Origin of the sequence: uncultured Roseobacter sp. (assembly GCF_947501835.1) — a bacterium.
Taxonomy (GTDB): Bacteria; Pseudomonadota; Alphaproteobacteria; order Rhodobacterales; family Rhodobacteraceae; genus Roseobacter.
In genome coordinates this window covers 1-56,900 of sequence record NZ_CANMXR010000009.1, presented here as the reverse complement: position 1 = coordinate 56,900, position 56,900 = coordinate 1, and the positions used below count along the sequence as shown (strand labels likewise).

The following is a 56,900-nucleotide window of genomic DNA, read 5'->3' as shown; positions in this document are numbered from 1 at the left end:
CCGTTCGACGATGACTGGATGACGAAGAACCTCAATGTGAACCCGCGTGCGGTCATCGAAATCATCACGATGGTACGCTGTGGGAATGGCCCCGCGCTGGAAGTGTTCCAGTATACCTCGCCGGACCAAGACGCCAATCCGCCCAAGAACAGCGATATCGGGGGCTATCACATCGCCTTCTATGTCGACGACATCAACGTCGCGACAGACTACCTGATCGAAAATGGTGTGCAGGTCCTGGAACGACCACACCCGCTGACCGGCACCGGCCTTGAAGGCATGGAGTGGGTCTATTTCCTCGCACCCTGGGGCATGCAGATGGAAATCGTCAGCGCGCCGGACGGCATCATCGACGAAAGGGAAAACAACCGCAGCTTCTGGGATCCGAAGTCGGATTCCTGAAACGGCGCTTCTGCCCGGCTCTCCCTGGCCGGGCGGAGCACTCAGAGAGGCGAGCCATGAGTAGTCTAAACAGATCTGCTTGCGCGCTGCTGGCCATTGTTTTGGCCGCGTGCCTTCAAGCAATTCCAGACCGTGCTGCGGCGCATTTCAGCTACTCCGATCCCCGCGTCGTCCATATCATCGAGACCGAGGCGGGCGAGGTGGCGATCCTAGTGCGGATGCCTGCGCCTCTCGCGCTCTTGCCCGGAGATTGGCAAGGCGCCGCGGATACCCGGATGCCGCCCTTCGGCGCGCGCGTCGGAGATGAGATTGTGCTCGACCCGCAGACGTTGCGCGACGAGGAAGCAGCCTTTCATCAGCTTTTATCTGAGGGGCTGACTGTCTGGAGTGACGGATCCCCCCAAAACACCACGATTGGTCGGACCAAACTCTGGCATGATGCGGACCGTCCGACCTTCGGCACCGCAAAATCCGCGTCGAAGACCTTGGACAGAGAGGCGCCGCAGACACCACTGCCCTATTTCGATACGACCCTTGATGTCGAGTTCCTCATCGCCGACGGCAGCCTGACATCACCGCTCCGCATCACTTCCGATCTGGGGCAGAACTTTCAGGCGATGGAGCAGTTCGGCACAATCGTGAAGCTGCACTGGGACGGGGGAACGGAAACCCGTGCCATGATCGGCGTCTTGGATGCCGAATTCGAGGGCGTGGTGGCCCCCCTGCAACGTCTTGTTTTGATCGCCTGGATCGGAGCAGAGCATATTTATCTGGGCTTTGATCACTTTGCGATGATCCTTCTGATCGCCATTGCCGCGATCAGCTGGCGGCAAGCGCTGCTCTGGGCCTCCGCCTTCACAATCGGCCATGTGGTGACACTCGCCGCGGGCCTCTATGGCTACGCGCCGCAAGCATCGTGGTTCATCCCATCCGTGGAATTGCTGATCGTCTTGTCGATTGTCGCGGCCGGCTTGGCCATCGTGCTGAAACTGCCCCATGTCATGAACTGGCCAGCGCTTTTTGTGGTCGGCCTGATCCATGGGTATGGCTTTGCGGCGGCGGCCTCGGTGGCGCTCTTTGCAGGCGAGGTAGACGCCACCGCCCTTGTGGCTTTCGCCCTTGGGCTCGAACTTTGCCAGCTTGCTGTCTATCTCGCAATCCTGCCGATCATCATTCTGCTCGACCGCATGGTCACATCAAACGGGCTGCGCTGGCGCATGCCTGTGGCCCTTGTTCTCGCAGGTGCCGCCAGCGTTTCGGTCCTTCAACAACTCATGCAGGTTACCGGCTTCTCGGTCGCCTGACGTAACAAGGAGCATCTCATGTCCGACCAGAACTACGATATGATCGTCATCGGGGCCGGGCCCGGCGGCTATGTTGCCGCCATACGGGGCGCGCAACTGGGCCTGAATGTCGCCTGTATCGAGCGGGAGCACCTTGGCGGCATCTGCCTCAATTGGGGCTGTATTCCGACCAAAGCCATGCTGCGCTCTGCCGAGGTGCTGCATCTTGCCCAGAGGGGCAAGGACTTTGGGGTGAACATCGACGCCCCGACGCCTGATCTGGAGGCCATCGTCAAACGCTCCCGCGCTGTGGCGAAACAACTCTCCAATGGCGTGGGGTATCTATTTCGCAAGAACAAGGTGACCAGTATTATGGGCCAGGCCCGTCTGGCCGGGAAAGGCAAAGTCGTTGTGACTACGGACGATGGGGAGCAGGTGCTGCACTCAGCCAGCATCATTGTGGCCACCGGAGCGCGCGCCCGGCAACTGCCCGGTCTGGAGAGCGACGGGAAACGCGTTTGGGCCTACAAGCACGCGCTGCAGCCGCCCCATGAACCCAAAAAACTTCTGGTCATCGGATCAGGGGCCATCGGGATCGAGTTCGCCAGTTTCTAGAATGGCATCGGCGCCGACGTGACGGTGGTTGAGGTGATGGAGCGCCTCCTTCCGGTTGAGGACGCCGAGATCGCGGCGTTTGCCAAGAAGGCGTTTGAGAGGCGGGGGATGACGATATTGGAAGGCGCCAAGGTTGCCCGGCTAGACCGCCACGACGATAAGGTCGTAGTCCACATCGAGACACCAGACGGTATCACCGCAGAGGAATTCGATACTGTCATCTCTGCCGTGGGGATCGTCGGCAATGTCGAGGGGCTGGGTCTGAGCGGAGCGGGTGTGAAGGTAGACCGCAGCCACATCATGACCGATCCCTATTGCCGGACCGGCGTGGAGGGTCTCTATGCCATCGGGGATGTCGTGGCCGGCCCCTGGCTGGCCCATAAGGCGAGCCATGAAGGTGTGATGGTGGCCGAAATGATTGCCGGTCGAGAAGGTCATCCCGTGAAACCAGAGACCATCGCCAGCTGCACCTATTGCAACCCTCAGATTGCCAGCGTGGGCCTGACGGAGGCGCAAGCAAAAGCAGCCGGATATGAGGTCCGTGTGGGCCGCTTCCCTTTTCAGGCCAATGGCAAGGCCATCGCGCTCGGCGACTCTCAAGGCCTGATCAAGACCGTGTTCGATGCTCAAACCGACGCGCTTCTGGGCGCACATATGGTCGGCGCAGAGGTTACGGAACTCATTCAAGGGTATGTCATCGGGCAAAAGCTTGAGACGACTGGCCAGGATCTGATGGAGACCGTCTTTCCCCATCCCACCTTGAGCGAGATGATGCATGAAAGCGTGCTCGATGCCTATGACCGGGTGATCCACTACTGATCGGGATCAATGCAGGACCGGGGCGGCCTGTCATAAACGCTCCCAAACACCAAGTACGACCACTTTCCAAAGCAAATCTAAGCAGCAACGAAAGGAGCGACTGATGAAAGCAGCACGTTGGCATGGTGCGAAGGACATTCGCGTCGAAGAGGTCCCCGAACCCGAACCGCAAAAAGGCCAGGTCAAGATCAAGGTGGCCTGGGCCGGGATTTGCGGCAGCGATCTTCATGAATACCTGGCCGGTCCGATCTTTATTCCGATTGAGGCGGAGCACCCGCTCAGCCACGATAAGGCACCAATCATCATGGGGCATGAATACTGCGGCGAGGTCGTCAGTCTTGGTGAAGGCATCGAAGGTTTCTCCGTGGGCGACAGGGTCGCCATTGAGCCGATCTATCGCTGCGAGGAGTGCCCGGGCAGTTGTGATGGGAAATATAATCTGTGTGAAAAGCTCGGGTTCATGGGGCTCTCTGGCGGGGTTGCGGGCTTCTCCTCCTATTCCGTCGTACCTGCCAACATGGCGCATAAGATGCCCGATAGCCTTTCCATCGAACAAGGCGCGCTGGTGGAGCCCGCAGCGGTTGCGCTGCACGCCATTCGGCAGAGCAGTATTCAGGCGGGTGACAAGGCCGCTGTCTTCGGCGCCGGGCCCATTGGGCTTTTGGTGATCGAAGCACTGCGCATCGCCGGTGCGTCTGAGATTTATGTGGTTGAGCCGTCGGAGACCCGGCGGCAGAAGGCCCTCGAACTTGGTGCGAAGGAAGCCTTCGATCCAACGGCGGTGGATCCGGTCGAGCGCATTCAGGCGCACACGAAAGGTGGTGTGCATGTGGCCTTTGAGGTGACCGGGGTTCCGTCGGTGCTGCCGCAAGCCATCAATTCCACCAGAGTGGCGGGCCAGACCTTGGTGGTGTCCATCTGGGAAACCGAAGCCAGCTTCCACCCCAATACGGTCGTCATACAAGAACGAGAGATCAAAGGCACTCTTGCCTATCGGAACATCTATCCCGCGGTAATGTCTCTGATGGAGCAAGGTCATTTCTCGGCAGAGAAGCTGGTGACGAAACGCATCGGTCTTGATGACATCGTCTCAGAGGGTTTCGAGACGCTTGTCGCGGAAAAGTCCCAGATCAAGATCCTGGTCGAGGCGCCCTGAGGGGCTACTGGTGCTGCGGTCCTTACCCAAGACCGCAGTGCCATCTCGCCCCGCATTGAGCCGTCAGGCTAACATCAAGGCGATCAGTCGATGTTGTCTGTCAGATCAGGCCCTACCTCAGGCCGTTCATCGACGCGTTGGAGATCTGCAGATCGACTTGTGAGCGAGGCAGCACGAACGGACGCCTGGACTGCCTCACACCTGTCCGAAGATTAGGTAGCAGCACTCGGCAAATGGGTCACCGTCTCGAGCCTGGCAGGGGCCCACGGCGGTTACCAAGTCTTCGGGGTGCTTACATGGAGCTTGATCCAAAGGGTTGACGCCAGTGTTTCAGCTGGCGCTGAGACTAGTTCGGGCGCGCTATCCCGTGCTGCTTGATTTTGCGATTGAGTGTTGCACGTCCAATGCCCAAAACGCGGGCCGCCTTGGACACATTCCAATGGGTGCTGTTCAACGCATCCAAGAGCATAGATCTTTCGTCGTATGCTGGTCGGATAGGTCGACGAAATTCGTCATTAGCGCATTGCTGTCTTGGTGACCGCTTTGCAATCCTTGATTGGAATGGCTGGAGTTCCACCGGCGAAATACGAGTCCCGGTGCCTTCGAGAAGGGCTTGCTGTAAGACGTTACGCAATTCGCGGACATTGCCCGGCCAATCGTAGGTGGCGAGCATCTCTTGGGCTTCTTGTGTAATCTGGATTTCAGCCCCGGCGATCTGCGATCCTACATGGAGCGCGAGTTCGGGCAAACCCTCACGTTCTCGTAGCGGCGGAAGTTCGATAACCGTTCCGGCCAGAAGATAGTAGAGGTCTTCGCGAAACCGCCCTTGCTCAACGACATCCGAAAGGCTGTTTCGGCTCAGCGCCACGATACGCAGCCCCGGTTCCGCCTGCTGCCGGTCCCAAAGCACGATGTCACGTTCGAGTTCATCGAGAAGTGTACGCAACCCCGCTTGCGCAAACGACGGCAGTTCGCTGACGTTGTCGAGCACCAAGACGGTGGTTCCCTGTTCTTCACACCCCAAGGCCTGGATCACGCGCGCCTGGCCGAAGAAGTTCTTCACAAGCTCCCGACTGTCTTGCGCGTCCCACATCGAAGCGCAGTCGAGCGTGACGATTTGCTCTTCCCCGAACCCAAGCGACCGACCGACCGCAGCCGTCAATGCAGACTTTCCAGTCCCTGACTCGCCTTCAATCAGAATGGGTGTTGCCCGCCAGATTTGAGATTGGATCCTTTCGCAGTTGGTCGCCATCGCACGACTGCCGCGGGACAAGTCATCCAGGGTCGGACCCATCTGGACCCGTAGATTGCTGACAGGTTGCTTCGCCAACCCGGGGCGCCAGCCAGGTATGGCCCCAGAAACTTCATGCGGGCCGCGGACGGTAAAGCTCAGCCCTGGTTGTCGATCAGCGGTGACGCTCTGCACCTGACGCGGCACAGACATTGCTGCCTCGGAGACGGCCCCAAACACGCCGTCGAACTGCCGTCCACGCAGATCCGTCTCAATATGTATCCCGGCCAGTTCATGCGCGCGGGCCGTACAGCCGAGGATGACACCCTTCTCGTCGATCGCTACCAAACCATTTTGTCTCAGAAGATCGCCAGAGCCCGCCGCGGCAACGGTCACAATTGTATGCCGGTCGTATTTGTCTTCAAATAATTTGCTCTGGATCTTTCCAACGGCGGACAGCAGCAGCTTCTTTGCAATCAAGTAGTCGGTCGGACTGCCCCTGTCGAAAGCCGACAGGCTGACAGCCCCAATCGTTTTGTTGTCGGCGTTGAGCATTGGGACGGCAGTGCAGGCAAAAGGGGTCAGGCTGTTATGGTAATGCTGAGACCCGCGAACGGTCACAGCATCACCCGCACCCATCGCAATAGATACACCGTTGGTGCCGGCGACACGCTCGTCCCAACACGATCCCAGGCCGATGCCATTGGTCTCAAAGGCCTCGCGGGTTGAAGAGGGACTTTCAAACCGGACGACAATGCCATCGGCGTCAGTGATGACGAGACAATGACCAGAATCCATGCCGAGCCTGGACAACTCACCAAAGATCTCAAGTTCTCCACCGCTCCGCTCGAGCAGTTCGTCCAGTCTCGGCGTTACTTCAGACGCCTGTAACCGCAATACTGGTTTCGCCGTTGTTCTCACCAACCCGTGTTTGAGCTCGCATCTTTCCCAAGATGCTTTGATGATATCCTCAAAGCACTCACCTTGTGCAGGCTCACCCATGGTTTCATCCTCCCACTGCAGGTTAACGCAATTAGAGGGGCGCGTCATCCACGGAGCAAGCGCTGCTCAGCGATCTGCGCAAGCGCCGACATGAATTCGCCGACGTGTCTTGGGTTGGTTGCTGCTGCATCTACCGTCGCGAACCGTCCGCTATCATTGTCGAAGTAGCGGCCAGAGGCATCTGCGAAATCCGGGCCCGTCGCAGCGCGGACCAGGACATCCGCTCCAATGCTCAGGTCATTGCCCGCAACGCCGAAGCCCTCCTTGACCATTTTGGATGCCAAGAGCGAACCGGGGTTCACGGCGACGAACACGGGGCCTTGTTGCATCTGCTTTGCCATCTCGGCAGTCCAGAGTGTAATCCCCAGCTTGCTTTGAGCATAGGCCTCCATATCCCCCATCGGGCGGAAGCTGGTCATGGCGGAGACGTCAACAGGGGCTTGGGCTGCAGAAGACAGGTTCACGACACGCCCCTCCTTTGGAATAATCGGCAAGAGGCGGCGGGTCAGGATGTAAGGTGCAATGGTATTGACGTCGAAACGGATATCGCGACCAGCTTCGGTGCGGGCCTTTGGCGCCTTGAGAACCCCGGCATTGTTGATCAGCACATCCAGCCTAGTGTGGTCGGCGAGGATGGCTTCTGCCATGGCTTCAACCTCGCCCATCTTACTCAGATCCGCGCGATAGCCCTTGGGGGTGCCTGCCACCTCGGCGGCGGCCTTTTCAATTTTGTCGTCGCTCCGACCATGCAACAAAACAGTGTGACCTGCGGCCGCCAGTTTCTGCGCGGTCAGCAGACCGATACCATCGGTGGAGCCGGTTATGAGAATAGTTTTGGTCATGTGTTCGTCCTCTGCGTGTTTTGCCCGATGGAGCTTGAGGGGTTCGACCGTCGTTGCGGCCTCAGTAGCGCACCAAAGTACGGCTTTCTATGCTCCTGCGGATGGTCGTGACGGCGGGATCTTCGACCATATCAATTGCACTGTGAGCCACGGATGGCAGGTCGCGGTTGTCGTAAATGTTAAAGAAGGCCACCTCGTCTGGGGTCATTTTGGATTGATAGACCCACTCATGCTGTCCGCTGGCGGCCAAACCCATAATGTGGCCGCGACGGTCAGGATAGATCAAGTCGATGAGGATCCAGTCTTCTGGCTTGACGGACATGGGCCGGACAAAGCCCAAGGGGGCCGAATTGATCGTCGTCCCAACGGGCCGCCAAATGTTGATAAACGCATAGTGCCCCTGGGACCACTCGGCTGCACGGTCTGCGCCAAGGATGTCCACAAGCCGCTTTTCGGCGCCTTCCGTGCTGTAGTCGCTATGAACGTTCCGGGCGGGTTTGCGGTCAGAGTTTGGATCGTCCTCCCGCACGGTATGGTCGAAAACAATGACCTCCTTGACACCCAGCTTCTGGCGAAGCAATTCGGAGAGCTCTGCGTCATACGTGAGCTGCCAGTTCCCACTGGCGAAGTCCTGCACAGCAGAGGGGCGGGTCTCAAAAGCAATCCCATCCCGTGCGAAGGAGATCGGCTTTCCGTCCTCGCGGGCATCTTGGATTGTGACCCTCGTAGAGACTAGCTCCGGCGAGACCAGGTTCCCAACGATGCCGTCAGCGTCTATCTTAAACGCCTGACGTTCCGGTTTGTGCACATGATAGTTTACGACCCCAGTGCGTGGCATAGTGGTTCTCCATTTCAAATTTGCGCGCCTGAGCCGAACATAACCATTGAAGAATTCGAATAAATTGCCCAAAGGTGAGTTTTAAATTCGGATTTTGGATATAATCACATGGATACAGAAGCGCTCCGCCTTTTTGTGCTGGCCGCCGAGAAGCTGAACATCAGCGCTGCTGGCAGAGACCTGGGCATGGCCCCAGCCGTTTCAAGCGCTCGACTGGCAAAGCTTGAAAAGACCGTCGGCGCGGACTTGCTGCATCGGTCCACCCGAAAAGTTGCGTTGTCACTGGAAGGTGCTGAGTTCTTGCCTTTCGCGCGCGAAATCATTGCGCAAGAGGAGGCGGCTATGGCGGCCCTCGGCAAGGGAGAGACAGAGATTTCCGGCACGCTGAGGTTCACTGCTCCCAGCTCTTTTGCACAACTCTACATTGCCCCAATTGTCGCGGAGTTTCTGAGACGATATCCCGGAATCACATTGGACATGCGGTTGTCGGACGCCGAATTTGATCTCATTGACGGCAGTTTTGATCTCGCACTGCGAAACATGGTGCTCGACGATTCGAGCATGAAGGGCCGCAAAATCGCAGATGACACAAGGGTTCTATGCGCTGCACCAGCTTACATCGAGGCGTTTGGACTTCCTGAAGGTCCGGATGATCTGGCAAAGCACCAGCTTATCGCATTCAAAAATCTGACGGCGCACACCCTGCACGGGCCGGATGGGCAAACAGGTCTATTCGATCCACGAAAGGCAAACGGCAGACTGATAATCGATAACGGCACGAACCTTAAGGCGGCTACAGTGCACGGGGCCGGTATTTCAATAAACTCAATTTGGAACGTTGATGAGGAGTTGCGTGATGGACGGCTTCGACAGGTCTTAGCAGGTTGGACCGCTCAAGCGGATACAGCACTTTGGTTGGTCTACCCAAAATCGAATGTTCTGTCACCGAAGGTCCGGGTGTTTCTCGACTATCTGATCGACCAATGCAGCGGCAGCATTTGGGCCGTCCCGTGAGGCACTGGGCTTCGCATCCATCATCGAAACCAGCTTCCGTGCCAATTGAACCATTTTTCATTGAAACACTTCGAACCGGGCTTGACCTTCCGAAGCCATTGGACCCGCTAGACCCCATCTCAGGCCGACGTCCGGCACAGTTCAACCACATATAAAAGCCGAAGCATATCTGCCTCCAAAATTGGCTCCGCAACATCCATTCCACCGGCAAAACAAAACCGGTTCTGACACATTCTTGAGGGGCTAGGAGGCTTTCAAAGAGCAGCCGTGCTTGTTGCAAACCCGCGCGGCACTAATCGGTCAATGATTTCACGACGCGGTTTGATTGGTCGAGGCGTTCGGCGATTGTGCGCAAAAAATAGCTGTTGAGGGCATGGGCCAATTGCGGCTCTACCTGCGCCATGCGCGACAGATGCTGCTGACGCAACCGCCAGACCGTGGCAGCTGTTTCAGCGGTGGCCGATGCCGTCCGTGCGCGTTGCAAAAAGAAGGACATCTCCCCCACAATCGTACCCGGACCGAGGGTTCGCAGGTGAACGGGCCGTTCATCCGCAGTGTTAAGGTGAACCTTGATAGAGCCGCTCTCGATGAAATAGATGTCCGCGCCGCCCTCTCCCTGCTGGATCAGCGCAGACTGCGGGGCGAGCTCGATTTTCTCCAGATAGGGCTGCAGGGTCTGAAACGCCTCCCGGTGGCCAAGCGCGCGCGCCATCTGGTCCGCGATGCTGTGTGTTTGGTGTTTGCTGGGGCGGTCCTGCCAGTCGTGCAGCAGGCGGTCTTCGCACCACGCAAGCGCCTGATCCACTTCCTCAAAGTAGAGTAGGGGCGGTGCATCTGCGCCCCCCAAGAGCAGCCTGTTCAGCCGTTCGGAGATGGGCGGTTTCAACCCACAGACGATCAACCGCCCTTCCTTTGCACGTATGATGCCGCAGATTTTGGTGAGGCTCTGCACCGCGGATGAATCAAACCCGGTAACATCCCGGCAGTCTAAAACCAGAAACCGAATGGCGGAATCCTCGGGTTTGGCAAAGCACTCCCCGACGCGCCGATGCAACTTGTGAACACTGCCGAAGAAAATGAACCCCTGCAGGCGCAGGACAAGCGTTTGAGCCCCGGATGTCCGAAGGTAGCTCTGATCGTCAGGATCATGCTCGACGCGGCTGTGATAGGTTTCACCTGTGATGGCATATTTGACGACGTCGACGCGCGCATATTCCAGGGTAAAGAGCGCGGCTGCGGCAAAGACACCAACAACAACGCCCTCCAGCAATCCAACCGTCACGATCAGCAAAACAATCAGTAAAACAACAAGATACTCCCGGCGCGACACTCTGGCGGACACGCTGATCAGCCAATCGACGAGCAGCCCGCCACCGATCCACAGCAAAAGCCCTCCAAAGAGCGGGATCGGGATGAAGCTGAGCAGGGTTTCTCCGAAAAACAGGACTGCGGCGCAGACCCCGGCCACCAGTACGCCCGTGATGCGATAGGGCGCGCCCATGTGATGGGCCAATATGGTCAGCCCCAGGCCCTGAAACCCAGCCGCACCGCCGCTCGCGCCGGCCAGCATGTTGGCAAAGCCCGCAGCGCGCAGTTCCCGGTCCAGATCAATATCGCGGCGAACAGAAAGCTCGATACCGCTCGACGCAAACAGCAGGGCGGCGGCACTGATCGCTAGAAGCGCCGTCATCTTGGGAATTTCCGACCATATGATGGCCCAATCGGCCTGCGCCAGCGGGTTGTCCTGAAAGGGCAGGGTGATGCTGCCGTCCTGCGCCGGTTCAAAGAGCCAGCCCTGTCGCTGAAGCTCCGCCGTGGACAGGTCAAGCATCCAGGCACCTGCGTGGAACAAAAGCAGGAAGGTGGCGATGGCCAAGGGCAGGACCAGCGGGCTGCCGCTGCGCCGGGCGGCGAGGTCCACGACAAACGCGAAGACTACCGCCGGGAGCCATTTGATCAGGTTTGCGGTTTCCAACAGGGCGGGCAGGCTCTGCGCGGTGACGGGCGCGCCTAGTACCACGGCCATCGCACCCGAGACGATCAACCAGCCCATACCTGCCAGAAAACCGGCCAGCACCGGGTAGGGAATGAACCGGATCAGCCGACCCAACCGAAACGCGCCCATCGCAAAGAGCACCACACCCGTCATGGCCGTCGCCAGCCCGATCATGACGATGATGGTGGCCAGTGTTTCCGCCTCACCATGTGTCGCGAACATACGGGTGTGGATGGAGGCCGCGATCACCGCTAGGGTGACAACCGTGACCTCCTGCGTCACCGACACCATCCCGGGACAGGAACTGAAGAGTGCGATGACCGCGCTCAGAACGATGGTTCCAAAGAGGCAGATGCCGATGGCCAGCGTGATATGTGTGCTGAGAACGGTGGAGAACAGCAAGGCCGCAGCCGAGATGGCGAACATCGCGGTGAGCAGGCCGCAGATCAGCCCGGCGGAAAGGATCGCGGGCAGGTCGCGCAGCCAGGCCCCGGAGGGTAGAGTTGCCGCCGTCGCCTCCACATCATGACGGTCACCAGCGACGCGGCTGTTGCTGATCGTCGGTCCGAAAGCCTCCGCGTGAGCATGGTCATCCATAGCGTGCGATACGACGTCAACGACGCCGTCCTTTGCATTTCATTTCGGTCTCAGCCGGTCGCGGATGTCGCTCGCCGCACCTGCACCGCGCTCAAAACGGCGGATGCTGTGAACAAAAGAAAGCCTCGTGCGGGCAACGGTACGGCAGGAATTTGAGCCAGAGTGAACCGCGCAAATGTTGTAGCGGGAACCGTAGGGAAGCCCGAGGAATGCGCAGTGGCGGTAGTCAAACTGAAACTGTCTGCAGGACCTGATTCAGGCTGATTTCCAAAGAGGGTCACAGATACTCTGGCCGCGAAGCCCGATCTGGCGGTGAGCGCGGCGAGAGCGAGGGTTTTAATGATCACATCTATGTCTCCTTTAAAATGGTCCTGCTCGACAGGTGCCCGGAAAATTTCATGCGCACGAAAAATGCCGTGTGCGACTGCGCGCTGTGCAAGACGCGGGTCGCCCACCGGCGCATGGCCTGTATGTGCCTCACGGAAGTTCCCGTCAGAGTTGAAGTGCGCGTCAATTACAGGCATCATCAAAGCCAGTTTTGTTGCGCGAAGAAAACGGGGTGGCGGTCATTTGACCCAAACGCGCTCAAATTTGTCCCAAATGAAGGCAGTTGGGCGCGGCGAATTCGCATACAAGACTGGAAATGAAGACTGTCGATTGGGGGCCGATGATCAGGACATATGTGATTGCCTGCGTTCTGCTTTTGCTGTCGCTCAGCGCCGGGTCCACCGGGGCGGAAGGCACTGCAGGGCCAGCCGCTGCTTGCCTGCAGGCGGGAGATGTGCCTCCCGTGGCGCATGCGTTATCCGATGCACCGGACGATCGGTTGCGTCCGCTGCGGGCGGAATATTTTCTCGATCATACGGCCGCCATCGGGCCGGACAGCATCATCGCTCAAGCTTTCCAGCCCCGCACCTGCAGCGGTATCTTTGCCGCGCCATTGCCCTCCCAGGCCCTGTGGCTGAGATTTGCGCTGTCGAACCCGCATGACGGCACACGCCACTGGGCGATCGGCCTGATGGAGACGATCTTTGACGAGGTGATCCTCTTCGAAGAAGAGGGCGGCACGCTGTCCGAAGTGGCGCGAACCGGTCGCACCGTTGACCTTGCGGACAGGAATAACACCGCCATCCGGACGGGTTTCGACGTTACCATGCAGCCAGAGGATGACCGGGTGTTTTATCTGCGTCTTGCTGGCACCTTCGCCCCCACCATCACCGCGGTGATCATGTCCGCAGATCTATTCTTCGGCTGGAGCACGTTGAAATTGATCATGACCGCCCTTTTTCTGGGATATGTCGCGACAATCGCGCTTTTCAGCCTGATCGTGTTCCGGCAGATCGATGTGCGTTTCTATCAATACTATACGCTCTACGTCCTGTGCCTGTTTATCTATTCGTTCATCTATGATGGCTGGCTGAGCAAATTCTTCGGCGTGACGCTTCCTGTGACCAAACTTGCGCCGGTCACCGAATTCTTCGCCGGGTTGGGTACCCTGGCGATTGTGCAATACTGCCGTGTCTTGCTAAATGTCCAAGAAGATACATGGGTTTGGCGGCGTCTCTTCACGTTGCTGTCGGCTGTGGTGATCGTCGTGATCGGGCTGGCGGTGGTGGACCCTTGGCAGCTCTCCGGACCGCTGCATCTGATCTACTTCATCAGCCCGTTGATCCTGCTGACCATCGCGATCCGCAAGATCATGGCCGGGCTGCCGCAGGCCAAACCCATTGCCTGCGCGCTGTTGTCGTTGAGTTTGGGGCTCTTCATTGCGGTCTATTTTTTCATCTTTCCGATGAACATCACCGGCGCGACCTATGCCTATGATCTGGTGCTGCTGCGCCCGCTGTCCTGGGGCTACTATCTCGCCATTGTCGGCGAAACGCTGTTCATGATGATGGCGATCTCGACCATGGTGCGCACCATGCAAACAGAGCGGCGCTCGGCGGTCGTCGAGCTTGCCACGCTTGGGCAGCAGGTCAAAGACATCAAGCAACAGCACCGTGAAGCGGAAAAGACAACGACGGCGCGCCTAGAGGCGCTGGAGACCGCTCTGGCGGATGATCCGGAGAACAAAGAGCATCTGTCGGCCCGACAGCAGTTTCTGGAGCAGGCCACGGAAAGCGTTCTCGATCACATCGCCGATCAGGAGTTTGGCGTCGAGAGGCTGGCCTCCGCACTGGCCGTCAGTCAAAAGACACTTGGCCGCCGGTTAAAGGCGGCAAATGGGCAATCGCCTGCGTCTTTCATCCGGTCTGTGCGTCTCAATTTTGCGCGCAATCTGATCCTGCTGGATCAATACAATACGGTCGCAGAGGTCGCCCACGCTGCCGGTTTTTCCAGCGTCAGCAATTTTGCCAAACATTATCGGCAAGAGTTTGGCGAGGCTCCAAGCAGATCAATCAGCGTTTTGAGAAGCATTCAATAGCGCGCCGCATGGAGCACGTGCCTCAAGGGCAGATCCTTGAACGCAGCTTGGTTCGCAGTCAGGGCGGAAGAAGTGCCGCCATTTCCGCGGAACGTCGGGGGCAACCGCTGTCCATAAGGCAAACAGATCAGAAGCGTGTCTCGTTATACTCGTCAATCAGGTTCCGCGCCTTGAGCTCACAATCATTGGGGCTGTCAAGAATGCACGTGCGGGCGAGACCCCTGTAAACAACACTGGTCTGCGAATAGGTGCCATTCGGACCCTCCAGCAGGCGCGTTCTCAACTCATATCGTTCGCCGCCGTAGAACCCGCCCTCCAAGACCGCAGGGGTACGTGTTTCTTCGCTGATGGTCGCACATGCGCTCAGCATGACAGTCGCCGTGATGGCGATAATTCTCAGGGACATAACTCTACTCCGTACTTTTAAACACAAATCAAACATAGAGCGCAGAAGCGCTCGAAACAGTTCCTTTTTCCGGTGATGTCACGGATTTGATCTCGCGTCAGGTGGTTTGTGGCGCACCTCGTTGCCTAATTCCGCTTATGAAGCGCTGGTTTCTGATGAGGAGTAAATCCGTCCGTTGGAGATGTCTTTGCGGTGTCGCTGCGAAAGTTTCTGCTAGCAGCTGTTGCCAGCTTGGCCGCGGGCCAACTCCGACCTGTCTGCATAGACAAAACCGCGGACCTGCGGCCCTTCGAAAGACATGATATGCCCGGCTTTTCGCGCGAAACACGCGCAATTCACGTCACTTCTGTTGGATCGGCAGTAGGCCAATTCGCCAATGACATGGGTTTGGTAGGCTGCGTCCGCTTCTACAGCGGGGCCGCGTGTCGTCAATGGCGGGAACAAGAAGCCAACCACCACCACACAGGCAATGCCTGCGGCAACATAGAGGGAGAACGCGCTTTCACCAGCCATTGGCACCTCGAGACGCCCCCGAATACTGTATTTCAGATAAGAAACTCGCTCAAGACATTGAAAACGATAGATTTAAGTAAAATCCTCTCGTTACTTTGCAGCCATGTGCGGGGGTTCTAGGTCAGTAGTCGTCCCCGGAATACCTGTTGGGCAGATGAACACTCTGCGCGTCCCCGATGAACGTGGCCCAAACGCCCCCAGGGCGCCAAATGCTGTCCATCAGCTCAAAAGCCGCGTCTTTCGAAAGGCTGCGGCCGGATTGCGCATGGCGATAGAAAAAAGCGGTCACCCTTGCGTTGTAGATGCAATGCACGTGCACCGGCTGGTCCTCAAGCTGCTCCAGCGCCGCGCAGAAGGCATCGAAGTCGTCCTGCGTCGGGTTCTCGAAATCCACCGGAATGTAGATGTATTCCATCCCCAGGGCGGCCACCGTCCCCGCTTCGTCCGCCAGCGCGCCCTTGTTGGAATGCGGCCCGAGGTTAATGATGTGGGTCACCCCCAAATCCCTGATTTTGGAGAGTTGGTTTTCCGTGGGCTGACCGGACAGGCTGATTTTGTCAGTGATCCGACGCCAGTTCAGGATTTCGGGTATATTCCGCATGGTTTTCTCCAATCACATGCTGGTTTGGCCTTGGTGGCTGAGAAGCAGGGTTTCATGCGCATTAAAACTGGAGCCAGTATCCCGGAAATCCACTTTCGTACGAGAGGTCGCGCGAGGCCTTGGCCGCTCGACCCAGCTTGAACGCCCCTCAACCGCAGTGCGATCCTTCGCGCCGACATCCCCTCAGGGCGCATTTACGTTTGCGGCGCGGCACCCTCGTTGTTTTTGAACTGCGCGACCCAATTCGTGTGCTCTTCCGAAATCATCGCCTCCACTCTTTCGGCCAAAAGCCGCGTGCGCTTTTCCACATCCGCATCGGTATAGGGCCCGGACCCGGCCATGTAGAGATACTTTTCATGCCGCAGTGCCTCACAGGACGAGCGATATTTCTGCCAGTTTTGCCGGTAGCTTCCCAGCTCCTGAAACCCCTCCAGCACCAGAACAAGCGCACCCAACGCGCCGGGCACAACGGCCTTGGTAGGGTCGATCAAGGACACAACCGGAATAGCTGCCGCGATTATGATTTGCAGGGATTTCAAGGCAAAATACCGGCGTTGCGACGTTACGCTTTTGGCATCGTACCAGGCGATCTGGTTTTCAAGACGCGGGTAATTGCTGTCGTCTGCGGGTGTGGAATGCGCGGTGGTTTTATCCTCTGGTGGCACAAATCATCTCCAGTCTTCAAAACCTCAACTCTACGCGGCTCTTCGCGCCGACGCTACTATGTTGTCCCGGCGCAGAGGGCCGCGCCCCACTGTGCACGACAACGCGCGCCAAATGTGGTACACTCACTTCAATTGATCTCTTTGGAACGACCTACAACTCTTTTCACTGCTCCGACCGGAGCGACGGAGGATGTCATGGTTCAGACAATTGGTAACCCACTCTCTTGGATTGCTCAGGCTTTTGGCGGCAGCGCTCAGGGCATCAGTACCGGCGTGCAGGAATTGGGGGGCGCAGAGGATGGTCAGGTGCAGATCCGCGACATTGATCTGTCTCATCTCAAGGAAGCGCTCAGCAAAGGACGTGCAGATTTCCTGGCTCTACGCACGGATGTGATTTTCATCGTGGTGATCTATCCGATCGTGGGCTTGATGCTGACCTGGTTTGCGCTGAACAATCAGGTCCTCTACTTGCTGTTCCCGCTGGTTTCGGGCTTTGCGCTGTTGGGGCCGGTTGCAGCGGTTGGCCTTTATGAAATGAGCCGGCGACGCGAGCAGGGGGTGAAAACCGGGTGGGGGGATGGCTTCAGGGTTGTGACCTCTCCGTCCATTTTCCCCATTCTCGTATTGGGCGGGTTCCTGGCCGCGATATTTTTTGTCTGGATGATCTGCGCGCACTTCATTTATGGCCTGACCTTGGGGCCCGGGACACCGGACTCAATTTCAGGTTTCTTGCAGGATGCGCTTACAACTTTTCCGGGTTGGATGATGATTTTGGTCGGCAGTGGTGTCGGCTTTGTCTTTGCCGCTGTTGTCTTGGCGATTAGCTTCGTCTCTTTTCCGCTTCTTGTGGACCGCAGCGTCGGATTGCCAGTTGCGGTGGTCACCTCGCTGAACATCGCCAAGCGTAATCCAAAAACCGTTGCCGCCTGGGGCGCCATTGTCGTGGCGCTGCTTTCCATTGGCGTCATCACCCTCTTTGTGGGGCTCATCTTCGTATTGCCGATCCTGGGGCACGCCACCTGGCACCTCTATCGGCAGGCGGTGGTGCCACTGTCCGACGCTTCTTGATCGCTGGCTGAAAATATCGGGTGACTAAGCCTCAGCTGGGGGTTCCTATTGCCTTGTTTTACATGGTGAAATGGCGCTCTTTGCCGTCATCGATGTACTCTTGACGTTGCGTGGTGGCAATATTTTCCCGTTATCTTTGTGCCCGTAGCCGTTTTGAAAGCGGGATACGCTTGCCATTGATGGTGCTCGGGCTTTTCAGCATCGCGCGGCCTTAACATAATCGAAAATCCTTACGCATTTTGATCTGACGCTTTCTGACAATTCGGGCGTTGACCGCCATATGGGCAGATGATCGGCTGCATGTTGCTTGCCGGATCTGAATTCCGCAGCCGGACCAGATGCACAGGCTGCATTTTCTTGTAAAATGACGTCATCACAGGAACAAAACGCGGTGACCCACGGAGGGAATTTGCAAAACCCTAGATTGTATATAAACTCAATTAATATTTTTGGGATTCGTTTGAATAGTTCTTTGAAAGCAGTCTGGGGGCTGTGAAAATGTCGGATTTGGCCAAAGAAGAGAGCGCAGAAAGCGCTGGCAAATCACAAAGCGCGTCGAAAGTAACCGCACATGATCTTCTGTCCACCGATTGGGAGGACAGATTGGCGGAAGCACGTGCCAAGCGTCAAAAACTGCTCGAAGCCAAAGGAAAATCCGGCAAGAAGCCCGTGGTGAAACGCCCGCGCTTTATGGACGAAGAGGGGATGCAGCCCTTTGCCCCTGTCGCGCCACGGCCGATGGCCGCCCCCGTACCAGATGCGATGGCTGAAGATCCGACACCTGCGCAAGCTGATCCGGCGCAAGAGGCGGCCAGCCTGGCCGCAGCATTCCGCGAAGAGGGAGCGGTGACACAACCCCCACGTGGAAAGCTTTTTCCAGCATCCATCCCGCGGGTCGCGACCGTGGCATTCGCCTGTTTCTTCGGGCTTGGATTTGGCATGGTCCTGAGCTTTGGCGCGGTTGTCGGCATGGGTTGGGTCTCGCTGACGGATGTTGCCCCGCAGCAAAATCTTGCCAGCCCGGACATCAAACCCGAAGCGCCAAGCATTTTCTCCGGCTCTGGCCTGAGCCTGCCGGTCGTGTCGACGATCGGCCAAAATACAGACCTCAGTTTGCCGAAGCTGACGACCGTTCAGACAGGTCCGCACGGCATGCCAAGGCTCTTCGCCGCGTCGGCAGCTGACAATGCGCCCGCCGAGGTTCTGTCACCAGGTCCGCGGCTGAACATCATTGCCCTGACTTCGGAACCGCTCACCTATGCCGAGATACACACCGGACCGATCGATCTGGCGTTTGCAAGCCCTGTGCGCGGCGATGCGGTACAGCTGCTGACAGGCACAGAGCGGATGACAGATGCGCTTCCGGTTTTACCTGAGGTTAGCAATGTTAAGCCTTTGACATTCCTGGCAAGTCTGAATGCTCCGATCCGGGAAAGCCAGGTCCTGGCAAAAGCATTTGCCGCGCAGACCGCGCCGATCCGGATGCCCGTGCCGCAGATGTATGAGAGCATGAAAGGCGATCCGCCAGCGACCGTCTGGTCGGAGCCGCTGAAACTGGATGTTTTCTATCCGAATATGGTGGATTGGGCGTCCATTGACCTCGCAGAGCCGGTGACAGGATTGGACGGATCGCAAGTAGACGTGCCGCCGATCAGAGCGCAGAACGCGAGCGTGCTGCCGACGGAAACGGTTTCATTCAAACTGCCAGACGTCGGCGGTCCGCCTATCAGCCGACCTGATCTGGCGTTCCGGCTCGGCTTTCGCGGTGACAAGGCCGCACAATTCAGCCTCGTTACCTTTGCGCCCACAAACGTGAAGAGCGATGCCTTGGACCGTAACGCCGAGATCCTGACCGCAACCGGCTTTCCGGTTGCATCCGTCAACCGGGTCAATTTCAAAGTGTCCAAAACCCACGTCCGTTATTACAGCCCTCAGGACGAACAGGTCGCGCAAGCCGTTGCCGCTGAGGTCGGTGGCATTGCCCGCGATTTCACCGGCGCACGCAACTCTGCACCGCCCGGTCGCATTGAAGTCTGGATGGCAGGCAACAGAGCTTTCGCAAGCACAAACAACCGGCCCAAGAGAACGCCCACCGCTGCACAAAGACGCGCGTCTTTGAAGGCGCAACTGGAAAACAGGCTGGTCAACAGTCTGCGGCGCGGGGAACACCTTGGGACGCGGTCGCCCTAGACCGGGGCAGGGAATAATCGCCCAAGGTTCCCCTGCCCAGACACGCAAGTAGATGACAAGTTTTAGAAGTAATCATTTCGGATGAAGCCGTGGCCAATAACAATCTAATCGCAGTCGTAACAATGCTCGTGCTCATGGGGTCATCCGGTGCGGCACAGCAGGAGCCCTCAATCGACGAATTGCTGACCATCGAGAAACTCATTGACGGTGGAGACTGGCGCGCGCTTTACACCTACGTCCAGGCCAACCCGAGGCTCACCGCGGGTAGTAGCCCCTTGGCGTCGGAACTGCGCTCCTTTGTTGATGATGCAAAACGCGGGCTGCTTAACAGGTTCGACGCGCCCCCCGGCAATCAAGCGGCAGCTTCGACCGCGACGTCAAACCAGCGCATCTACTGAGCCATGAACTCCGTTCAAAGCGCAGCGCCCGACCTCAGGATCGCCTATGTTCTTGATCCTCGATTTCCGGGCGGCACGTCCTCGGCAGTTGCCGCCGAGTTGGAGGTCGTCTCCACCATGGCGCAGGTGCAGGTTTTTGGTTTGGAGACAGATATGTTTTCAGGTCAGAGGGTTGCGCCCCAGCTGAGCGAAACCTTGTTGCGCTTGAACATTCCCTTCCACTGGGCAACCCGGGACATCGCAGCGGATATCGTGATTTTTCACAATCCATCCTGCCTGAAATTTAAGGACAGTCTCGGCGTCACCATCCTGGCGCGCCATCTGGTGGTGGTGACCCATGAAAATTTTCTGCGACCCGGCGGTGCAGAAGCTTTCGATGTGGCGAAATGCCTTGATCAAATTACTACCGCATCCGTCACGCTGGACCGGTGGATTGCGCCAATCTCCGCGTGGAACAGATCGACCGTGACGGGGTGGGACGCGGCAAACAAGTTGGGGGCAAGGTGGTCGGTACTGGATACCGACTGGTTCAATATCTGCGCCTTTGACATGATCCCGCCCACATCCAGCCCGCGTGATCGCAGGGGCCGTCATTCGCGCCCCGGCCTGGAGAAGTTTCCACAGCGTGACGTGCTGGAGATGTGTTTTCCACAAACCGCTGCGATCAACATCATCCTTGGGGCCGATAGCCTGATGCAGGCAGATGATCTGCCGTCGCATTGGAGCGTCCACCCTTTCGGCGGCCTGACCCTGCAACAGTATTTTGATGAAATCGACTTTCTGGTCTACTACACCGCGCCCACATGGCGCGAAAGCTTCGGCCGTGTCATTGCAGAAGCCGTGGCCGCCGGCAAGATCGCAATCACCGATCCAGAAACCGCCCACACATTCGAGGGTGCGGCCATCAGCGCCGCTCCCGAAGAAATTGATCAGATCATAGCCAACTATATTGCTGCACCGGATCGTTATCGGGCCGATGTGCTGTCGGGTCAGCAAAAACTGGCGCGCTTCTCCGCAGCGGCATTCAAATCGAGAATGAGCAATTTTCTGACCGGCTGTGCAGGAGCAACACCATGATCTTGCTGTGTTGCGGCCAGATTTCCGCAAAACACTTTGACGCGCTTTTGCTCCTGGCACTGCAGTTGGACAAATCTGGGCATCCGGTTGCGATAGACGACCGGTTTTTGCCAGAGAATGTCACCAAACAAAACAAATACGAAATGGCCCCGTTCCTGGCGGATTTCGCTGATATCGCGCCAAAATCGGTGGTTCTGATCGGGGCCGAAACCATCTCAACCGAGGTGCAGACGATATTGGGTACCATGCATCTGGGGGAGGACATTCCGATCTGGGTGCTGGGGCAATTTTCACAGCATCAGGATGCGATCAGCGCGCGGAATAAAATTGCCTATGCCACCGGTCGGGAACCAAAGCTGCTCGATCTGTCCAACCCGCAGCGGCCATCGCTGATGGAGGGCGCGATTGCACCTCAGCTCACTGAAATTGGCGACAGCCCTTTACAGGCGGAGGGCAAAGCGGTGCGCGTGCTTGTCTACATCCCCTGCGAAGACATCGAGGAACAGGATACCACGCTGAGCGACCTTTGCGTGGTGAACTACAGCCCGAACATACACTTGCAGATTTTGACGAATTCCAAGGGCAAGGATCTGATCCGAAGATCGCGGCATGGGAGCTTGTCGGTTTTCAGCTACGCCGAACTGCCGCCCACGGAATTGCTGCATTATTTTGATGTGCTGGTGTTTTTGGGGGCCAATGTTCCGGGCGAGCGGATGGCGGCACTCGCGCTTGATGCGATGGGGGCTGGCAAAGTGGTGATCGATTGCACCACCTCTTCCGGGTTCAGCGCGGTGGGGGCGCCCGTTCTGAAAGGTCCCGAACATGTCGCGGCCTTGCCCGGCTACCTGCAGGAAACCGTATCGCAGAACCGGATGGAAATTGGCCGCCGCACACAGCAAAGCGCCTGGCTGCACCCCTTTGATATCACCGGGCTGGAGCGCGAATTGCAGCTGGAACGCCCCGCCGCTTTGGAGCCTGCATCAGACCCGCAGACGGTATTTTTTCCCACCAACGGGAATGGCATGGGGCACGCGCAGCGATGTGCGTTGATTGGTGAGGCGATGCAAACCGAGCATGCCCGCCGTTTTGCGGCTTTTCCCAGTTGCGTCGAAATGCTGCGCAACCGTGGATTTTCCTGCGTGCCGATGGTCCCGCGCAGCGCCGATCACAGCGTGGAATATGCCGCAGATCTCGTCAATTACCTGCGGCTGCGCAGCACGCTTCGGCCGGGCGACCAGCTTGTCTTTGACGGCGGGTATGTGTTCGATTCCGTCTACCGGCTGATTTCGCGTTTGCAAAACCCTGCAGTCTGGATCCGGCGTGGGTTGTGGCGCCCGGGTCAGATCAATCCCATCGCGCTCGAACGGGAGCGCGCCTTTTCAAAAGTGATCGTGCCAACGGAAGCATTTGCGGAACTGAATACCGATTATTCCTCCGGCGATCACATTCACAAGGTCGGGCCCATCGTACAGCAGAAAGAAATCGCGCCGGAACAGTCGCAAAACCTGCGGGAGCGTCTGAGTGCGCAGTTTGATCGCAAGATCGACACGCTGGTTGTGACAATGCTTGGCGGTGGGGTGGCGTCAGAGCGCACCGCGCAAACGCAATTCCTGTGCAGCCTGTTGGAACGGCGGGTCAATTGCCTGCATTTGGTGGTCGCCTGGCCCAATGCGGTAGTTCCAAGCGGGCTTTACGGCTGGCACAACAGCCGTGTCATCCACACCGAGCGCACGCTTGATCTTTGTCAGGCGGCGGATCTCACCATATCGGCGACCGGCTACAATTCATTTCATGAGCTCATCTACGCGCAGGTCCCGGCAATCCTGATCCCGCAGTCAGCGCCCTATCTGGACGATCAGGAACGGCGCGCGCGCGCTGCTTTTGAACGCGGCTTGGCGGGTTTTGTGCAGGAGGCGGAATTGATGAGCCTTGAGCGCGAAGTCACCGCTTTTCTGGACAATGGCAAGTCTGACGCGGTGCGACAGGCCCTGCGCGCTGTAACCCTGCCGGAGCCGGGTAATCACGCGGCGGCAAAACTCATAGAACAGGGGTCAGTGCGATGACACCGGAGCAGGACTATCATGCGATCCTTGCGCATCTTTCGCGCCATGAACCTCTGGCGCTCGACAGGCTGGTATTTGATGCCGCGACCCTCGCACCGGACACTGAGGTGCATCTTGCTCGCTTCCCGCCATCCGCAGCGATCTGGGACACACCGACGGGCCGGCAGTCGCGCATCGGGATTAGGATCACAGCGCCGGTCGAGAATGCGGATTTTCTCGCCGGGCGGCTGGCATCCATTGCCGTGGAGCGGCAGATCTTTCCGGTCTTTCTGAGCTATATCGGAACATGTGGCATGCAGCGATTTGGTTTCCGGGTCGAGCAACTGTCAGGGGTGCCAAAAGAGGCGCAAGATCATTTCGAAGCGCAGCTCACACGTTTTTGGCGCCTGGCGATGATCGTTGATGCGTCCGAGGTCGACAGGTTGGGGTAACGCGCACGGGCTGCGCTGAAGATACCCAATTTCCGCTGCGTCTCGCGAAACCACCCCTTACCCGGTCGACACGCCATAAACGCTCATTTTAACATAAATCGCACCTAAGTTCCGACCTCTGGAAGGCAAACAGTGGCGCACAAAAAAGGCGGCACGTTTTGGCCGCCGTCTTTGCAAGATATCGCGTATCGGGTCCGGATTAGCGGCCCCAGGTGCGCACCACGCCGCAGTCCATATGGACAAAATTGGAGCGTGAGTATTTACCAACTCCGCCGCCTTTGCAGGCCTGTGCCGCACGCGCGACTTGAGCCACGGATCGGCTCGCCAATCGCAGGTCCGCTGCCTGACCTTTGACATGCAGCGAATTCTTGGCAACCGCCCGGCTGCGTGATCGCAACATCGCATTGGTCTGCGGACTGCGATAGCCCGAAAGCAGCATGTAGGGTTCGCTGGCATCCAGAAGATTATGCGCCGCCGACATGATATCGATTGTGCGCAGGTCCATGGACTTCACACCATCCGTACGCCAATCGCGCATGAAGTGATTGATTTCCTTGACAGCTTCGGGCACGTATTTACCCTCGATCCAATAGATCATGTCGATCCGTTCACCGGTGCGACCGGAGTACATTCGGATCCGTCTGATATCACCCCCGCCACGCAGGAAACCTGCCGCGGATGCAAATGTTGGTGCTGCCGTTACTGCCGTTGCCGCAAACGCTGTCAATAGCGCCCGGCGTGACATACTCAGTGAGCCGTCGTTCGTCATTAGGTTTTCGCCCCGTATTCTGCCTTTACCCGTGATGTTACACGAGGGTGTCATCTCTTCCCCAGATGCAACATTGGTATGTCATAGCGCTGATTGTTAACCAAGTCCTGAAAGCCAGAGCGGTTCTTTTTGACCAATTTTAGGCAAAATATCGCCAATCTTGAGAAACGTCGGAACAAATCTCTTTTGCGATGCATGGTTGCATCATTTTCACGTTTCCTTGACCGAAAACCTAAATGTTATTGGACAGCTGCGCTTGTGATGGTCAAACACGTACCGATATTTTATTGAGTGAGGTCCTCATGCCATCTTTGGTTTTGTCCAATCGCCGTTTTCTGAATGTCTTGGCAGTCACATTGGTTGCCTTATCAAGTTTGATTTTTGCGGCACCGGCCAAAGCGCAGGGAACAGCGTTCAAACAAGCGGTTGCAGAGGCAGCCGCCCGCGACAAGGACATCGCCGCCTTTTACCAGGCAAATGGCTATGAAGGCATCTGGACCGGCAAAGGCCGTGATCGCAGTCGCCGCGCGGCGCTCATTCAGGCGCTCAGCGCGGCGGACAATCATGGTCTGCCTGCCGCGCGCTATGACGTGGAGGGCCTGCAGGCGAAAATGAAGGCCGCCCGCACACCGCGTGATCTTGGCCTTGTGGAGGTCGAGATCAGCCGCGTCTTCCTGCAGTTTGCCCGTGATATGCAAACCGGCGTTCTGATCCCGGCGCGCGTCAACAAAGCCATCGTGCGCAAGGTGCCGTATCGCGACCGCCAGTCCTATCTGGTGAATTTCGTCAAATCGTCGCCCAAGGGCTTTTTCCGGGCACTGGCCCCGAAAACCACCGAATACACCGGGCTGATGAAAGAAAAGCTGCGGCTTGAGCGGTTGCTGGCGCAGGGGGGATGGGGGCCAACGGTGCCGTCGAAGACCTTGAAACCCGGTGCCACGGGTGCGGCTGTGGTGGCACTGCGCGACCGCCTGGTGCGCATGGGCTATATGAAACGCAATGCCGGTCAGTCCTATGACGCCAAAATGACCGCTGCCGTGCAGCGGTTCCAGGGCACGCACGGGCTGGCGCAAGACGGCGTCGCCGGGCCAGGCACGATGCAGGAAATCAACACCTCGGTTCAGACCCGCCTGCAATCGGTCATCGTGGCCATGGAGCGCGAGCGCTGGCTCAACCAGGAACGCGGCCGTCGTCATGTCGAGGTCAACCTGACCGACTTCTCCGCCAAGATCATCGACAATGGCAAGGTGACCTTTGAAACCCGTTCCGTGATCGGACACCGCGAGCGGGACCGTCAGTCGCCCGAATTCTCGGACGTCATGGAATTCATGGTGATCAACCCAAGCTGGTATGTGCCGCGGTCCATCGTGACCAAGGAATATCTACCGGAATTGCAAAAGAACCCCAACGCGGTGAACCATATCGAGATCACCGACCGTCAGGGCCGCCGGGTCGACCGCACCGCAGTGGACTTTACACAATTCACCGCGCGCACCTTCCCCTTTGCGATGCGCCAGCCGCCCAGCCGCGGCAATGCCCTGGGCCTGGTTAAGTTCATGTTCCCGAACCCGCACAACATCTACCTGCACGACACACCGGCGAAGAACCTCTTCTCGCGCGAAACCCGCGCCTACAGCCATGGGTGCATCCGTCTGGCGGACCCCTTTGACTTTGCCTATGCGTTGCTGGCCAAGCAGACCAATGATCCCAAAGGTCTGTTCCAGGCGAAGCTTGCCACCGGCAAGGAGCAACAGGTCGATCTGAAGCAACCGGTACCGGTACACATCATCTACCGGACCGCCTTCATCGATGGCAAAGGCCGCGCCGAATTCCGCCGCGACATCTATGGGCGTGATGCGCAAATCTGGAATGCCCTGTCCAAAGCAGGGGTGGCATTGCGCGCTGTTCAGGGTTAAATCAATCCCCTGAGCAGCTTGGGGGCCCATCGCCATGACCGAAACGACGTATAGCGTCGAGGAGATTGCCGCAGCGCTTGGGGCCGACGCTTATGGCGATACCGCATTGCGGATCGGGCGGGCCTCGGAACCCAAGAGTGCAGAAGCCGATGATCTGGCGATTGCCACCAGCAAAACCTATGCGGAGGCGATCAGTGAGGGGCGGGCGCAGGCTGCACTGCTCTGGCAGGGCGCCGATTGGCACGCGCTTGGCCTGAAGGCTGCGATCATTCCCAGACGCCCCCGGTATGCCATGTCCAGCCTGACGCAATTGCTGGATCCGGGGCAGGGGTATGCCGCTGAAATCCACCCCAGCGCTGTGATCGACCCATCGGCAGAGCTTGGGGAAGGCGTGCATGTCGGCCCGCTTGCCGTGGTGTCTGCCGGCGCCCGGATCGGCGCGGGCAGCGTAATCGGCCCACAGTGTTTTATCGGTTGGAATGCAAAGCTTGGCGAAAAGGCATACTTGCGCGAGGCGGTCTCGATCGGCGCGCGTGTGACCATCGGTGACAGATTTATCGCGCAGCCTGGTGCCCGCATTGGCGGCGACGGGTTCTCCTATGCAACACCGGATACCTCGGGCGTCGAAGCGGCGCGCGCCACGCTGGGCGATCAGCAGAATACCAGCGCTCAGTCCTGGGAGCGCATCCACTCGCTGGGGGCCGTGACCGTCGGCGATGATGTGGAAGTTGGCGCCAATGCGACCATCGACTATGGCACGATCCGCGACACCCGGGTCGGTGACAGTACGAAGATCGATAACCTTGTGCACATCGGGCACAACTGTGTCGTCGGTAACGACTGCCTGCTCTGTGGTCAGGTGGGGATCGCCGGATCCGTGCGGGTGGGCAATAATGTGGTGCTGGGCGGCCAGGTGGGCGTCAGCGACAATATCTTCATCGGGGACGGGGTCATTGCCGGGGGCGCCAGCAAAATCTTTTCCAATGTGCCTGCCGGGCGCACCATTCTGGGGTCTCCTGCCACCAAAATGGAAACCCAGATGGAAAGCTACAAGGCCATACGACGCCTGCCACGGGTGATGCGTGACATCGCTGCCTTGCAGAAAGCGGTTTTCAAACCGGACACGAAGGACTAAATCCACCTCAGGCGACGAAAGAGGACAGGACGCGTGAGCATCAAGGACAAAGTCATAGCCATCATCGCGGATCAAGCTGTGCTTGAGCCCTCCGATGTCACTCTGCAAAGCACGCTTGAGGACCTCGGCATCGACAGTCTGGGGCTGGTGGAGAGCATTTTCGCGATCGAGGAAGAATTTGATATCTCGGTGCCGTTTAACGCCAATGACCCCAAAGCGTCGGATTTCGATATCTCTACCGTGGCGTCAATTGTCGCCGGGATCGAACGGTTGAAAGCCGAACAGAGTTGATGCGGCCATGAAACGCGTCGTGATCACCGGTGCCGGCACCATCAACGCGCTTGGGCATGACGTGGCCACCACCATGGCGGCGATGCGGGCGGGCACCTGCGGCATTGGGGCGCTCGATCTGCGGGATGTCGACCGGCTGTCGATCCAGATCGGAGGACAGGTGCGCGGGTTTGAGGCCGAAGGGCGCTACAACCGTCAGCAAATGTCGCTCTATGATCGGTTCACGCAATTCACGCTCGCCTCCGCCAAGGAGGCCATCGACCAGTCCGGGCTGGTGTTCAGTGGCGAGCTGGCCGCCAAATCCGGCGTCGTTCTGGGCACGGCGGGCGGCGGCGTCAGCACCTGGGATGACAATTACCGCTCCGTCTATGAGGACGGCAAAAACCGCGTGCACCCCTTTGTGGTGCCCAAGCTGATGAATAATGCGGCGGCCAGCCACGTCAGTATGGAATACAACCTCAAAGGCCCCTCCTTCACTGTCTCGACCGCCTGCGCGTCTTCCAATCACGCGATGGCGCAGGCCTTTACCATGGTCCGCTCGGGGCTTGCGCCCGCGATGGTCACGGGCGGGTCTGAATCCATGCTCTGCTTTGGTGGCGTCAAAGCCTGGGAAGGGCTGCGTGTGATGTCGCGCGATGCCTGCCGCCCGTTTTCTGCCAACCGAAACGGTATGGTGCAGGGCGAGGGGGCAGGCGTCTTTGTCTTCGAGGAATATGAACATGCCCGCGCCCGAGGGGCCGATATCCTTTGTGAAGTGGCCGGGTTTGCCATGTCCTCAGACGCCAGCGATATCGTGATGCCCTCGAAGAACGGTGCGGCGCGCGCAATGTCCGGTGCGTTGCAGGACGCACGGATCAATCGCGAAGACGTGGGCTACATCAACGCGCATGGCACGGGCACCGCGGCCAATGACAAGACCGAATGCGCAGCCGTCGCGGATGTTTTCGGGCCACATGCTGACAAGCTGATGATCAGCTCAACCAAATCGATGCATGGGCACCTGATTGGCGGCACCGGGGCGGTGGAGCTGCTGGCCTGCATCATGGCGCTGCGCGACGGTGTGATTGCGCCAACCATCGGCTATGAGGAGCCGGATCCGGAATGTGCTCTGGACGTGGTGCCTAATGAGGCGCGCGAAGCATCGGTCAAAGTTGCGATCTCAAACGCCTTTGCTTTTGGCGGGATGAACGCTGTGCTAGCCCTGCGCGCGGCATGAAAAAGGCCGCCCCGAAACCGGCGCGGCTCTGATTTCAATCTTACGGCTTACTGGTCGATCACAGAGACCACATCGTAGCTGGCGGTGAACCCGCTCAGCGAGAGAGAGACATTGACCCGCTGATCCTGCGCCACAATCGGCACAATGGAGATCACTGCCTCACCACCCCGTTTGAAGCTGTTGATGTCTTCATCCGTCAGACCGATCCGCGCATAGCACCCAACCCGATTGCAAAAGGCGAAGGGGTAGCGTTTCGCCGGTTTGTCATCGATCTTGATGGTCAGCTGACCCGCCAGCGAGGTTTCCAGCGGCACAACCACGGTGGCCCCTGCCTGGGCCTGTCCACCTTCGGGCAGCTTGAACAGGGTGAACTCGGAAATCGGTGTGCCCTCTTCGTTGGAGAGAAGCTGATACATCTGGCAAGGGTCCTCACCGTTTTCGGTCTTGATGCACCGCATGTCCCAATCGCCGAACTCTTCCTTGATATAGGTTTCCCCAACCTGTGGGCCTTCCGGGGCGGTCTCCCCCAGGCTTAGCTCATTGGGCGTCGATGGGGCCTCTTCAGGCGTTTCCTCTGTCGTATCCGACTGCGCGATGGCCATTGTCGAGGCAAATGCAATCGGCAATGCAAGGGCCAGACTACGGGCCAAAATCGATGTATATTTGGGCATGTTCGCTCCGCTTTCACTGCTTTTCTGCGGTGTAGCACGCGTATCGGGAAGTGTCAGGTCCGATGGCTGGAAATCGCCACCCGGGCCATCATTTTTTTGTGGGCATACCTAAATAAGAAAAGGGATGCGCGAGGCATCCCTTCCCAAATTGGTCTTCTCCCCGTCGGACTGGCCGACTTATTGCGCAGAGGCTACGAAACGTCACCCATGGCGTCAACCAGAAAGTCGGCGGAATTCTTAAATGTTACCATAACCTATCCGCAGTTGAAAAAAGGGCCGTACCGAAAATCGGCACGGCCAGTCTGACAGGGAGGATGTCCGAGCCGGGAAGGACATAATCACCGACTCGAACAAATTCACTATGGCTCTCAAAGGTTAAAATCGTATGGTCAATCCAAGAAAATATGACTTGGGGGATTTTCGGGCATGACAGCGGATATTTTGATTGGCGGCGGTGGGCCGGACTACGGCGTGCAACAACATCTCAGCCTTGGCTATGCCAACCGGCACGGGTTGATTGCGGGCGCGACCGGCACCGGCAAAACCGTCACCTTGCAGATTCTGGCAGAAGGTTTTTCCAAGGCCGGCGTGCCAGTTTTTCTCTCAGATGTGAAAGGCGATCTGTCAGGCCTCGCCAAATCCGGGTCCGAGGCGCACAAGCTGCACACGCCCTTCATGGAGCGCGCGGGCAAGATCGGGTTTTCCGATTTCACCTATGAGGCTTTCCCGGTGACCTTCTGGGATCTGTTTGGCGATCAGGGTCACCCGGTGCGCACTACCGTGTCCGAGATGGGCCCGCTGTTGTTGGCACGGCTGCTGGAGCTGACCGAAGCGCAGGAGGGCATCCTGAACATCGCCTTCCGTCTGGCCGATGAAGAAGGTCTGCCGCTGCTGGACCTCAAGGATCTGCAATCGCTGCTGGTCTGGATTGGTGAAAACGCCAAGGAGCTTTCCCTGCGCTACGGCAATGTCTCCAGCGCCTCGATCGGTGCGATCCAGCGGCGCTTGCTGGTGCTGGAAAACCAGGGCGGCACCGGCCTTTTCGGGGAACCGGCGCTGGCGCTCTCCGATCTCATGCGCCTTGATGCAAAGGGACGTGGGGAAATCAACATCCTCGCCGCGGACAAATTGATGGGCGCGCCGGGCCTTTATGCCACCTTCCTGCTCTGGCTCCTGTCTGAGCTGTTTGAGGAACTGCCCGAGGTGGGCGATCCGGACAAACCCAAGCTGGTGTTCTTCTTTGACGAGGCGCATCTGCTCTTTGACGACGCACCAAAGGCACTGGTGGACAAGGTCGAGCAGGTGGCGAGGCTCATCCGTTCAAAGGGGGTGGGGGTCTATTTCATCACCCAGAACCCTGCCGATGTACCGGAGGACATCCTGGGCCAGCTCGGCAACCGGATCCAGCATGCGCTGCGCGCCTTCACGGCCAAAGACCGCAAAGAGTTACGCATGGCTGCAGAAACCTACCGCGAGAACCCCGCGTTCAAGACCGAGGAGGCGATCCGCGAGGTGGGTGTCGGCGAGGCGGTCACCTCCATGCTGCAACGCAAGGGCGTGCCGGGTATCGTGGAACGCACATTGATCCGCCCACCATCTTCTCAACTGGGGCCCATCACCAAGGCAGAACGCGCAGCACTCATGGCAGCCTCTGACATGGCCGGCAAATATGACACCGCCATAGATCGCAGCTCCGCCTTTGAAATCCTGAAAACACGCGCAGACGCTGCAGCAGCCGAAGCAGCAAAAGCGGAAGAGGCAGCAGAAGAAGGCTCGCCGCAACTGCGTGAATTCAACGCGGCGCGGCGCTATTCCGGCGGGCGGGTGGCGCGCTCCACCTCGCGGCGCAGCACTACCCGGCAAAGCCAGAGCATTGGGGGCGCGGTGGCAAGTGTGGTGATCAAAGAATTGAAGGGTACCACCGGGCGGCGCATCGTGCGCGGCATCCTCGGTGGCCTCTTCAAAGGTCGCTGAGCCTGACCCTTCTCTTGGCCTTAAATATCCAAATGCCCCACCGCCAGGTGGGGGCCATCATAGCGTCGCCCGGCGCTAGCAGGGCGTCCTTTACTTTTCCGGGATCAATCCCCGCGGGCTGAACCTTAAGACCAGCAACAACAACACCCCGATGGTCAGCAAGCGCATATGCGCCGCGGATTCGATCAGATGTGCCTTCACCGCGCTGCCATCCGGCATGCTGGCCGTAATCCATTCCATGACGGCCAATCCGATGGATTCGCCCTGATCCCACATCAGATAGATCACCATCCCCCCCAGCACAGCGCCCAGGTTGTTGCCGGAGCCGCCGACAATCACCATGACCCAAATCAGGAAGGTAAAGCGCAGGGGCTGATAGGTGCCGGGCGTCAACTGCCCGTCCAGCGTGGTCAGCATCGCCCCGGCGATGCCGCAGATGGCAGAGCCCAGAATGAACACTTGCAAATGCCGTGCGGTCACATCCTTGCCCATGGCTTCGGCGGCGACCTCATTGTCACGGATCGCGCGCATCATCCGGCCCCAGGGGCTGTTCAGCGCCATTTGCGCCAGCCACAACAGCAGCACCAGGACAAAGGCGAAAAGCCCGCAATAAAGCAGTTTCACATAAATCGTCGAGGCGATGACTGCATCAACCCCAATGCCTGCTGCCCGGTCGACAAAGACTGCGTTATTTTGCAAATCGATCTCGTAAGGCACCGGTCGGGGCACGCCCACGACGTTCTTTACGCCGCGCGACAGCCAGTCTTCATTCTTGAGAATTGCAATGATGATCTCGGCAATCCCCAGCGTCGCAATCGCGAGGTAATCCGAGCGCAGCCCCAGCGCTGTTTTTCCGATGAGCCACGCGGCCCCGGCGGCCAACAGGCCCCCCACGGGCCAGGCAATGATCACCGGCAGACCGAGCCCGCCGAGATACCCGGTGAGTGCCGGATCAATGGCCTCCACCGCTTCGACCGAGGGATCAAAGAGGCCGCGATATATCATGAAGCCGGCAATCAGAATGCCCAGCACAACCAGCGTGCGCAGCCAGCCCTTGGCCATACGACCGGCCACAAGGATCGCCCCTCCGATGGTCAGCGCCCCCAGAAACAGGCTCGCCACGATACCATAACCCCCTGCGGTCCAGGCCCCGGGGGTCACCGGCATGCCGACCAGCACCGCCGCCAACCCGCCCAAAGCGACAAACCCCATGATCCCGACATTGAAGAGCCCCGCAAACCCCCATTGCAGGTTCACCCCCAACGCCATGATCGCAGAAATCAGCCCCATGTTGAGCACGAAGAGCGCGGCATTCCAGCCCTGGAACTGCGCAATCACCGGGATCATCGCAAAAACCACCGCAAAGAGGATCGTATTTTTCAAAGCTGAACTCATACCGCTTTTCCCTGGAACAGGCCCGTGGGTTTCACCAGCAGGACAATCAGCAGGATCACGAAGCTCACCGCTAGTTTGTAATCCGTGGACAAAAGCTGCACCAACGTGTCCGGCGCCATGCTTTCAGGCAGGACGTAAGTCGCGACTTTCTTCCAGGCATAGGTCACCGTGACCTCGGAAAAGGCGATGACAAAGCCCCCCGCAATCGCCCCCAGCGGGTTGCCCAGACCACCGACAATAGCACTGGCAAAGATCGGCAGCAGCAGCTGGAAATAGGTGAAGGGTTTGAAGCTCTTGTCGAGCCCGTAGAGCACACCCGCAATGGTCGCCAGCCCCGCCACGATCAGCCAGGTGATCATCACCACCCGCTCCGGGTTGATGCCCGACAGCAGGGCCAGATCCTCATTGTCGGAATAGGCGCGCATGGACTTACCGGTACGCGTGCGGTTGAGAAACCAGAAGAGCAGGGCCACCACGATCACTGCGGTCAGGATGGTGATGCCTTGCGTGGTCTTGAACGCCAGCCCCTCGCGCAGGCCGGTCATCTCCCTGAAGGTCCGGGCCGAGATGATGAAGCGTTCGCCATCCAGAAAGCGCTGGTCATCCGGCCCGATGATGAACCGCACCAGACCGTTAAGCACGAAGGTTACGCCAAGGCTGACAATGACGAAAATCACCGGCTTGGCCTTCTGGGCGCGGTAAAACCGATAGACGATGCGGTCGGTGGTGAGCACGAGCGCCATGCACCCCAGAATGCCGAAGGGCAGGGCGAGCAGGGCAGTGGGCAGTGGGCCCAATGAGACGCCCCAGCTCTGAAACAGCCAGGTGACCAACACGGTCACCATCGCGCCAAAGGCCATGGTGTCGCCATGGGCGAAATTCGAAAACCGCAGGATGCCATAGATCAGCGTAACCCCCAACGCCCCAAGCGCCAGTTGCGAGCCATAGGCCATGGCAGGGATGATCACGAAATTCGAGAGTGCGACGAAGGCGTTGAGGAAGTCCATCTATTCAGTCACTTCGCATGTTTCTGTGTACACGTTGCACGTAGCTCTTTCGCAGCTGCCCGAAAAAACCTCTGTCCCGCCCTGTTGGAACGATCGAACCAAAGAGCTTTCGTAGGACGACCATATCGTTACGATTTGAGATGGGTTGATCGCGGGAGTGGCAGAATAGACTTGAACCATATCAAGTGGGCCTTGACCAAATATGGATCCATCCAGTGCTTGACTTTCTTCCGAAGGATAAAATGTTGCAATCATTACTATGACCTCTGGTGACCTTCTCGGAGATTTGCCGATATGTGCTCCAAGACGGGTTGCTGTCACCACCAAGCTCTCATCCGCTTGACTGCATACTCCGCCAGTATCGCACTTTAGGTCAAAGCTGCACACGAAGTCTCCAGCGGTTAAAGCATCGGCAAAGGACGGCAAGGACATTATCAAGCTTAAATAAATTAGAGCGTCACGCATCCTCACCCCCCCAAAAACGATTTGCGCACATCCGGGTCCGCCAGCAATTCCTTGCCCGTCCCCGTATACGCATTCCGCCCCTGCACCAGCACATAGCCTTTGTCGGCGATCTCCAGCGCTTGCCGTGCATTCTGTTCCACCATCAGGATCGGGATACCCGTGCGCGCCACCTCGATGATCCGGTCAAAGAGCTCATCCATCACGATGGGGCTGACCCCCGCCGTCGGTTCATCCAGCATCAATACCTTCGGCTGCGTCATCAGCGCCCGACCGACAGCCACCTGCTGGCGCTGTCCGCCGGACAATTCACCCGCCGCCTGATGGCGCTTTTCCTTGAGGATTGGAAACAGATCATAGATTTGCGCCATGGTGCCCGAGATATCATCAGTGCGGATGAACGCGCCCATCTCCAGATTTTCTTCCACCGTCATGGAGGTGAAGATATTTGAGGTCTGCGGCACGAACCCCATGCCCTTGGCCACCCGGTCTTGCGGGCTCAGCGCGGTGATGTCCTCACCGTCCAGCTTCACATGGCCCTCGCGCAGGTTCAGCATGCCAAAGACCGCCTTCATCCCAGTCGACTTACCCGCGCCATTGGGCCCAACGATCACGGCAATCTCGCCCCGGTCCACCGCAATGGTGCAATCGTGCAGAATATCGGGGCCCGCCCCGTAGCCGCCGGTCATTTTCTCGCCGATCAGAAACGGCCCACCAGCGGAGGCATAAGCCTTGCCGCCAGGTTTCACCGGCGTCGCGGTGCCCATGCCCTTGGGGTTGCCCAGCGACAGGTCCTTGTTGCCACGATCCGAATATGGATCAGCACTCATCCGAACCACTCCCATTTCTTCTGTCCGAAAATATCCCCGCCGGAGGCATAAAATCCGCCGCGCAGCGGCGAGCACGTCGGGCGAATGCTCATGCGCCCACCTTGTCTTTGTTCTTCAGGCCGGTGCCAAGGTAGGCCTCGATCACCTGTTCATTGGCCTTGATCTCATCCAGCGTGCCCTGCGCCAGCACTTTGCCCTCGGCCATACAGATCACCGGGTCGCACAGGCGCCCGATGAAATCCATGTCGTGCTCGATCACCACGAATGTATAACCACGTTCCTGGTTGAGCCGGATGATCGCGTCGCCAATGGTGTTGAGCAGGGTGCGGTTCACGCCCGCGCCAACTTCGTCGAGAAAGACGATCTTGGCATCCACCATCATTGTGCGCCCAAGTTCCAGCAGCTTTTTCTGCCCACCAGAGATCTGCCCCGCCTTGTGATCGGCCAAGTGCTCCACGGTCAGGAATTCCAGCACCTCATCGGCCTTGGCTCTGAGCGCGCGTTCTTCATCGGCGATGCGCTTGCGCCCGAACCATGTGTTCCAAAGCGTCTCCCCCGATTGCGCGCCGGGTACCATCATCAAGTTCTCGCGGCAGGTCATGGAGGAAAATTCATGAGCAATCTGGAAGGTGCGCAGCAACCCTTTGTGGAAAAGCGTGTGCGGTGGCAGCCCGGTAATGTCTTCTCCGGCCATCGTAACAGTGCCGGAGGTCGGTTGAAGAACGCCCGCGATCACATTGAAAAGCGTGGTTTTTCCGGCACCGTTTGGGCCGATCAAACCGGTGATGGAGCCTTGCTCAATCTCCAGCGTGGCCCCGTCAACGGCGTGAAAGCCACCGAAGTGTTTGTGAATGTCGTCAACGACGATCATATGTTTCCCCCGTCAGCACTCTATCGCGGTGCCTTTTATGTAGGAACAGCCCGAAGCGCGAGGCTCCGGGCTGTTCAATGTCTCTCAGCGCAGGTTATTTGAACCCGATGGTCGTGTTCTTGCCGTCCTGCACTTCGATCATGCGGTAGGTCCCTGCGGATTCGCCGGGCCCGATCAGCTCGACCGCGGAGGCGCCCACATAATCCACATCGCCACCTTCGCGGATGATGTCGAGCGCCTTGCCCAACTCACCCGGGTAGATTTTCTCGCCCGGCGCGTTGGCCACGTCGAGAATGTGCTTGCCATAATCGGCCGGGTCCGTGCTATCTGCGGCTTGCATCGCCAGCATGAAGAGCGCCGCGGCATCATAGCTTTCGGGCGTGTAGGGCGAGGTTGCATCAAACGCATCACCCGCCATGGCGGTCAGCTTTTCGATGCCTTCACCACCGGAACCGGCAATCTGGCCATAAGAGCCGTTCAGCGCATCACCAACATTGGCGGGCAGGCTGTCGCCGATCATGCCACCGGGCAGACCAAAGGTTTCAAAGGCGCCGGTATCCAGCGCTGCATTGATGATGCCCAGACCCCCCTGATCCAGATAGCCCGCAACGACCAGCAGATCGCCCCCGGCGGAGGCCAGCGCGCCCATCTCAGCGGAATAGTCGGCTTTGCCGTCTTCATGCGCGGCCACAATGGTCACTTCGCCGCCAACGGCTTTGAAGTTGCTCTCGATCGCGTCGGCAAGACCCTTGCCGTAGTCGTTGTTGGTGTAGGTCAGGGCAATGGATTTCACGCCGCGTTCCTGCAGGATTTCCGCCATCACCTGACCTTCACGCGCATCCGAAGGGGCGGTGCGGAAGAACAGATCATTGTCCTCGACCGTAGACAGGCCGGGGGAGGTCGCGGAAGGTGAGATCATCACCATGCCGTTCGGGATCGCGACGTTCTGCAGGATCGCACCGGTGACACCGGAACAGTCGCCGCCGATGATGCCGTTTGCGCCATCGGCGATCAGTTTCTCACCGTTGGATGTGCTGAGACCATTGTCGATACAGCCGGTGTCCGCACGCATTGGTGTGACCTTCGCCGCGTCCAGCAGCTTGCCGCTTTCGGTGACTTCGGTCATCGCCAGTTCCGCACCTGCCGCCATCGGGCCGGTCAGCGATTCAATGGGGCCGGTGAAGCCGATCAGAATGCCGAGTTTGACTTCTTTCGCGTGGCCACCTGCCAGTGCAGATGTCGCCACAAGCGCTGCGGCCGTTGAGGCCAAAAGCAGTTTTTTCATTGTTTTCTCCCATATTGGAACGTGTCGTTCGCTGCGCAGATTAGGCGTGGTTTGCTCAAAAGAAAAGCGCTTTTCCACCCCCTCACATTGTGCGGAGCGGACCTTGAGATCAGGGTCTGCAACCCTAAGTTTTGGCAAGACAATGTGCATGAGGAGATATCGCCGATGACCCTTTGGAAATGCTTTTCCCTGATGGCCTTTCTGGGTCTGGGCGGTGCCGCGCTGGCACAGGATCAATCGCGTGCTGAAATCAGCCCCGTCATCACCGGGCTTGATACGCCTTGGGGGTTGGCGCTGTTGCCCGATGGCGGGGCGCTGATCACCGAAATCGACGGCAGGGTCATTCATTGGAACGGCAGCGCCACCCGCGAGATTGCAGGCGCGCCGCGCGTTGTGGCCCGGGGGCAGGGCGGCCTGCTCGACATTACGCTGGCGCGTGACTTTGCCCAGACGCGTGATGTATTCCTGACCTATTCCAAACCGATGGAGGGCGGTGCCGGCACCGCATTGGCGGTGGCGCAGCTATCGCAGGATGGCAGCCGGTTGGAAAACCTGCGCGACATTTTCCAGATGTCGACAGGCACGTCAGCGGGACAGCATTTCGGCAGCCGTGTGGTTGAGGCACCCGATGGAACGCTCTTTGTCACCATCGGGGATCGCGGGGACCGGCCCTCGGCACAGGATCGCAGCCGCCACAATGGCTCCATCGTGCGCGTCAATCGTGACGGTTCCGTACCGAGTGACAATCCTTTTGTCGGGCAATCGGACGTGCGCCCGGAAATTTGGTCTTACGGGCATCGCAACCCGCAGGGGGCGGGACTGGATGCACAGGGCACGCTCTGGACCGCGGAGCACGGTGCCCGCGGCGGCGATGAGGTGAACAGGATCAAGAGGGGCGCCAATTTCGGCTGGCCGGTGATCTCTTACGGGCGGCATTACTCGGGCCTCAAGATCGGCGAGGGCACGTCGAAGCCGGGCATGGAACAGCCCGCGCATTATTGGGATCCCTCGATCGCCCCCTCCGGGTTGATTGTCTATCAGGGCGATATGTTTCCCGAATGGCAGGGCGATATGTTCGTCGGCTCGCTGAAGTTTGACTACATCTCCCGACTGGCGCTTCAAGGGGAGACGGCGCGCGAAGTGCAGCAGATCGAGGCGGATGCCACCGAACGTGTGCGCGATCTGGTCGAGGCCCCAGACGGCAGCATCTGGTTTATCTCCGCAGGAAACGGCGCGGTTTACCGCATTGCTCGGCCAGACGCCTAGACCGACAGGCGTGTCGCATGGCTGCCGCGCTCGCGATAGGGCGTGGTGTCATAGTGCGAGCGGTAGCATTTGGAGAAATGGCTGGGAGATGCGAACCCACAGGCCAGTGCGACGTTGATCACGCTCATATCGGTCTGCATCAGCAGGTTGCGCGCTTTTTGCAGGCGCAGCTCCATATAGTACCGCTTTGGTGAGCGGTTGAGATACCGGCGAAAGAGGCGTTCCAGCTGCCGCGTGCTCATGCCCACATTCTTGGCCAGAATAGACGGGCTGATCGGTTCCTCAATGTTGCCTTCCATCATCTGGATGACCTTGCTGAGCTTGGGATGCCGCACGCCGATGCGCGTCGGCACGGAAAGCCGCTGGGTGTCCTGATCGGTGCGGATCGAGGCATAGATCAACTGATCGGCCACCATATTGGCAAGCTCTTCGCCCTGGTGGTCGGCAATCAGCTTCAGCATCAGGTCAATCGAGGATGTACCGCCCGCCGTGGTCATCCGATTGCCGTCCACGACAAAGACGGATTTCGTGAGATCCACCTCCTGGAATTCCTCCGAGAAACTATCCTGATTTTCCCAATGGATCGTGGCGCGTTTGCCTTCCAGCAACCCGGCCTTGGCCAGTGTATAGGCTGCGGTACACAACCCACCGATCAACAGCCCCTTGCGTGCCTCGCGGCGCAACCAGCCCAGCACCCGTTTGGTCGTTGCCGCCTGCACATCGATGCCGCCGCAGATCATCACCGTGTCGTCGCGGTTCAGGTCATCCAGATCGCCGTCCAGCTTGAACCCGCTGCCCGCAGAGCAATAGATGATATCGCCGCCTTCGCCGACGATATGCCACTCATAGAGCTTCTTGTTGGCCATGCGGTTGGCAATGCGCAGACTCTCCACGGCGGCGGCAAAGCAGAGCAGGGTAAAGTCATCCAGCAAGACAAATACGAAACGTTTTGGCTTGTCTTCGGGCGGATCATTCCGCGTGGCGGGACGTTGCTGGGACATTGCCGTCTCTTGGTTTTCTTGTGTCAGACTCGAATCTGGATATATCCAGTCGCATCGCTCACTTGGTCATGGCCCGAATGCCACGTCAAGGGGACGAATTTGTGATATGGTCACTCGTGCAAGGCTTTTGTATAGAGAGCGCTGAGATGTGAGCGCTCGCAGGAATGCGGGCTCAACCCGGAGTGGAAAAGATGACAGAATGGACGAAATCAAGCTGGCGCGCCAAACCGCGGATCCAGATGCCGGATTATCCGGATCAGGCCGCGCTGGAAGCGGTTGAGGCACAGCTTGCCCGGTTTCCATTGCTGGTGTTTGCCGGTGAAGCGCGCCGTTTGAGAACGCACCTTGCAGCGGCAGGGCGCGGCGATGCGTTTTTGCTGCAGGGCGGCGATTGCGCCGAAAGCTTTGATCAATTCAGCTCGGATGCGATCCGCGACACCTTCAAGGTGATGCTGCAGATGGCCACCGTGCTGACCTACGGCGCCAAGGTGCCGGTCATCAAGGTGGGCCGCATGGCGGGCCAGTTTGCCAAGCCGCGTTCAGCACCGACTGAAACCGTCGATGGTGTGGAACTGCCCAGCTACCGGGGTGATATCATCAACGAGCTCGATTTCACGGCCAAAGCCCGCATTCCGGACCCGGAAAAGATGTTGCGCGCCTACACGCAAGCGGCCGCGACGCTGAACCTCATTCGCGCCTTCTCCACCGGGGGCTATGCGGACATCCATCAGGTGCACGCCTGGACGCTCGGCTTTACCGAACACGAAAAGGTCGAACGCTACCGCGAGATCGCCAACCGGATCTCCGACACGCTGGATTTCATGTCTGCTGCCGGGGTCACGCCAGAAACGGCACATACGCTGCAGTCGGTGGAGTTCTACACCAGCCACGAGTCGCTGCTCTTGGAATATGAAGAGGCATTGACCCGCGTCGACAGCACCACCGGCAAATGGCTGGCGGGCTCGGGTCACATGATCTGGATCGGTGACCGGACACGCCAGCCGGACGGAGCACATGTGGAGTTTGCCAGCGGTGTACAGAACCCCATCGGTCTGAAGGCCGGGCCGTCGATGACGTCTGATGACCTCAAGGTGCTGATGGCCAAGCTGAACCCCGAAAACGAAGAGGGGCGGTTGACCCTGATCGCGCGCTTTGGTGCGGGATCAGTGGGTGAACACCTGCCGCGGCTGATCAAGACCGTGCGCGAGGAAGGTGCCAATGTGACTTGGGTCTGCGATGCGATGCATGGCAATACCATCAAATCCTCCACCGGATATAAAACGCGTCCCTTCGACTCCGTGCTGCGCGAAGTGCGTGAATTTTTCGGTGTGCACACAGCAGAAGGCACCGTGCCGGGGGGTGTGCATTTCGAGATGACCGGGCAAGACGTGACCGAGTGCACCGGAGGTGTCCGCGCCGTCAGCGATGAAGACCTGTCAGATCGCTACCATACCGCCTGTGATCCGCGCCTGAATGCCAGCCAATCGCTGGAACTGGCGTTCCTTGTGGCGGATGAATTGTCCAACCGTCGGGCAGCGCATCGGGATCAGGCCGCCGTCTGATCCGGGATATAGCTGCGTAAATTGGCCCGCCCTCCAATTGGATGGCGGGCTTTTTTTGTGGGCAGCCCAAACCAAAACCGCCCGCACATTCTGTGCGAGCGGCCTTCCTGATCAAAGGAATTTGGTACTTAAATTCTGCTCAATCGTCAGATTTTACGAGACGCAGGTAAGGCGCGCTCTGACGCGGGATATCGCTTTTGAACTGCGCTCTCGGTTCATTGAACCCAGGCGCGGTGCGTGGGGTCTTTGGCTTGGCGACCGGCGCCTTTCTTGGAAGGTCGACGCTGGACCCATCCGTCACAATCGGACGCAGGGAGGTGCGTGTGACATCAAAGCGGCGCGGGCTGCGACCGCTTTCGCCGACAGACACCAAGGCGCCCAGGATGCGGCTGACATCGCCAAGATCGCTTTTCAGCGGCATCAGGACCATGCGCGCTTCAAGCGGCGGCATCCCGGCGGTCTGTTCAGAATGCAGTTGCAGGGTGCAGGTGGCGGGTGTCTCGAAAACCTCTTCGAGAATGTCGCTCAGCTGGCGGCGCGATCCCGGGGTGATGAAGGACGTCAGGGGCATGCCACGCACTTCCATCCCCATCAGATCGCTCAGATGGCTGCCTGCAATGCGCAGACGCGCAATACCGGGTGCGATTCTCTCGACGATGAAAGAATATTCCAGCGCCTGCTCAATCCCGCGCGGGTCAATCTCCGAGCGGTTGGGCATCAAACGACCACCACGCAATGCTTCCCAATAGGCCTCCAATTGGGCCAATGGCGCAAAGCCGCTATGTGACGCGTTCTGGTTCATCGAAAATACATTGTGCGTGTTTTGACCGCCGTTGTCCATTGCCGCCCCCTTCACTAATACTGCACTTGGTGCAGGTGTTATCTAATACGAAGGTACTGAAGTCACTGTTTTATGACAGTACCAAACTGGTTACTGAAGTTTTAATACCAACAATTTTCTACAAACGGTGGGATATCTTTAGATTTGGTTAACTGATGACCACTGATCGCAGACCCGGCAAAGCCCCGCCTAGGGGTTGCCCTGTCCCGCCAATTCGCCATAAGGCTCGTCAGGAACCACAGGGCCAAAGGATGCCTCCATGATCCGATCCATGACCGGTTTTGCCTCAGCAACGGGCAGTTTGCCGCCACATTCCTGGGCGTGGGAGCTGCGCGCGGTCAACGGCAAGGGGTTGGATCTGAGGTTGCGCGTGCCCGATTGGATCGACGGGCTGGAGGCCGGGCTGCGCAAAATGCTGGGCGCGTCTGTCGACCGCGGCAATGTCACCCTGTCGCTGCGGCTGGCGCGAGAGGAACACGCGGGTGCCTTGCAGATCAATGAGGCACAGCTGACCGCCGTTCTGGAGGCGATGGCGGTGATCGAGGCGCGGGCGATGGAGGCCGGTATCTCGCTGGGCCCATCAACCTCGTCAGAGGTCGTCGCCCTGCGCGGCGTGCTGGAACAAAGCCTGGTGGACGATGATGCCGCACCGCTGGCCAAAGCGCTGTTGGCGGAGGCGGAGACGTTGATCCAGGCGTTCAACGCCATGCGGGACGCCGAAGGAACCGCATTGCAGGGCGTGCTTCAGGAGCAATTGAATGAGGTTGCGGCATTGACGCAGGAGGCCGCAACCCTGGCCCAAGCACGTAGCGATGCCATGACCGATACGCTCAAACGCAACCTTGCAAAGGTGATGGACAACGTTGATGGCGCGGATCCCGACCGGGTGGCACAGGAGTTGGCCCTGATCGCCGTGAAATCCGATGTTACCGAGGAGATCGACCGGCTGGGCGCCCATGTCGATGCGGCACGCGTGCTGATCGGGCAGGGCGGTCCGGTCGGGCGTAAGCTGGATTTCCTGATGCAGGAGTTCAACCGGGAGGCCAATACACTCTGCTCGAAAGCGCAGAGCACCGAACTCACCCGCTGTGGCCTTGCGCTCAAGGCTGTGATCGATCAGATGCGCGAACAGGTGCAGAATGTGGAGTAAGACATGACTGCAACGCGCCGTGGCCTTTTGATCATCCTGAGCTCACCCTCCGGGGCCGGTAAATCGACGCTGGCAAAGCGGCTGCGGGTTTGGGACCCGTCGATCCGGTTTTCGATTTCCGCCACAACGCGACATCCACGCGATGAAGAAACCCCCGGCCAAGACTACCATTTCGTTGAAGAGGCGCAATTCAAACAATGGGTCCGGGAAGATGAGATGCTGGAGCACGCCCGTGTCTTTGGCAACTATTACGGGTCCCCTAAACCCCCCGTGGTCGAGGCGATTGAAGCCGGCCGCGACGTGCTGTTCGACATCGACTGGCAGGGCGCGCAGCAGATCGGCAAATCAGCGCTGCATCAACACGTGTTGTCGATCTTTATCCTGCCGCCGTCGATCACCGAACTGCGGCGACGGCTGGTCTCGCGCGGCCAGGACGATGCCGAAACCATCGCGCGCCGGATGAGCAAGAGCTGGGATGAGATCAGCCACTGGGATGGATATGATTACGTGCTGGTCAATGATGATCTTGACGCCACAGAGGATCAGTTGAAAACAATTATCACCGCAGAGCGTTTGCGCGCCACTCAGCAGCCCGGTCTGCTGGACCATGTGCGCGGGCTGCAAACCGAATTCGAGGATTTGTCATGACGATCTATGCGCTGGGGGACAAGACCCCACACCTGCACGCCGACACATGGGTGGCCCCGGATGCCAATCTGATTGGCATGGTCGTGCTGGAAGAAGGCGCGTCGGTCTGGTTCGGCACCACCATCCGCGCGGATCATGAAGAGATCCGCGTCGGCAAGGGGTCCAACGTGCAGGAAAACTGTGTCTTTCATATCGATGCAGGGTATCCGCTGACCGTCGGTCAGAATTGCACGATCGGGCACAAGGTCATGCTGCATGGCTGCACCATCGGCAACAACAGCCTGATCGGTATGGGGGCCACGGTGCTTAACGGTGCGAAAATCGGTGAGAATTGCCTAATCGGGGCGGGCGCATTGATCACGGAGAACAAGGAAATCCCCGATGGCAGCCTGGTGATGGGTGTCCCTGGCAAGGTTGTGCGGGAGCTTGATGCTGCGGCGATCCAGGGGATCACGCAAAGCGCGCTGCATTACCAGCACAACATGCACCGATTTCGAGATGAACTGCACGCCGTAAAGGACTGATATGAAAAACGAAACCGGGTCATTGATGCGCCCCGATGCGCTGCCTGAAAGCGCGAGCAGGCCGGTTGTGACCCCGCTCAGCCCCTCTGTCGTCTATGCCTCGGACACACCGGATATGCTGGATCAGCAGTATGAAGGCGCGCTGCACGGCTATACCTACGCGCGCGAAGGGCACCCGAATGCGGATGTCGTCGCCAAACGGCTGGATCGGATGGAGCAGGCCCCGCACCCCGGTGTCGTGACCTCCTCCGGCATGGCGGCGGTGTCGGCGGTGCTGCTGGGCCTGACAAAGTCGGGCGATCATGTGCTGGGTGGCAGTCAGCTTTACGGCAGATCATTGCGCATGATGACCGATGATTTGCCGCGCCTCGGGATTGCCACATCGATGGCCGATCCCGGTGACATTGACGCGATGCGGGCGGCCCTGCGGCCCGAAACGCGCATGATCCTGATCGAAGCGGTATCCAACCCCACGCTGCGTGTCGCGGACATTGCCGGGTTGGCCGCACTGGCGCAGGAAAAGGATATTCTGCTGGTGGTGGACAATACTTTCACGACGCCGCGCGCCTTTCGGCCTTTTGAGCACGGCGCGGATATCGTGATCCATTCGGTCACCAAACTGCTGGCGGGCCATTCTGACGTGATGCTGGGCTATGTGGCGGCGCGGGATCAAGCCCTCAATGACCGCCTGCGCATATTCACCGTCACTGCGGGCATGAACCCAAGCCCCTTTGACTGCTGGCTGGCGGAGCGCGGTATGCTGTCCTTTGATCTGCGCTTTGACCGGGCGCAGGCAACGGCAACCCATCTGGCGGATCATCTCGCAACATTGCCCGGCGTGACGCAGGTGATCTACCCTGGCCGCTCCGATCACCCCGATCATGATCGGGCCGCGGCGCTGTTGGGCGGGCAATTCTGCAATATGGTCAGCTTTGAGCTGGAAGGTGACAGATCAACGGCCAATGCTTTCACACGGGCCGCAGCGGGGTTGAGTTTTGCCCCTACCTTGGGCGATGTCGGAACGACGATTTCGCACCCCGCATCCTCTTCACACCGTGCCCTGACCGCCGAAAAACGCGCCGAGCTGGGCATGTCGGAGGGGTTTTTCCGGGTCTCCGTCGGACTTGAGGACGCGGAGGCGCTCTGCACGATTTTCACGCAGGCCATCGCGGACGCGCACAACAGCTGAGGGGAGCCATCAGATGAGCCAGACCCTGTCCCAGCTTCTGGCCGCTGTGCCACTGCCTGCGCTCGCCATTGATGGGGGTGAGCGCATCGTGGCCTCCAACGCGGATGCGCGCACGCTGGTTGGTCAGGGGATCGACGGGCGAAACTACGTGACGATGCTGCGCCAACCCGCCTTGCTGGACACGATTGCGGCGATCCTGCGCGACAACCGCCCACGGGTGTCGCAATACCTGTTCAACGACGGGGTGCAGGACACGAATTATCAGGTCACGGCGCGGGTGGTTGAGGAATTCAACGTCGTTCTGCTGTGTTTTCAGGATGTGACCCACCTGGAACAGGCAGGCCAGATGCGCCGCGATTTTGTGGCCAACGTCAGCCATGAATTGCGCACACCGCTGACCGCGCTGATGGGGTTTATCGAGACTCTGCGGGGTCCGGCAAAGGATGACGCGGCGGCGCGCGACCGGTTTCTTGACATTATGGAGGGGGAGGCCGGGCGCATGAACCGTCTGGTCGGCGATCTGCTCTCGCTCAGCCGGGTGGAGGGGGATGAGCGGGTGCGCCCGCGTGACGTGGTCAACCTGCCGGATATCCTGTCCTCCGTGCTGCGCACCTTGAAACAATTAGCGGATGAGGCGCATGTCACGCTGGAGTTCGCGGATGGTGATGTGCCGGTCGAGCTGATCGGCGACCCGGATCAGCTGATGCAGGTCTTCACCAACCTGATCGAGAACGCGATCAAATACGGCGCTTCGGGCAAACGTGTCACTGTGCGGATTGAACTGATGGACCGCGACCCGGCACTGCGGGCGCCCGGCGTTCGAGTCCATGTGATCGACTACGGGCCGGGGATCGACGCGATCCACCTACCGCGCTTGACGGAACGGTTTTACCGTGCGGACAGCCACCGCAGCCGTGCCATGGGCGGCACCGGTCTTGGACTGGCGATTGTCAAACACATCATCAACCGGCATCGCGGACGGCTTCGGGTGGAGAGTGAACTGGGCGATGGTGCACAATTCACGGTTGTTTTGCCGTTACCTGTTTCGTCACAGTCGACGTAAACGACTCACCAAGGCATCACATCCGACCGCTTGCAAGATTCCAGCTGACGGGCATGCTCCAAATAATATATAATGAAAACAATATACTAATAGATACACTTGCCGCAATAATCTTCTGTCATAAAACCGTTACATAACTGTCACAAAAGCATTGTGTCGGGTCCGTATCACGGCTCTCAAGATCGCCAAGGGGGTGATCAGATTCGAAATGTTAATGACAGGAGATCTCATGTCGTTCGTAAAACTCACCACGTCCGCGCTGGCCATTGCGGCCGTTTCCGCAACCACCGCTGCCGCGCGTGATCAGGTGCAAGTTGCCGGTTCTTCAACCGTGCTGCCATATGCGTCCATCGTAGCAGAAGCTTTTGGCGAAAACTTTGAATTCCCCACACCCGTCGTTGAATCCGGTGGGTCCTCGGCTGGCCTCAAGCGCTTCTGCCAGGGCGTCGGCACGGAGCACACAGACATCGCAAACGCCTCCCGCGCCATCCGCGAAAAAGAGATCAAGGCCTGCGCCGAAAACGGGGTGACGGACATCATCGAAGTCCGCATCGGCTATGACGGCATCGTCTTTGCCAGCCAGATCGACGGTCCGGCCTACACGGCCTTCACCCAGTCCGACATCTTCAACGCTCTGGCGCCAAAAGTGATGGTCGACGGCGCGCTGGTCGACAACCCATACACAAAATGGTCCGACTTCAACGCCGATCTGCCAGACGCGGAAATCCTCGCATTCATCCCGGGCACCAAGCACGGCACACGCGAAGTTTTCGAAGAGAAAGTGATTGCGGCAGGCTGCGAAACAACCGGCGCAATGGAAGCCATGGTTGCCGGAGGCATGAGCGAGGATGACGCGGAAGACGCCTGCCTCGAAGTGCGTACCGATGGCCGGTCCGTGGACATCGACGGTGACTACACCGAAACACTCGCGTCCATCGACGCCAACTCCAACGCCATCGGCGTCTTTGGTTTGGCGTTCTACGAAAACAACACCGACAAGCTCAAAGTGGCCACCATGTCGGGTGTTGAACCAACAACCGAAACAATCGCCGCCGGTGACTATCCGGTTTCGCGCCCCTTGTTCTTCTACATCAAGAAAGCACATATCGGCGTCATCCCCGGCCTGAAAGAATATGCTGAGTTCTTCGTCTCCGACGAAATCGCGGGCCCCGACGGCCCGCTGGCAGCCTACGGTCTGGTGTCCGATCCTGAGCTGACAAGCACACAAGAAGGTGTTTCCGGCGAGCAGGTTATGGGCGGCGGCAGCTGATCCGACCCCTCGATGGGAACATAAAATTGCGATGAGCGGCGGATATCGCCGCTCATCACGCTTCAGTGGCGCCGGGCCGTCACACTGAGAGTTTTTGGGGGACACATGCCTTTACTTTGGCTTACCATCGTCGTGCTTGCCCTGTCTGCGGCCGGTTTTATCCTGGGTCGCCAGCGCGCTCTGGCGAGTGCGGATGGCAACAGTCGGATGTTGCATTCGCTGCCGATTTACTACGGCTCTAATGCCTTTATGAAGTCGGTGGTTCCCGCGATTGGATTGATGCTGATTTGGCTGCTGGTGCAGCCCCTCGTGATCGAAAACCGCATCGCTGAAATGATCCCCGCCTCCGAGGTCCCGGAAGGTTCGAACATTGGCCTGCTGATGTCGGAAGTGCGCCGCACTGCTGACGGTCTGAACAACGCCGTTGCCGCAGGCGTGCTGGATGAAGAGACCGCCAGCAACGCACGCGCGGATTTTACAGACATAACACAGCGCCTGAAAGACGCAGGCCAGGTGGTGACCAATCGCATCACCCAGCCGGTTCTGCGGGCGGCGCAGGCGTACCGGGAGATGAGCGCCAGTTCAAACATGCTCATGACCATCGCCGTGCTGATTGTGGCTTTGCTGGGAACGGGCTGGGGCGTGATGCAAAGCGGGCGCGACTTCCGCGCGCGCAACGTGGTGGAGCAGGGCATTCTCGCCATCCTGATCGCCGCCGCCTCGGTCGCTATTCTGACCACCGTCGGGATCATCCTGTCGTTGATCTTCAACACGGTCGAATTCTTCCGGCTCTATCCGGCAATTGATTTTTTCACCCTTCTAGAATGGGCGCCGAGTTTCTCCGGGCGCGGCGGCGCGTCGAGCCTGGGTATCCTGCCACTGCTCTGGGGTACGATCTACATCTCCATCGTGGCGTTGATCGTGGCCGTGCCAATCGGTCTCTATTCTGCGATCTATCTGTCGGAATATGCCTCACCAAGAGTGCGCGGCATCGCCAAGCCGATGCTTGAAATCCTCGCCGGGATCCCGACCATCGTTTACGGTCTCTTCGCTTTGCTCACCATCGGGCCGCTGCTGATGAGCGTCTTCGGCGATGATGGTGTCGGATGGATGGGCGGGGGCCGTTCTGTCATGACGGCAGGCATCGCGATGGGCATTATGTTGATCCCCTTTGTCAGCTCGCTGTCGGATGACATCATCAATGCGGTGCCACAATCCCTGCGCGACGGATCCTACGGGCTGGGCGCGACCCGGTCTGAAACCATCCGGCAGGTGGTTCTGCCAGCGGCATTGCCCGGCATCGTTGGCGCGATCCTCTTGGCCGCCAGCCGCGCGATTGGTGAGACGATGATTGTTGTCCTGGGGGCAGGGGCCGCTGCACGGCTGTCGCTCAACCCCTTTGAGGCGATGACCACCGTGACCGCCAAAATCGTTTCACAGCTGACCGGTGACAGCGATTTTGCCTCGCCCGAAGCGCTGGTCGCCTTTGCCCTTGGCATCACCCTCTTTGTTCTGACCCTCGGGTTGAACGTCTTTGCCCTTTATATTGTACGCAAGTACCGGGAGCAGTACGAATGACCGAAGCAAGCATGCCCGCCCCGTCAGCGCCGCGCCAACGCGTGTCCCTGACTGCGCCAGACGCACGCACCCAAAAACGCAAGGCCGCCGAAGCCCGGTTCCGCATGTATGGGATCGCAGGCATCGCCACCGGGATCTTCTTTCTGATCGTGCTGCTGGTATCCATCGTGGGCAGCGGGACGGGGGCGTTCCAGCAAACCTTCCTCAACGTCTCGGTCTACCTCGACCCCGCGAAGCTTGATAAGAACGGCAATCGCGATCCAGCAGACATCAGGAAGGTATCGACCTTCGGCTACACGCCCCTGATCCAGGATGCCCTGCTCAAGCAGGTGCAGGACAATGGCATTGAAACGCCACTTGAAAAGCGGGGTGACATGAAGGCGATGATTTCCGCATCGGCCGCCGCGCAGGTACGCGATGTGGTGCTGGATAACCCGGACCTGATCGGCGAGACGGTCGACTTCCGCATTCTCGCCTCCAGCCGCGTGGATGGATATCTCAAAGACCGCGTCAAACGTGAGGATGTGGCCCGCGACAAGAACATCGATGCAGAGCATCTGGACCTTGTCGACGCGCTTATCCCGCTGGGTGTGGTCAAAAAGACCTTCAACATGGATTTCATCACCGGCGCAGATGCCTCCGAAAGCCGGGCTGAGGCGGCGGGCATCGGGGTGTCGATGATCGGGTCGTTCTTCATGATGCTGGTGGTGCTGGTTCTGGCTCTGCCGATCGGTGTGGCGGCATCGATCTACCTTGAGGAATTCGCGCCCAAGAACCGGATCACCGACCTGATCGAGGTGAACATCGCCAACCTTGCGGCGGTACCGTCCATCGTTTTTGGTATCCTTGGCCTCTCGGTGTTCATCCAGTTCATGCATCTGCCCCAATCGGCACCGCTGGTGGGCGGCATGGTGCTGACGCTGATGACGCTGCCAACGATCATCATCTCGACCCGCGCCTCGCTCAAGGCGGTGCCACCATCGATCCGCGATGCGGCATTGGGGGTAGGGGCGTCGAAAATGCAGTCGGTCTTTCACCATGTCCTGCCGCTCGCAGCCCCCGGCATCCTGACCGGGACGATCATCGGGCTGGCGCAAGCGCTGGGGGAAACCGCGCCGCTGCTTTTGATCGGTATGGTTGGCTTTATCGCCTCAAACGCCCCCGACAGTATTGCCAGCGGCCTGCTGGATCCGAACTCCGCCATGCCCGCGCAAATCTATGAATGGGCAAAACGCGCGGACCCGGCCTATTACGAACGCGCCTGGGGTGGCATTATCATCCTGCTGATTTTCCTGATCACAATGAACACCATCGCTGTGATCCTGCGCCGCCGCTTTGAGCGCCGGTGGTAAAAGGGGGACTTTGAAATGAACGACATGAGAATACTGGAGAGAGACGTGGACACGAACACGATCAAGATCGCGGCGCGGGGCGTCCAAGTCTATTACGGTGATAATCATGCGATCAAAGACGTGGATGTCGACATTCAGGACAAGACCGTGACCGCGTTCATTGGTCCTTCGGGCTGTGGCAAGTCCACATTTTTGCGCTGTCTCAATCGGATGAACGACACAATCGATGTCTGCCGTGTCGAGGGCGATATCCGCATCGACGCGGAAGACATCTATGACAAAAAGGTCGATCCGGTGCAGTTGCGCGCCAAGGTCGGCATGGTGTTCCAGAAACCGAACCCGTTCCCGAAATCGATCTATGACAATGTGGCGTATGGCCCGCGCATCCACGGGCTTGCCCAAAGCAAATCGGATCTCGATGACATCGTTGAAAGCGCGCTGCGGCGGGCGGCGATCTGGGACGAGGTAAAGGATCGGTTGACCGCCGCGGGCACGGGCCTGTCGGGCGGGCAACAGCAACGTCTGTGCATCGCGCGCGCCGTGGCCACCGAACCCGAAGTGCTGCTGATGGACGAGCCCTGTTCGGCGCTTGACCCCATTGCCACCGCCCAGGTCGAAGAGCTGATCGACGAGTTGCGGCAGAGCTATTCGGTGGTTATCGTCACGCACTCCATGCAGCAGGCCGCGCGGGTCAGCCAGAAAACCGCTTTCTTCCATCTCGGCAACCTTGTCGAATATGGCGAGACAGGCACCATCTTCACCAACCCCGAAGACCCCCGTACCGAGAGTTACATTACTGGTCGAATTGGATAAACATCATGCAAGATCAACACATTGCTTCTGCTTTCGACCGTGATCTGGAAGCCATCCAGGCGCAGATCATGAAAATGGGCGGTTTGGTGGAAGCCTCCATCCGGGACGGTGCATTGTCTCTGGAAACCCGCGACGAAGAGCTCGCCGAAAAGGTACGCAAGGCGGACCGGGCCATTGATGAGCTGGAGGAAATGATCAACGAGGAAGCCGCCCGCGTTATTGCGTTGCGCGCGCCGACCGCGCGGGACTTGCGGCTCGTGCTTTCGGTGATCAAGATCAGCGCCAATCTCGAACGGATCGGCGATTATGCGAAAAACATGGCCAAACGGACCGGGGTCCTGTCGCAGATGGCGCCAGTTGACGACAGCGCCGGTGCGCTGCGGCGTATGGCGCGTGAAGTTGAACAGATGCTCAAGGACGCGCTGGACGCCTATATTCAGCGGGATGCGGAACTGGCGATGGATGTGATCAATCACGACCGTGATGTCGACCAGATGTACAATGCGCTCTTTCGTGAATTCCTGACCTTCATGATGGAAGACCCGCGCAACATCACCGCCTGTATGCACCTGCATTTCATTGCGAAAAACGTGGAGCGTATGGGCGATCACGTAACGTCCATCGCCGAGCAGGTTGTCTATCTGGTGACGGGTGAGCACCCTGAGGATGCCCGCCCGAAAGCCGACAAAACATCACTGGTAGCAGAAGGGTAAGGTTTTATGTCTGCCGATCAACCACGTGTTCTGGTCGTCGAGGATGAGCCTGCACAACGTGAGGTTCTGGCCTATAATCTGGAGGCCGAGGGGTTCGCCGTCAGCCGCGCCGAAAACGGTGAGGAGGCCTTGATGCTGGTCGACGAAACCGCCCCGGACGTCATTGTTCTGGACTGGATGATGCCGAACCTGTCGGGCATCGAGGTCTGTCGCAGGCTCAAGATCAAATCGGAGACGCGCAGCATCCCGATCATCATGCTCTCGGCGCGTTCCGAAGAGGTGGACCGGGTGCGTGGGCTGGAAACCGGGGCCGATGACTATGTGATCAAACCCTATTCGGTGATCGAATTGATGGCGCGGGTGCGCAGCCAGCTGCGCCGTGTGCGGCCCGCCGCGTCGGGTGAGCGGCTGGAATATGAAGACATCGTGCTGGACTCCACCAGCCACCGGGTAAACCGGGGTAAGAGCGAATTAAAGCTGGGACCGACAGAATTCCGCCTGCTGTCGACCTTCATGGAAAAGCCCGGACGCGTGTTCTCGCGCGAGCAACTGCTCGACCGTGTCTGGGGCCGCGACATCTACGTCGATACCCGCACGGTCGACGTGCACATCGGACGCCTGCGCAAAGCGCTGACCCAACATGGCGGTTCCGATCCGCTGCGCACCGTGCGCGGCGCTGGATACGCCTTGGGGTAGGGGCCTCCGGCCTCAGGCGGCGACCGGACGCAGGCGCAGGATGTCGCGCGCCTGTCGCCAGGTCGCGACCGGGCGCTCGTATTTCTCGCAAAGCTCGGCGGCACGTTTGATCAGCGCAGCATTCGAGGGCGCAAGCGTCGCGCGGTCCAGCCGCACGTTGTCTTCCAGACCTGCCCGCGTGTGCCCCCCGGCAGCAATGGCCCATTCGTTCACTTCGATCTGCGCCGGACCAATCCCAGCCGCGCACCAGGCCGCATCCGGCGCACGTGATTTCACCGTTTGTACGTAGAAATCAAAGACCTGCTTGTCCGCTGGCATCGCGTTTTTCACCCCCATGACAAATTGCACATAAAGGCGCCCGTGCAGCTTGCCAGCCTCATGCATTTTGATCGCGTGCAGAACGTGCGACAGATCAAAGGCCTCGATTTCCGGTGTCACCTCATAGGTGCGCATCTCACCCGACAGCCATTCGACAAGGTCCGGGGGGTTCTCATAAACGCGTGTCGGGAAGTTGTTCGATCCCACCGACAAAGACGCCATGTCCGGTCGCAACGGCAGCATGCCACCCCGTGCCGCACCCGCACCAGATCGCCCGCCAGTGGAAAACTGGATGATCATGCCTGGGCAATGCTTTTCCAGACCTTCCTTGAGGGCTGCGAATTTATCCGGATCGGAGGAGGGGGTCTGGTCATCATTGCGCACATGCGCATGGCAGATGGCGGCCCCCGCCTCAAAGGCTTCCTGCGTGCTCTCGATCTGCTCGGAGACCGAGATCGGAACCGCTGGATTGGCCGCTTTGGTGGGCACGCTGCCGGTGATGGCAACGCATAAGATACATGGGTCAGACATCGAAAAATACCGTTTCTTGAGGGCCTTGTAGGTGGATATTAAACTGATATATGCTGTCGCTTTCGCGCGTCGCAATCAGCGTCGAGATGCGGTTTCTGTGCTCGATCCGCGCCAGCACGGGGTCCTGCGCGTTTGCCGCAACTTCTTCTGGAAAATACATGCGCGTGTGAAGGCCGATGTTGATGCCGCGCGCCACCACCCAGAACGTGATATGCGGGGCCATCATGTGCCCGTCGCGATGCGCAACAGGTCCGGGTTTGATCGTGTCAAACCGCCAAATGCCGTTTTCAGCATCACCCGCTTTTCGCCCCCAGCCGGAAAAATTCGGATCCGGATCGCCACGCGGGTCGCCGCCCGCATGGATGCCATTTGCATCTGCCTGCCAGATTTCAACCATCGCGTCCTTAAGAGCATTTCCAGTGCCATCAAAGACTGTCCCAGTGATGCTTATCCGGTCACCAATGGTGTTTTCATTTACCATCTGCGCGCCCAAGTCTTGCGCGTAAACATCTGAAATCCCACAAAAATTCGGAACGCATCCAATGTGAACATAAGGCCCGGCTGTTTGCGAAGCACTTTCATGCAGTTTCGTCATCACATGCCCTCCGGCCTGTTTTCGAAATAGCTGGCGCGGCGGCCGCGCAACACGATGTCAAAACGATATGCACGGGCATCCATCGGGATGGTGTTTTCCATTTCCAGAGGCGCGATCAACCCCTCAATCGCCGCGCGGTCCGGGATCGCCGCCACGATGGGACAACGCCAGATCAGCGGGTCTCCTTCAAAGTACATCTGCGTGATCAATCGCTGTGCAAAGCTTTGACCAAAAACGGAAAAATGGATATGTGCAGGGCGCCAGTCATTGCCACCATTGGGCCAGGGATAAGGTCCGGGTTTGACCGTACGGAAGTGGTATGCGCCGGTCTCATCGGTGATCATCCGGCCACATCCGCCGAAATTTGGGTCCAAAGGCGCCAGATATCCTTCTTTCTTATGCCGATAGCGGCCACCGGCGTTGGCCTGCCAGACTTCAATCAACGCACCGGGAACAGCACGACCGGTTTCGTCCAGCACACGACCATGAACGATGATGCGCTGTCCGATTGCCGTTTCTCCCGGTGTCGCGAAGTTCTGCAGCAGATCATTGTCGAGCGGTCCCAGCAGATCATGTCCAAAGCGCGGGCCGGTGTCTTCGCTTAAAGTGCTTTGCAGCGAAATCTTCGCACGTTCCGGTGAGCGGGTTAAACTGGTTTTATACGCGGGAGTGCGGGCCGGCGGCTGACGTGTCCAGTCACGTGCGATGAAACCACCTTTGCCATTTACTGTCATGATCTCTGTATCACACTATGATTTGAATTCGGAACGACAGCGGCGGTCACGTGCACTTGTAGTCTGCTGATCTTGTATCCTGGCACTTTGGCTCTCACGATCGTTCGGCGTTTATGATCTGGAACATAGGTGATAAGCTCCAGCAGAAGAAACCCGCAAATTGAGTATCGTCGCCATCTTATTGATTTTGATGGTTTAAGATAGATATATTATTTACATAATACTGATTACAGATCTTACATCATTGTATGCTTTGTTGCTGTTGGTTTCCCTATATACTGAGGCTGACTAGATGAGACTCTCTTCTTTAAAAAAACAACGACTTCGCGATTTCGGACTTTTGGCGTGCTCGGGATTGGATTGATCTGCAGGCTAACTCGCAATCTGCGGCCTGAAAACGGCCTAGAATGAAGCGTCGACACCTCTAACATCTGTAGCGCGCCACCGATCGTAAGATCTGGACATGCAGGGTGCCAAATGAGAAGCTTTACGTTGAGGCTTTAACGGAGACGTCATCGCCTTTTTCTGTTTCCACCATCCAATCCAGTACACCCCGCCCTCAGTATGGCGTCGATCGCTGAATATCGATTGCCATGGTCGGAACAATCCGACCCAGCTTCGCCTGAAGTCGGTCGTTGCCTCTTACCAGCGACAAATCATAGCTCTGTTGCAGGGCTGTCCAAAAGTCTGGCGTCGTACCGAAAAAGGCGGAGAGTCTGAGTGCCAAGTCGGCCGTAAAGTCAATAGTTCCTGCAATGATACTTTCAATGTCATCTTCGGCCAGAAAAACTGAATCAGCGACGCTTTTGGATGTGAGCTTCATTTTGTCAATGAACTCGACGCTCAAGATTTCGCGAGGATGCCTTGGGTTGGCTAGAGCAATCATGATCGTTCTATGCTGCGGACGTTAGATATGACTAGTCGGTCGTGAGGATACCACAGGCACGTCAAGTTGCACCAATGCGGATGCGGCCTCTTACTATGCAAGGCTGAGCGAAATGTTCTAGAGCCAAAAGATATCAAAGCGACCGCCTCGAAACACCACCAATCAGTCCCCTGCCCCAATCAGTCGGTTCCAAAGCCCAGATCGCAACGGCATTGCCAATCTTCTCTTTCGTTGAGCCACTCGCGTGCGTTCCTGTTGACAGCATCCGCCGCAAATCAATGACAGTCAGCAAAGCGTGGTTAATCTTCTCTGTATCGCCCTTTTCATATGCACGTTGAATGAGGCCCAACTGCGCGGAGAGATTGTGCGCCAGCATTTCGTCTGCGACATCATTGGTTTTTCACTAAATCATATGCCCAATCTGCTTTGGCTCTGTTCGAGTTTAGGTTTCCTTCACCATTAATCGAAGAACAAGAAATCTCGTTTGCAAACTCATCCTCCCTCTAGCAATGCGGCTCCCTGCTCTTTGCTGACATTGATTGCGGGTTAGACGTGCTGAAATGCAGAGATGCAAAGCTGATGTTCCCGCCATTCGCTGCACGTACAAAATCGTGGTATGATCGAACCTACCCAGTGCGAACAGGTCGTTCAATCCCGCTCAGCGCAGTGTTCTTGGGACATCAGACTTGCCAAAACCGCTTCCGGAATGGCGTCTT

General features: G+C 58.5%; 52 protein-coding genes and 1 pseudogene (1 of these 53 running past the window's edge). 30 read left to right on the top strand and 23 right to left on the bottom strand.

Features of this window, described 5'->3' with window-relative positions:
* The 4 genes and pseudogenes from Q1A20_RS18250 to Q1A20_RS18235 form a co-directional block, all read left to right on the top strand.
* Positions 1-402 carry the 3' portion of a VOC family protein gene (locus Q1A20_RS18250; RefSeq protein ID WP_299918006.1) on the top strand. It extends 195 nt beyond the left edge of the window, so 402 of the gene's 597 nt are visible here — the last part of the coding sequence; its start codon lies off the left edge, out of view; the stop codon is at positions 400-402.
* A 56-nt stretch (positions 403-458) separates the two neighbouring features.
* Complete coding sequence (locus Q1A20_RS18245) at positions 459-1,706, top strand: HupE/UreJ family protein (RefSeq protein WP_299918004.1); 1,248 nt, start codon at positions 459-461, stop codon at positions 1,704-1,706.
* 18 nt (positions 1,707-1,724) lie between these two features.
* A pseudogene (gene lpdA, locus Q1A20_RS18240) lies at positions 1,725-3,119 on the top strand (dihydrolipoyl dehydrogenase).
* Positions 3,120-3,222: 103 nt separating this feature from the next.
* Positions 3,223-4,275 carry a 2,3-butanediol dehydrogenase gene (locus Q1A20_RS18235; RefSeq protein WP_299918003.1) on the top strand — a complete coding sequence of 351 codons (1,053 nt, stop codon included), beginning with the start codon at positions 3,223-3,225 and terminating at the stop codon, positions 4,273-4,275.
* A 346-nt stretch (positions 4,276-4,621) separates the two neighbouring features.
* Here Q1A20_RS18235 and Q1A20_RS18230 read toward each other — a convergent pair whose 3' ends face one another.
* From Q1A20_RS18230 to Q1A20_RS18220, 3 genes are all read right to left on the bottom strand, one after another.
* Positions 4,622-6,508, bottom strand: coding sequence for a sigma 54-interacting transcriptional regulator (locus Q1A20_RS18230; protein WP_299918001.1), 1,887 nt, complete (start codon positions 6,506-6,508; stop codon positions 4,622-4,624).
* A 44-nt stretch (positions 6,509-6,552) separates the two neighbouring features.
* Positions 6,553-7,350 (bottom strand): SDR family NAD(P)-dependent oxidoreductase, encoded by a 798-nt coding sequence (locus tag Q1A20_RS18225; RefSeq protein WP_299409218.1) that lies wholly within the window; start codon positions 7,348-7,350, stop codon positions 6,553-6,555.
* 61 nt (positions 7,351-7,411) lie between these two features.
* On the bottom strand, positions 7,412-8,188 hold the full coding sequence (locus Q1A20_RS18220; protein ID WP_299409215.1) for a CmcJ/NvfI family oxidoreductase: 777 nt from the start codon (positions 8,186-8,188) through the stop codon (positions 7,412-7,414).
* 108 nt (positions 8,189-8,296) lie between these two features.
* On the opposite strand from Q1A20_RS18220, the gene Q1A20_RS18215 reads away from it, so the two are divergent.
* Positions 8,297-9,202 carry a LysR family transcriptional regulator gene (locus Q1A20_RS18215; RefSeq protein ID WP_299409212.1) on the top strand — a complete coding sequence of 302 codons (906 nt, stop codon included), beginning with the start codon at positions 8,297-8,299 and terminating at the stop codon, positions 9,200-9,202.
* Between the two features lie 292 nt (positions 9,203-9,494).
* On the opposite strand, the gene Q1A20_RS18210 is transcribed toward Q1A20_RS18215, so the two are convergent.
* The gene (locus Q1A20_RS18210) at positions 9,495-11,795 is read right to left on the bottom strand and encodes a SulP family inorganic anion transporter (protein WP_299917997.1); all 2,301 of its coding nucleotides are present in this window, start codon (positions 11,793-11,795) and stop codon (positions 9,495-9,497) included.
* Between the two features lie 50 nt (positions 11,796-11,845).
* Positions 11,846-12,322, bottom strand: a complete 477-nt coding sequence (locus Q1A20_RS18205) for a hypothetical protein (protein WP_299917995.1) — start codon at positions 12,320-12,322, stop codon at positions 11,846-11,848.
* Positions 12,323-12,438: 116 nt separating this feature from the next.
* Here Q1A20_RS18205 and Q1A20_RS18200 point away from each other — a divergent pair, with 116 nt between their 5' ends.
* Positions 12,439-14,220, top strand: a complete 1,782-nt coding sequence (locus Q1A20_RS18200; protein WP_299917993.1) for a helix-turn-helix domain-containing protein — start codon at positions 12,439-12,441, stop codon at positions 14,218-14,220.
* Positions 14,221-14,347: 127 nt separating this feature from the next.
* Here the strand turns inward: Q1A20_RS18200 and Q1A20_RS18195 are convergent, their stop codons facing one another.
* From Q1A20_RS18195 to Q1A20_RS18180, 4 genes are all read right to left on the bottom strand, one after another.
* On the bottom strand, positions 14,348-14,626 hold the full coding sequence (locus Q1A20_RS18195) for a hypothetical protein (RefSeq protein ID WP_299917992.1): 279 nt from the start codon (positions 14,624-14,626) through the stop codon (positions 14,348-14,350).
* A 213-nt stretch (positions 14,627-14,839) separates the two neighbouring features.
* Positions 14,840-15,139, bottom strand: a complete 300-nt coding sequence (locus Q1A20_RS18190) for a hypothetical protein (protein ID WP_299409202.1) — start codon at positions 15,137-15,139, stop codon at positions 14,840-14,842.
* 121 nt (positions 15,140-15,260) lie between these two features.
* Positions 15,261-15,740, bottom strand: coding sequence for a protein tyrosine phosphatase family protein (locus tag Q1A20_RS18185; protein ID WP_299917990.1), 480 nt, complete (start codon positions 15,738-15,740; stop codon positions 15,261-15,263).
* Between the two features lie 194 nt (positions 15,741-15,934).
* Entirely contained in the window at positions 15,935-16,405 is a 471-nt protein-coding gene (locus tag Q1A20_RS18180; RefSeq protein WP_299409197.1) for a DUF4231 domain-containing protein, read from the bottom strand.
* 195 nt (positions 16,406-16,600) lie between these two features.
* On the opposite strand from Q1A20_RS18180, the gene Q1A20_RS18175 reads away from it, so the two are divergent.
* From Q1A20_RS18175 to Q1A20_RS18150, 6 genes are all read left to right on the top strand, one after another.
* Positions 16,601-17,473: a DUF2189 domain-containing protein gene (locus tag Q1A20_RS18175; protein ID WP_299409194.1), complete on the top strand. Its 873-nt coding sequence runs from the start codon at positions 16,601-16,603 to the stop codon at positions 17,471-17,473.
* Between the two features lie 498 nt (positions 17,474-17,971).
* On the top strand, positions 17,972-19,663 hold the full coding sequence (locus Q1A20_RS18170; protein ID WP_299409192.1) for a hypothetical protein: 1,692 nt from the start codon (positions 17,972-17,974) through the stop codon (positions 19,661-19,663).
* 89 nt (positions 19,664-19,752) lie between these two features.
* Positions 19,753-20,061 (top strand): hypothetical protein, encoded by a 309-nt coding sequence (locus Q1A20_RS18165; protein ID WP_299917987.1) that lies wholly within the window; start codon positions 19,753-19,755, stop codon positions 20,059-20,061.
* 3 nt (positions 20,062-20,064) lie between these two features.
* Positions 20,065-21,138, top strand: coding sequence for a hypothetical protein (locus Q1A20_RS18160; protein ID WP_299917985.1), 1,074 nt, complete (start codon positions 20,065-20,067; stop codon positions 21,136-21,138).
* Complete coding sequence (locus Q1A20_RS18155; RefSeq protein ID WP_299917983.1) at positions 21,135-23,201, top strand: glycosyltransferase; 2,067 nt, start codon at positions 21,135-21,137, stop codon at positions 23,199-23,201. Before Q1A20_RS18160 ends, Q1A20_RS18155 begins: the two co-directional genes overlap by 4 nt.
* Complete coding sequence (locus Q1A20_RS18150) at positions 23,198-23,632, top strand: hypothetical protein (protein ID WP_299917981.1); 435 nt, start codon at positions 23,198-23,200, stop codon at positions 23,630-23,632. The genes Q1A20_RS18155 and Q1A20_RS18150 overlap by 4 nt, the downstream gene beginning before the upstream one ends.
* A gap of 199 nt (positions 23,633-23,831) precedes the next feature.
* Here the strand turns inward: Q1A20_RS18150 and Q1A20_RS18145 are convergent, their stop codons facing one another.
* Positions 23,832-24,377: a DUF882 domain-containing protein gene (locus Q1A20_RS18145; protein WP_299409599.1), complete on the bottom strand. Its 546-nt coding sequence runs from the start codon at positions 24,375-24,377 to the stop codon at positions 23,832-23,834.
* A 326-nt stretch (positions 24,378-24,703) separates the two neighbouring features.
* On the opposite strand from Q1A20_RS18145, the gene Q1A20_RS18140 reads away from it, so the two are divergent.
* From Q1A20_RS18140 to Q1A20_RS18125, 4 genes are read left to right on the top strand one after another with little or no spacing between them, the layout of a single operon-like run.
* Complete coding sequence (locus Q1A20_RS18140; RefSeq protein ID WP_299917979.1) at positions 24,704-26,317, top strand: L,D-transpeptidase family protein; 1,614 nt, start codon at positions 24,704-24,706, stop codon at positions 26,315-26,317.
* A gap of 34 nt (positions 26,318-26,351) precedes the next feature.
* A complete protein-coding gene (gene lpxD, locus Q1A20_RS18135) occupies positions 26,352-27,452 on the top strand; it encodes a UDP-3-O-(3-hydroxymyristoyl)glucosamine N-acyltransferase (protein WP_299917976.1) in 1,101 nt (366 codons plus the stop codon).
* A 33-nt stretch (positions 27,453-27,485) separates the two neighbouring features.
* The gene (locus tag Q1A20_RS18130) at positions 27,486-27,743 is read left to right on the top strand and encodes an acyl carrier protein (protein ID WP_298975506.1); all 258 of its coding nucleotides are present in this window, start codon (positions 27,486-27,488) and stop codon (positions 27,741-27,743) included.
* Between the two features lie 7 nt (positions 27,744-27,750).
* Positions 27,751-28,959, top strand: a complete 1,209-nt coding sequence (locus tag Q1A20_RS18125) for a beta-ketoacyl synthase (protein WP_298975504.1) — start codon at positions 27,751-27,753, stop codon at positions 28,957-28,959.
* Positions 28,960-29,006: 47 nt separating this feature from the next.
* Here Q1A20_RS18125 and Q1A20_RS18120 read toward each other — a convergent pair whose 3' ends face one another.
* Complete coding sequence (locus Q1A20_RS18120) at positions 29,007-29,630, bottom strand: invasion associated locus B family protein (RefSeq protein WP_298975503.1); 624 nt, start codon at positions 29,628-29,630, stop codon at positions 29,007-29,009.
* Positions 29,631-30,056: 426 nt separating this feature from the next.
* Here Q1A20_RS18120 and Q1A20_RS18115 point away from each other — a divergent pair, with 426 nt between their 5' ends.
* A complete protein-coding gene (locus Q1A20_RS18115; protein WP_299409174.1) occupies positions 30,057-31,604 on the top strand; it encodes a helicase HerA-like domain-containing protein in 1,548 nt (515 codons plus the stop codon).
* Between the two features lie 90 nt (positions 31,605-31,694).
* On the opposite strand, the gene Q1A20_RS18110 is transcribed toward Q1A20_RS18115, so the two are convergent.
* From Q1A20_RS18110 to Q1A20_RS18090, 5 genes are all read right to left on the bottom strand, one after another.
* On the bottom strand, positions 31,695-32,999 hold the full coding sequence (locus Q1A20_RS18110) for a branched-chain amino acid ABC transporter permease (RefSeq protein WP_299409172.1): 1,305 nt from the start codon (positions 32,997-32,999) through the stop codon (positions 31,695-31,697).
* Entirely contained in the window at positions 32,996-34,006 is a 1,011-nt protein-coding gene (locus Q1A20_RS18105) for a branched-chain amino acid ABC transporter permease (RefSeq protein ID WP_298975499.1), read from the bottom strand. Before Q1A20_RS18105 ends, Q1A20_RS18110 begins: the two co-directional genes overlap by 4 nt.
* A 467-nt stretch (positions 34,007-34,473) precedes the next feature.
* On the bottom strand, positions 34,474-35,298 hold the full coding sequence (locus Q1A20_RS18100; protein ID WP_299409169.1) for an ABC transporter ATP-binding protein: 825 nt from the start codon (positions 35,296-35,298) through the stop codon (positions 34,474-34,476).
* 88 nt (positions 35,299-35,386) lie between these two features.
* Complete coding sequence (locus tag Q1A20_RS18095; protein ID WP_299409166.1) at positions 35,387-36,169, bottom strand: ABC transporter ATP-binding protein; 783 nt, start codon at positions 36,167-36,169, stop codon at positions 35,387-35,389.
* Between the two features lie 94 nt (positions 36,170-36,263).
* Entirely contained in the window at positions 36,264-37,454 is a 1,191-nt protein-coding gene (locus tag Q1A20_RS18090; RefSeq protein ID WP_298975494.1) for an ABC transporter substrate-binding protein, read from the bottom strand.
* A 192-nt stretch (positions 37,455-37,646) separates the two neighbouring features.
* On the opposite strand from Q1A20_RS18090, the gene Q1A20_RS18085 reads away from it, so the two are divergent.
* The gene (locus Q1A20_RS18085; RefSeq protein ID WP_299409596.1) at positions 37,647-38,720 is read left to right on the top strand and encodes a PQQ-dependent sugar dehydrogenase; all 1,074 of its coding nucleotides are present in this window, start codon (positions 37,647-37,649) and stop codon (positions 38,718-38,720) included.
* On the opposite strand, the gene Q1A20_RS18080 is transcribed toward Q1A20_RS18085, so the two are convergent.
* Positions 38,717-39,721 (bottom strand): GlxA family transcriptional regulator, encoded by a 1,005-nt coding sequence (locus tag Q1A20_RS18080; RefSeq protein ID WP_298975492.1) that lies wholly within the window; start codon positions 39,719-39,721, stop codon positions 38,717-38,719. The two genes, Q1A20_RS18085 and Q1A20_RS18080, sit on opposite strands and share 4 nt — an antisense overlap.
* Positions 39,722-39,912: 191 nt before the next feature.
* Here Q1A20_RS18080 and Q1A20_RS18075 point away from each other — a divergent pair, with 191 nt between their 5' ends.
* On the top strand, positions 39,913-41,283 hold the full coding sequence (locus tag Q1A20_RS18075; RefSeq protein ID WP_299409162.1) for a class II 3-deoxy-7-phosphoheptulonate synthase: 1,371 nt from the start codon (positions 39,913-39,915) through the stop codon (positions 41,281-41,283).
* Positions 41,284-41,422: 139 nt separating this feature from the next.
* Here the strand turns inward: Q1A20_RS18075 and Q1A20_RS18070 are convergent, their stop codons facing one another.
* Complete coding sequence (locus Q1A20_RS18070; RefSeq protein WP_299409159.1) at positions 41,423-42,124, bottom strand: PAS domain-containing protein; 702 nt, start codon at positions 42,122-42,124, stop codon at positions 41,423-41,425.
* A gap of 259 nt (positions 42,125-42,383) precedes the next feature.
* Between Q1A20_RS18070 and Q1A20_RS18065 the strand changes: the two genes are divergently transcribed.
* The 11 genes from Q1A20_RS18065 (at position 42,384) to phoB (ending at position 53,120) form a co-directional block, all read left to right on the top strand.
* The gene (locus tag Q1A20_RS18065) at positions 42,384-43,274 is read left to right on the top strand and encodes a YicC/YloC family endoribonuclease (RefSeq protein ID WP_299409157.1); all 891 of its coding nucleotides are present in this window, start codon (positions 42,384-42,386) and stop codon (positions 43,272-43,274) included.
* A 3-nt stretch (positions 43,275-43,277) separates the two neighbouring features.
* Positions 43,278-43,922, top strand: coding sequence for a guanylate kinase (gene gmk / locus Q1A20_RS18060; protein WP_299409155.1), 645 nt, complete (start codon positions 43,278-43,280; stop codon positions 43,920-43,922).
* A complete protein-coding gene (locus Q1A20_RS18055; protein ID WP_299917970.1) occupies positions 43,919-44,446 on the top strand; it encodes a gamma carbonic anhydrase family protein in 528 nt (175 codons plus the stop codon). Before gmk ends, Q1A20_RS18055 begins: the two co-directional genes overlap by 4 nt.
* A 1-nt stretch (position 44,447) precedes the next feature.
* Positions 44,448-45,635, top strand: a complete 1,188-nt coding sequence (locus Q1A20_RS18050; RefSeq protein WP_299409149.1) for an aminotransferase class I/II-fold pyridoxal phosphate-dependent enzyme — start codon at positions 44,448-44,450, stop codon at positions 45,633-45,635.
* A gap of 13 nt (positions 45,636-45,648) precedes the next feature.
* A complete protein-coding gene (locus Q1A20_RS18045; protein WP_298975480.1) occupies positions 45,649-46,698 on the top strand; it encodes an ATP-binding protein in 1,050 nt (349 codons plus the stop codon).
* A gap of 229 nt (positions 46,699-46,927) precedes the next feature.
* Positions 46,928-47,968 (top strand): substrate-binding domain-containing protein, encoded by a 1,041-nt coding sequence (locus Q1A20_RS18040; RefSeq protein WP_299409146.1) that lies wholly within the window; start codon positions 46,928-46,930, stop codon positions 47,966-47,968.
* A 105-nt stretch (positions 47,969-48,073) separates the two neighbouring features.
* Positions 48,074-49,546, top strand: coding sequence for a phosphate ABC transporter permease subunit PstC (pstC, locus tag Q1A20_RS18035; RefSeq protein ID WP_299409144.1), 1,473 nt, complete (start codon positions 48,074-48,076; stop codon positions 49,544-49,546).
* The gene (gene pstA, locus Q1A20_RS18030) at positions 49,543-50,898 is read left to right on the top strand and encodes a phosphate ABC transporter permease PstA (RefSeq protein ID WP_299409141.1); all 1,356 of its coding nucleotides are present in this window, start codon (positions 49,543-49,545) and stop codon (positions 50,896-50,898) included. Before pstC ends, pstA begins: the two co-directional genes overlap by 4 nt.
* A 15-nt stretch (positions 50,899-50,913) precedes the next feature.
* Positions 50,914-51,711, top strand: coding sequence for a phosphate ABC transporter ATP-binding protein PstB (gene pstB / locus Q1A20_RS18025; RefSeq protein ID WP_299409138.1), 798 nt, complete (start codon positions 50,914-50,916; stop codon positions 51,709-51,711).
* Between the two features lie 5 nt (positions 51,712-51,716).
* Complete coding sequence (gene phoU / locus Q1A20_RS18020; RefSeq protein WP_298975474.1) at positions 51,717-52,424, top strand: phosphate signaling complex protein PhoU; 708 nt, start codon at positions 51,717-51,719, stop codon at positions 52,422-52,424.
* Positions 52,425-52,430: 6 nt separating this feature from the next.
* Positions 52,431-53,120 (top strand): phosphate regulon transcriptional regulator PhoB, encoded by a 690-nt coding sequence (gene phoB, locus Q1A20_RS18015; RefSeq protein ID WP_298975473.1) that lies wholly within the window; start codon positions 52,431-52,433, stop codon positions 53,118-53,120.
* A gap of 12 nt (positions 53,121-53,132) precedes the next feature.
* Here phoB and Q1A20_RS18010 read toward each other — a convergent pair whose 3' ends face one another.
* The 5 genes from Q1A20_RS18010 to Q1A20_RS17990 form a co-directional block, all read right to left on the bottom strand.
* On the bottom strand, positions 53,133-53,969 hold the full coding sequence (locus Q1A20_RS18010) for a 3-keto-5-aminohexanoate cleavage protein (RefSeq protein WP_299409134.1): 837 nt from the start codon (positions 53,967-53,969) through the stop codon (positions 53,133-53,135).
* Positions 53,962-54,564 (bottom strand): protocatechuate 3,4-dioxygenase subunit alpha, encoded by a 603-nt coding sequence (pcaG, locus tag Q1A20_RS18005; protein WP_299409132.1) that lies wholly within the window; start codon positions 54,562-54,564, stop codon positions 53,962-53,964. The genes Q1A20_RS18010 and pcaG overlap by 8 nt, the downstream gene beginning before the upstream one ends.
* A complete protein-coding gene (gene pcaH / locus Q1A20_RS18000; RefSeq protein WP_299409130.1) occupies positions 54,564-55,298 on the bottom strand; it encodes a protocatechuate 3,4-dioxygenase subunit beta in 735 nt (244 codons plus the stop codon). The genes pcaG and pcaH overlap by 1 nt, the downstream gene beginning before the upstream one ends.
* 559 nt (positions 55,299-55,857) lie before the next feature.
* A complete protein-coding gene (locus Q1A20_RS17995) occupies positions 55,858-56,184 on the bottom strand; it encodes a HigA family addiction module antitoxin (RefSeq protein WP_299409127.1) in 327 nt (108 codons plus the stop codon).
* Between the two features lie 133 nt (positions 56,185-56,317).
* Positions 56,318-56,560 carry a hypothetical protein gene (locus Q1A20_RS17990; RefSeq protein WP_299409124.1) on the bottom strand — a complete coding sequence of 81 codons (243 nt, stop codon included), beginning with the start codon at positions 56,558-56,560 and terminating at the stop codon, positions 56,318-56,320.
* Between the last annotated feature and the right edge of the window lie 340 nt (positions 56,561-56,900).

What these genes read in the sequence shown, in the direction of transcription:
- Q1A20_RS18245 (WP_299918004.1), top strand. Translation starts at nt 459, where the DNA reads ATGAGTAGTCTAAACAGATCTGCTTGCGCGCTGCTGGCCATTGTTTTG.
- Q1A20_RS18235 (WP_299918003.1), top strand. Translation starts at nt 3,223, where the DNA reads ATGAAAGCAGCACGTTGGCATGGTGCGAAGGACATTCGCGTCGAAGAG.
- Q1A20_RS18230 (WP_299918001.1), bottom strand. Translation starts at nt 6,508, where the DNA reads ATGGGTGAGCCTGCACAAGGTGAGTGCTTTGAGGATATCATCAAAGCA.
- Q1A20_RS18225 (WP_299409218.1), bottom strand. Translation starts at nt 7,350, where the DNA reads ATGACCAAAACTATTCTCATAACCGGCTCCACCGATGGTATCGGTCTG.
- Q1A20_RS18220 (WP_299409215.1), bottom strand. Translation starts at nt 8,188, where the DNA reads ATGCCACGCACTGGGGTCGTAAACTATCATGTGCACAAACCGGAACGT.
- Q1A20_RS18215 (WP_299409212.1), top strand. Translation starts at nt 8,297, where the DNA reads ATGGATACAGAAGCGCTCCGCCTTTTTGTGCTGGCCGCCGAGAAGCTG.
- Q1A20_RS18210 (WP_299917997.1), bottom strand. Translation starts at nt 11,795, where the DNA reads ATGGATGACCATGCTCACGCGGAGGCTTTCGGACCGACGATCAGCAAC.
- Q1A20_RS18205 (WP_299917995.1), bottom strand. Translation starts at nt 12,322, where the DNA reads ATGATGCCTGTAATTGACGCGCACTTCAACTCTGACGGGAACTTCCGT.
- Q1A20_RS18200 (WP_299917993.1), top strand. Translation starts at nt 12,439, where the DNA reads ATGAAGACTGTCGATTGGGGGCCGATGATCAGGACATATGTGATTGCC.
- Q1A20_RS18195 (WP_299917992.1), bottom strand. Translation starts at nt 14,626, where the DNA reads ATGTCCCTGAGAATTATCGCCATCACGGCGACTGTCATGCTGAGCGCA.
- Q1A20_RS18190 (WP_299409202.1), bottom strand. Translation starts at nt 15,139, where the DNA reads ATGGCTGGTGAAAGCGCGTTCTCCCTCTATGTTGCCGCAGGCATTGCC.
- Q1A20_RS18185 (WP_299917990.1), bottom strand. Translation starts at nt 15,740, where the DNA reads ATGCGGAATATACCCGAAATCCTGAACTGGCGTCGGATCACTGACAAA.
- Q1A20_RS18175 (WP_299409194.1), top strand. Translation starts at nt 16,601, where the DNA reads ATGGTTCAGACAATTGGTAACCCACTCTCTTGGATTGCTCAGGCTTTT.
- Q1A20_RS18170 (WP_299409192.1), top strand. Translation starts at nt 17,972, where the DNA reads ATGTCGGATTTGGCCAAAGAAGAGAGCGCAGAAAGCGCTGGCAAATCA.
- Q1A20_RS18160 (WP_299917985.1), top strand. Translation starts at nt 20,065, where the DNA reads ATGAACTCCGTTCAAAGCGCAGCGCCCGACCTCAGGATCGCCTATGTT.
- Q1A20_RS18155 (WP_299917983.1), top strand. Translation starts at nt 21,135, where the DNA reads ATGATCTTGCTGTGTTGCGGCCAGATTTCCGCAAAACACTTTGACGCG.
- Q1A20_RS18150 (WP_299917981.1), top strand. Translation starts at nt 23,198, where the DNA reads ATGACACCGGAGCAGGACTATCATGCGATCCTTGCGCATCTTTCGCGC.
- Q1A20_RS18145 (WP_299409599.1), bottom strand. Translation starts at nt 24,377, where the DNA reads ATGTCACGCCGGGCGCTATTGACAGCGTTTGCGGCAACGGCAGTAACG.
- Q1A20_RS18140 (WP_299917979.1), top strand. Translation starts at nt 24,704, where the DNA reads ATGCCATCTTTGGTTTTGTCCAATCGCCGTTTTCTGAATGTCTTGGCA.
- lpxD (WP_299917976.1), top strand. Translation starts at nt 26,352, where the DNA reads ATGACCGAAACGACGTATAGCGTCGAGGAGATTGCCGCAGCGCTTGGG.
- Q1A20_RS18125 (WP_298975504.1), top strand. Translation starts at nt 27,751, where the DNA reads ATGAAACGCGTCGTGATCACCGGTGCCGGCACCATCAACGCGCTTGGG.
- Q1A20_RS18120 (WP_298975503.1), bottom strand. Translation starts at nt 29,630, where the DNA reads ATGCCCAAATATACATCGATTTTGGCCCGTAGTCTGGCCCTTGCATTG.
- Q1A20_RS18115 (WP_299409174.1), top strand. Translation starts at nt 30,057, where the DNA reads ATGACAGCGGATATTTTGATTGGCGGCGGTGGGCCGGACTACGGCGTG.
- Q1A20_RS18110 (WP_299409172.1), bottom strand. Translation starts at nt 32,999, where the DNA reads ATGAGTTCAGCTTTGAAAAATACGATCCTCTTTGCGGTGGTTTTTGCG.
- Q1A20_RS18105 (WP_298975499.1), bottom strand. Translation starts at nt 34,006, where the DNA reads ATGGACTTCCTCAACGCCTTCGTCGCACTCTCGAATTTCGTGATCATC.
- Q1A20_RS18100 (WP_299409169.1), bottom strand. Translation starts at nt 35,298, where the DNA reads ATGAGTGCTGATCCATATTCGGATCGTGGCAACAAGGACCTGTCGCTG.
- Q1A20_RS18095 (WP_299409166.1), bottom strand. Translation starts at nt 36,169, where the DNA reads ATGATCGTCGTTGACGACATTCACAAACACTTCGGTGGCTTTCACGCC.
- Q1A20_RS18090 (WP_298975494.1), bottom strand. Translation starts at nt 37,454, where the DNA reads ATGAAAAAACTGCTTTTGGCCTCAACGGCCGCAGCGCTTGTGGCGACA.
- Q1A20_RS18085 (WP_299409596.1), top strand. Translation starts at nt 37,647, where the DNA reads ATGGCCTTTCTGGGTCTGGGCGGTGCCGCGCTGGCACAGGATCAATCG.
- Q1A20_RS18080 (WP_298975492.1), bottom strand. Translation starts at nt 39,721, where the DNA reads ATGTCCCAGCAACGTCCCGCCACGCGGAATGATCCGCCCGAAGACAAG.
- Q1A20_RS18075 (WP_299409162.1), top strand. Translation starts at nt 39,913, where the DNA reads ATGACAGAATGGACGAAATCAAGCTGGCGCGCCAAACCGCGGATCCAG.
- Q1A20_RS18070 (WP_299409159.1), bottom strand. Translation starts at nt 42,124, where the DNA reads ATGGACAACGGCGGTCAAAACACGCACAATGTATTTTCGATGAACCAG.
- Q1A20_RS18065 (WP_299409157.1), top strand. Translation starts at nt 42,384, where the DNA reads ATGATCCGATCCATGACCGGTTTTGCCTCAGCAACGGGCAGTTTGCCG.
- gmk (WP_299409155.1), top strand. Translation starts at nt 43,278, where the DNA reads ATGACTGCAACGCGCCGTGGCCTTTTGATCATCCTGAGCTCACCCTCC.
- Q1A20_RS18055 (WP_299917970.1), top strand. Translation starts at nt 43,919, where the DNA reads ATGACGATCTATGCGCTGGGGGACAAGACCCCACACCTGCACGCCGAC.
- Q1A20_RS18050 (WP_299409149.1), top strand. Translation starts at nt 44,448, where the DNA reads ATGAAAAACGAAACCGGGTCATTGATGCGCCCCGATGCGCTGCCTGAA.
- Q1A20_RS18045 (WP_298975480.1), top strand. Translation starts at nt 45,649, where the DNA reads ATGAGCCAGACCCTGTCCCAGCTTCTGGCCGCTGTGCCACTGCCTGCG.
- Q1A20_RS18040 (WP_299409146.1), top strand. Translation starts at nt 46,928, where the DNA reads ATGTCGTTCGTAAAACTCACCACGTCCGCGCTGGCCATTGCGGCCGTT.
- pstC (WP_299409144.1), top strand. Translation starts at nt 48,074, where the DNA reads ATGCCTTTACTTTGGCTTACCATCGTCGTGCTTGCCCTGTCTGCGGCC.
- pstA (WP_299409141.1), top strand. Translation starts at nt 49,543, where the DNA reads ATGACCGAAGCAAGCATGCCCGCCCCGTCAGCGCCGCGCCAACGCGTG.
- pstB (WP_299409138.1), top strand. Translation starts at nt 50,914, where the DNA reads ATGAACGACATGAGAATACTGGAGAGAGACGTGGACACGAACACGATC.
- phoU (WP_298975474.1), top strand. Translation starts at nt 51,717, where the DNA reads ATGCAAGATCAACACATTGCTTCTGCTTTCGACCGTGATCTGGAAGCC.
- phoB (WP_298975473.1), top strand. Translation starts at nt 52,431, where the DNA reads ATGTCTGCCGATCAACCACGTGTTCTGGTCGTCGAGGATGAGCCTGCA.
- Q1A20_RS18010 (WP_299409134.1), bottom strand. Translation starts at nt 53,969, where the DNA reads ATGTCTGACCCATGTATCTTATGCGTTGCCATCACCGGCAGCGTGCCC.
- pcaG (WP_299409132.1), bottom strand. Translation starts at nt 54,564, where the DNA reads ATGACGAAACTGCATGAAAGTGCTTCGCAAACAGCCGGGCCTTATGTT.
- pcaH (WP_299409130.1), bottom strand. Translation starts at nt 55,298, where the DNA reads ATGACAGTAAATGGCAAAGGTGGTTTCATCGCACGTGACTGGACACGT.
- Q1A20_RS17995 (WP_299409127.1), bottom strand. Translation starts at nt 56,184, where the DNA reads ATGATTGCTCTAGCCAACCCAAGGCATCCTCGCGAAATCTTGAGCGTC.
- Q1A20_RS17990 (WP_299409124.1), bottom strand. Translation starts at nt 56,560, where the DNA reads ATGCTGGCGCACAATCTCTCCGCGCAGTTGGGCCTCATTCAACGTGCA.